Raw genomic sequence first — 57,671 nt, forward strand, 5'->3', positions numbered from 1 at the left:
AAGCCTGTTCATACGGATGGGCGTCGTTTGCCGGCGCGCAGCGAAGCCATCGCCTTGCTCGTCCGCTGGATGCTCCCGGCGACGGCGGCATTTTCGGTCTATGTGCTGGCGCATGGACAACTGACGCCGGGTGGCGGTTTTCAAGCAGGTGCGCTGTTTGCCTCTGCGGTATTGCTGCTATTTCTCGGGGATGGGTATCGCGCCTGGCGACGGGCGATGCCGCCGATCGCGATGCAGCTTGCCGAAGCGTTTGGTGCTGTCGCATGCGTGGGCGTGAGCTTGCTTCCCATGGCGCTTGGTGCAGGCCTGCTTGAGAACGTATTACCGCAAGGCGAACCGAAATCGCTGACCGGTGGCGGCTTGATCCCTCTCATGAATGTCGCTGTGGGCATAGCGATTGCCGGTGGCTTTGCCAATGCGCTGATCGAGTTCCTGGAAGAAACGCGCGAGCCGGAGGAGGACGATCCACCATGATCCTCGGCATGTTGCCCTGGCTGGCTGCGGCGTGGCTCTTGATCATCGGTATTTACGGCATCGTGACAAGCCGGCATTACGTGCATCTGATCGGTTGTCTTTCCGTGGTGCAGTCGGGCACGTATGTATTACTGCTGGCGATCGGTTTCGTGTGGCATGCCGGGCCGCCGATCTTTTATGACCATCCGCCGGGAACGCCGGCGGTGGATCCGGTCATGCAGGCGCTTGTGCTGACGGACGTGGTGGTTGGCGCTGCGGTGACAGCGTTGTTGCTGGCCTTGGCCTTGCAATTGCACAAGCGGCGTAAAACGCTCGATCCGGAAGAACTGGAGCCAATTCCTTGAATTGGGTGCGCTGGATACCGCTGCCGGTAGTGGTGCCGCTGCTGGCGGCTTCTATGGCTTTGCTGTTGGAAAAGACCGTACCGCGCCGCTGGGTGGATCTATGGGCCATGCTTGTGACGGCGGCAGTAAGTGCGGAGTGCATGTTCTTGGCGCACGCAGCAGTCGGCGCGCCGCTCGTTTACTGGTATGGCGGATGGGCGCCGACGCATGGTCCGGTGCTCGGCATCAGCTTCGTGGTCGACAGCGCGGGGGCGGGCGCAGGCGCGTTCATCGCAGGATTGTTTGCGCTGACCTTCCTGTTCGCCTGGCATTATTTCGAGGAGGTGCGTGCACATTTTCATGCACTGATGCTGATGTTTTGCTCGGCCTTGATCGGTTTCTGCCTGACGCATGATCTTTTCAATATCTTCGTGTGGTTTGAAACGATGAGCGTGATTGCTTTCGCGCTTACGGGATATCACCTGGAAGATGCGGCGCTTGAGGGAGCGCTCAACTTTACCGTGGTCAATACGCTCGGCAGCTTCTTGATGATGGCTGGCGTGGGGCTGGCCTATGCGGCCACGGGCGCCTTGGATATGGCGTTGGTAGGAAAGGTGTTGGCAGAACGCCACAATGATGTGCTCGCCTGTGCCTCGTTCGTACTGATGGCGGCGGCCATGCTGATCAAGGCGGCTAGCGTGCCGTTCCATTTCTGGTTGCCGGATGCACATGCGGTGGCGCCATCGCCGGTCTCGGTGATTTTTTCGGGTGTCATGGTGCCGGCTGGTTTGTTTGGCCTAGGCCGGTTGATGACGATTGTTTTCGCGGGCGTGCCGCCCGTCATGGCGCTTGCACATCTGTTGCTGGTGCCGCTGGGGGCGGTAACGGCCGTGGTGGGCGGCTTCATGGCGTTGCAGCAGACGCATCTCAAGCGCTTGCTCGCCTATTCCACGGTTAGCCACGTCGGCGTGATGCTGGCAGCGCTGAGCCTGATCACGGTACACGGTGCCGCCGGATGGCTGCTTTACATGCTGGGTCACGGGATGGTGAAGGCCGCGTTGTTCATGGGAGCGGGCGTGCTGGCCGCCATGCTGGATAGCGTCGATGAGTTTGAGCTTTATGGACGTGCGCGTTTCCGGGTGGTGTTGGCGAGCTTATTTGTCGTCGCTGCGCTTTGCCTCGCAGGCTTGCCCGTAGGTGTGATGGCGGCGGGGGCTGAAGCGGTGGAGGGTGCCGGAAAAATTTCGGGTGATGGATGGTTGGGAGCCATCATCGTCATTTCGTCGGCAACTACCGGTGGAGCTGTATTGCGCGCAGCGGTACGCATTTTTCTCGGCAAGGGGGAATTGCCGGAAGAGAAGGCAGCGGATGCGGACGAATCCGAACGCGGCGATCGTCCATTGGTGCTGATGCTGGTGCCGTTGGCGGTGCTGGTCGTCGTGGATGTGGTGGCGCCGATTCCGCTGGAACGCATGGTGCGTGTTGCTGCTGCCACCTTTGTGCATATGCCGGCATGGTCTGTCCTCGATGGCGGCCACGCCTAAGCGACGCCAGTCATTCCGGCTGTGGCGATGAGCGGCAAATTATCGGGATGGATGGCGGTCGGTCTGGCTGTCCTCATCGCAGGCACGCAGCTCTTTGCCGTGAAGCTGTTGAAGCAGCGCTTGCTGTGGCCGCTGCATATCACGATCAAGACATTGCGTACCTTGCATGCAGGGCGAGTAGGCGATCAGGTGGCGTGGCTGGCGGCGGGCCTGGCGATGCTGACGGTTGGCATCGTTGCGATACACTTGCGGTAGGCTGCGCAGGCAGGGAAGGCGCACGCCGATAGCCGCAAAAGAAACGAGCCGCCTTGAGGGGCGGCCCGGTCGGGCATCGGTCATCCATGTTGAGGAGGGGCCCCTCCCCGGCGCCTGACTTCCCGGCACGTCCTTTATCGCATATTTGCGGTTCCCGTAGCAGGTGCGCCCATTTTGAGTGGGTATGCTGGTTGCGCGTCGTCAAGAACAACATGCAGGCGAAATGGGGGTGCGGAGGCTCCACGTGACAAGCCGCATGAGATGAACCCTCCGCTTAGCGGCCTGTGCGGCTTGCGACGATGCAGTTCCATAGAGTTTGTGCTTCTTGCCGTGGATCAGGCATGCCGCAGATGGCGGATACCACGGCAATTCCATCCGCACCGGCAGCAATGGCCTGGGCGACGTGCCGGCTTTTCAAGCCTCCGATGGCGACTGCGGGAACAGGACTTGCCGTGACAATGCGAGCGAGTCCATCCCAACCGATCGGTTGTTCGTGATCAGGTTTGGTCGGCGTAGCGAACACGGGACCGATACCGACATAGTCGACGATGGCAGGGTCGATCGCATGCGCGGCCTGTTCTGAATTGACCGACACCCCGAGGATCATGTCAGGTCCTATGCGAGCACGAGCCAGGGAAGATGCTGTATCACGTTGGCCGATGTGCACTGCATCAACATCAGCTTCGATGGCTGCATCGATATCGTCGTTCATAACGACAATGGCCGATGTGTCTTGCAGCGTTTCCTTGATGGCACGTGCAAGGGCGACGCGTTCGGCGGTGGATGCTTGCTTGTGACGTACTTGCACCATGGTGACGCCGCCAGCAACCGCTTCACGCGCTGTTTCCAGCATGGAATGTTGTTGGCAAAGATCGGGATCGAGCACCAGGTAAAGAGAGAGGTCGAAGGGTTTCTTCATACGAGTGTGACCTGGGCCTGCGACTGCAGCGTCTCTGCGTCCAGCGCCGCAAGGGCATCGATAAAGCGCCAGGCGAACGAACCTGGGCCTGCGGAATGTAGTGCGGCCTGCGACCCTGCTACGGCAAAACTGGCCAGTGCACATACGGTGGCGGCCATGGGTGATGCCGGTGCCATGGCGACGTAGGCACCGATCAAACAGGTAAGCGCGCAGCCCATGGCGGTGACTTGGGGCATGAGGGCCGATCCTCCCGCGATATGCATGGCACGTTGCCCATCGGTGACAAAATCGATCGCGCCCGTGACGGCGACTACGGCTTGTGCCCGCTGGGCAAGGGCAACGGCAGAGCTTTCTGCATGCGCGACGCTATCGCCACTGTCCACACCACGCCCAGAACTTGCACTGCCGGCGAGCGCCATGATTTCCGAAGCATTGCCGCGAATTACCGTGGGACGGAGTGCAAGCAGATCTTCGATCGCCTGTCGGCGGAATGCCGTAGCAAAATGCGCTACCGGATCAAGCACCCACGGTTTGCTGCTTTCGTTGGCGGCCTTGGCCGCATGACGCATGCCGTCCAGCCAATGCACTGAAAGCGTACCGATATTGATCGTAACGGCACTCGCGAGCCTGGCAAATTCACCGGCTTCCTCGGGTGCGTGCACCATGGCAGGCGAGGCACCTGCCGCCAGCAAGACGTTGGCGGCAAAGTTCATGGCGACGAAATTGGTGATGCATTGGACGAGAGGCGGTTCGCGGCGTATTTGCTCAAGCAGTTTGCCGTGGCACAGGAGAGTGGCGGTAGTCATGGTGGGTTTCCGGGAGAAGACCCGTGTCAGCCGTCGCCGAACGATGAGCATGCGTATCACCATGCTTGCACCATCCCTACGCCAGCACGAACTGGATCAGGTTCAATGGGTCACTGCGCGGCACGGTATATCGCCTGTGCGCCAGCAGAATCTCAGCCCCTTGCCGGGGCACCCCAGGTGAACACAGAGGTTGGCCGAGCTGCGAGGTGTTGTCAAATCGATACTGTCGGTTCTTGCCTTACTATGATGCGACTATGACTCCTGTAGCGACGCGAAAAGCCCGTGTGCTGCCCCGATCTTTCTATGATCGCGATTCCCTGCAGGTAGCACCGGAGTTATTGAACAAGGTGATGGTGTGTGGCGATGGTCGTGCCGGGCGCATCGTTGAAGTCGAGGCTTACCATGGTGGGGATGATCCCGCCGCTCACTCTTATCGGGGCAAGACGGCGCGTAATGCCGTGATGTTTGGTCCGCCCGGGCATATGTATGTGTATTTCACTTATGGCATGCATTGGTGCAGCAATGCCGTTTGCGGACCAGAAGGAGCGGGTACTGCGATCTTGATCCGCGCCTTGCAGCCGCTGGCGGGCTTGGACCTCATGAAGGCAGCACGACCGCTGGCCAAAAGTGACCGCCAGTTATGCAATGGACCCGCCTGCCTCACGCAGGCCATGAGCATCACCAAGCAGCAGGATGGAGTCGATCTCGTGGCGGCACGAACTTATTGGCTGGCAGACGATGGGATTGATCCCCCGGATCATCCGGTTCAAACCACGCGCATAGGTATCACCAAGGCAGCCGATTACCCGTGGCGTTGGTATGTCACTGATAACGCATACGTGTCGCGGAAATGACGTATGGTTCAAGAGACTCAAAAACCAATGCCTTGTATGCTTGGCTCCAATCGATGGATGGATTTTTTGAACGTGATGCTTTCATAAGGAGAAGGGATATGCTGCGTTCGTATTTGAAAGCGATATGGGTACTGGCCGCTGTAGTGATTGCGCCGCGTGTTGTGGCTTTTCCTGTGCTATCGCAAACGGCTCCCTCTTGTCAGGCTGATCAGGTTCGCCTTCGCGTGGATGATGGCCATGGGTATTTCGATGGTATGTCTCAGTCGGGGATGTTTCTGATCTTGCAGAACAGTAGCTCGAGTGCTTGCACGCTGCCGGCCCGTCCTGAGCTGAGTTTTCAGGATATGTATCATCAAACGTTGCCCGCTGCATTTCGGTCTCCGCCCGGCATGCATCCTGGGCCGGTCATCTTGCCGATCAAACTGTTGCCGCATGAGACGGTATCCAGTGAAGTACGCTGGGTTTCCCAGGATGTCTATGACCCGGGACGTTGCGTCCAGCCTGCCTATGTCGCCGTGGTGGTGGACGGGAAGTCGATATGGACGACTTTCCATGGTCAGCTGTGTGGACCGCAGGACAAGGGGCCGACTTACAAGGCCACATTATTGGTCCCGCATAATGATGTGGCTGGGAAGGGCGTATCTTCCAAGCGTAGTTGAAGCGTAGGGTTTATCGCTGGCTTGGGGGCGACCGTCATCATCGCAATGTCACGGCTGCAGAAGGTGCCGGTCGCCCTGGATGAAATGTCCCAAGGCTGCAAGTGGACCTACGCGGTCGCAGATGATCTTGGTGATCGCCCATAAAGGGACCGCCAGAATGGCGCCGGGAATACCAGGCCAACGACGCAGCCTAGCAGCAATGCCATGGCCAGCAAGGCCGCAAAGAGGCGTGGGATGCGCAGATGTTTCATTAATTTCATGCCAGGCTGAACCAGCAGCTTGAGGAAAAATGGCAGCACGATAGGAAGCACGACTTCTCTTGCCGCGTACATGCAAGCCATGATTCCAAGAAACAGTAGTCCACCCTGAAAAATCGTGGAAAGCTGCCCGGAATGAGGTCTATCTTCCTTTGTCTGGCTGTCTGGAGCCTTCGACATTTTTGTAACTGATCCTGGAAATGCACAAGCAAGGCGATCGGACGTTGCGCATGGACGGATCAATGGTGGGTGAAACCTTTGTGCAGAACTTGTTGTAAGGGGCGGCTTCGTGCGGTAAAGAATCACCCGCCGGTGTAGATCTTATAATTCGTGTGATGACTGAACTTGGCTTGTCAGTCTGACGTAGTCTTATAAAAAGTATGTGCCTATAACGAAGTGTTTGTGTAATTTTCATTATTAGTTTCTGTTATTTGAAATTTTATTTATTGATAAATTGAATTTAAAGTAATTAATGTTTTATTTATGATTAGGTGGCCTCATGTTTGAGACAAATCTCCTAAAATTTTGAGTAAATTCGTGCAAAATAGGGTTTATGAGGAGGCGATTGCACAGTTCCATGAGGCGTGCGAAGACTCGCAACGTTGCGAGAAGTGGACGGTCACTTTGGCTGTGATGCAACGCATTTTGATGCATCGGGTGGCACGATCTCTTGCTGAGGTCACGCCCATTCACGCTGAATGGTGAGGGTAGGTTTGTAAGTTATCGCGACTTCCTATGCTGACGGTAGTTTTGCGCACCTTGCAATGAGTTCCTGTCCTGTTGTCAGGCAGAGCTGGTTCTTCGGAATATTTCCCGGTCTGGGAGCAGCAAGAAGGCAATGATGTGGGCTGCTTTCACATTCGGCTTGAAATCACCAGGGACTTTATGAATATTGCGCTGGTTGGGATTCGTTGACCTCGACCAGTTGGGATGTGAAGATCTCGTGAAAAAGAGGCAAGAGCCCGTCAGATCAGGAGTCCTCATGGGCGTCACACCCTCGGTTGCAATTTGCGCCATCCTTATCGGGATTGAGGCTAGAGGTGTAGAGGGGACGCAATGAGCAACGAACAAAGTGCCATCCCGCATATTGTGCTAGCGGATGACCATCCTATTATTCGCTACGGCATTCGCATGGCATTGGAGTCCAATCGCATCGCCAGGGTGGTTGGCGAAGCGGGGTCGCCCATGGAACTTTTCAGCGTGTTGGCGAACACGCCTTGCGACATTGTCGTGACCGACTTTTCGATGCCTGACGATCATAGTCGTGACGGGCTGTATTTGATCGAAAGGCTGATGCGCCTGCATCCGGACATTCCGATTGTAGTCATTACCGCACTACGCAATGCCGGCGTTTTAGGCACCTTGCTGCGCAGGGGCGTGATGGGGCTGATCGAAAAAGAGGGTAACGTGAGCGAACTCGGGTTTGCCCTGCGTGGGGTGAGCATGGGGCGTAAGTATGTAAGTCCTTCTTTGCGTACCTTGTTGACGAGCCGTGAGGTTGAAATCAAAACCGGACGCGAGTCGAAGCTGACTGAAGCAGAAATTGAAGTGCTGCGCTTGTTCGCCTATGAAGGGCTTACATCACAGCAAATCTCCGACCGCCTTAATCGAAGCCGCAAAACGGTCAGCAGGCATAAGCGCAGTGCTCAGGTCAAGCTAGGATTGCCCACCAACCAGGCGTTACTGGAGTACTGCCGGCGTATCGATCTAGACGATAGTGCGGGCTCCGCGGAGGAATGAAAAAATGCCCTGTAAGGGAGTGGCCTTCGGCTTACGGATAGCGCGTGCCTTATTGTTATGCATAGCACTGTTGCCCTGTACAACGCCAGCGCGTGCGCAATCTCCCGATAAACTTAGGGGGCAAAATTACGATCTGCATGTACCACTCACGGATCAAGAGCGTGCTTATCTCGCCGGGCTGCCTGTCTTGCGACTCGGTTTTGATTCCACTTGGCCGCCTTATGCATTCGTCAATGCTAGCGGTAGGTTGGACGGCATTTCGGCAGACTATCTGAAGTACATCGTGCAGACTCTTCACCTCAGGATCGAGCGTGTACCAAGCAAATCCTGGAGCGACGCCGTACGTCTGGCCAATAGCGGCCAAGTTGACGTGCTGGCGGCCATGTCGCAGAGCAATCAGCTGACAACCCCGTTTTTGGCGACTCAGCCTTACATCGATTATCCCGAAGTCATCGTCACTCGCAAAGATGGGCGAACCGTGAGGGACATTCGTGATCTTGACGGGTTGAATGTGGCGATGGTGAGGGATAGTGGTGTGGGTGTCGCACCGGGATTGAGCAGCTTGGTGGCGTTTCACCGTATCGAGGTGGACTCCGTGGAAGAGGGCTTGCACCTGGTCGCCGGTGGCAAGACCGATGCCTTCATCGGCAACCTTGGGGTAGCAGCGCGCCTGATAGAGCAGCATTATGCTGGCGTTCTGCAAGTCTCGGGTGCCACCGGTTACAGCCAATCACTGACCTTTGGCGTGGCGCCAGCGTATGAGCCCCTGCGTATTTTGATGGATCGCGTCCTCAAGGCGATTCCGGAGGAAGACCGGGAACGCATTCAGAACACATGGCTTTCTGCTTCGCTAGAGTACGGTGTTCCACGTCGGACACTGTGGAGAGTGCTTACTCCCATCAGCATTGTGGTGCTGATTTCCATCATTGTCCTCAGCCTCATTATTGTTTACTTGCGCAAGGAAATACGCCGACGCCATTGGACTGAACAGGAACTGCGGTTCCAGATCCAGTTTCAACAGTCGCTGATGGCAACCGCTCCGATTCCCGTGTTCGTAAAAGACCTTCATGGACGCTACATTTCCGTCAACCCGGCATTCGAAAAAATCGTAGGGCGCAAGGCCGAAACGCTGCTAGGTAAAAAGGCGAGTGACGTTCACCCGAAACACGTTGCAAGCAATGACCAGCTTGAGATTATCACCAGGGAGGTGCTATCCACTGGCAAGCTGGTCCAGGGTGAATTGCAATATCGCTCTAACTCGGGCGATACGCATGATGTCATTTATTGGTTGCAAATGGTTGCCGAAGAAAGGCGTCGCCCCCGGGCGCTTCTGGGTATTCTCGTGGATGTTTCCGAGCTGCGTGCTATGGAGCGCGAACAGCGTGCCTTGAAGCGTCAATTGATGGAGTTGACGCAGGTGCTCCCGGCCATGCTCTTTCAGGTCAGATATAGCACCGGTCGGGGTTTTAGCCCTGTTTTCATCAGCAATTATGCGGAAAAGCTTATCGGCCTGTCACAAGAGGAGCTGATGGCGGCGCCGGAAAGATGGCTTGCCATGGTTTCTTCACAGGCACACCGGCAGTTATGGCGTGCCTTGTTGCGCTCCCGAAGGTCCAATGCTCCTATCGAGCAGGAGCTGATCTTGGATTTGCAAGATGGCCGTAGCGTTTGGGTGCGGCTGGAAGCGGTGTGCCATCAGAATACGCATGGCGGTTGTATCTACTCCGGCTACCTCACGGATGTCACTCAGCTGAAAATGCAAACGGAATCCTTGGCGCGTGCGAAACAGGATGCGGAGCAAGCTGTACGGGTAAAGGATGTATTTCTGGCCACGATGAGCCATGAGATCCGTACGCCCATGAGCGGGGTGATCGGTGTACTGGATTTGATGGACCGGTCGCGCATGCATGCGGAGGACCGACATCTGCTCGATATGGCTCGCGGAGCGGCGCGTACCTTGCTACGTATTTTGAATGACGTTCTGGATTTCTCGAAAAGCCAGTCAGGCCACCTGACGATCGAAAACCGTCCGTTTTCACTAAGAACGGTTGTCGAGGAGGTGATGGGTTTGTTTGCGCCGGAAATGAAGCGGAAGGGCCTGCGCTTTGATGTGTTTGTCAGCTCGTTGATAGCGCCTGGATACGTGGGCGACGGGCAGCGCATCGCGCAAGTGCTATTGAATCTCGTGGGCAATTCGCTCAAGTTCACCGATGAAGGCTGCATCGGTATTGTCGTTGAGGCGTTGCCCGTTGATGCGGTCACACAAACCCAGCGCTTGTCCATGACGGTGCGCGACACCGGTGTCGGCATCGATGAGGCGGAACAGACCCGCCTGTTTGAACCTTTTGTCCAGGTAGGAATGAGGCATCAGGGAGGAACGGGGCTGGGACTGGCTATCTGTAAACGCCTCATCAAGGCCATGAGCGGCGATATTCAGCTGCGTAGTGCGCTCGGGAAAGGAACGAGCATTGATATTGGATTGACCTTGCCTGTAGACATTCATGCAATGCCCGAGGGCACAAACACCGCTGTGGAGCAGGCAGCTGACCATGAGTCCATGGTGATTCCCGTCGTAGAGCCGGCTGTGCCGGTCAAGTTGCCGATTGCTGATAAATCCATCCTTCTGGTTGAAGACCAGGCGATAAATCGCGAACTGCTGATTCGTCAGCTCAAATTGTTGGGAGTTGAGCAATTTGATGTTGCCATCAATGGCTTGGAGGCTTGGCAAGCCTATGAAAAGCAGTCACATAAGCTGGTTATCACCGATTGCGCAATGCCGGTGATGGATGGCGAGACCTTGATTCGCCACATACGTGACAAGGAAGCGGTTACCGGTACGAACGCTTATGTCGTTGCGCTGACAGCCAATGCCATGGAACGCCAGCGCCAAGCCTGCCTGGAGGCAGGGGCGAACGAGGTGTTGGTCAAGCCCGTCGACCTCGATCAGCTTCGGACGTTAGTTACACGCGTGTTTACCAGTCCAGCGTCGGTGACGTCGGCCATACAGCCCCCGGAAGGTATTCCTGCCGAGGAGTGGCCCAAACTGCGAGAGCGAATTCTGGAAGACGTGGCGCATGAACTTGATGTGGCGCGTGAAGCATTGCGTCGTCAAGCACGACCGCAGGCGTGGCACGCTATTCATCGCATTCTAGGCATTGCAAGATGGTTCAAGCTCTCAGATGTGGCCTCTGAGGCCCAGATCATCCAGGCTGCGCTTGACGATGAGCGCATGCATGAAGTCGATCTGAAGCCGCTTGAGCAGGCTATCGTTACATTGACAGCTTGCGTCTAGGAACTATTCGAACAAAGGCCCGAACAGGCGCTTGCTGGTACTTTCCGGCACGCCATGCATGCTGTGGGTCATGAAACGCAGCAAGCACGCTGAAGCCGTGCGCAAAACTGCTGAATGCTCTTTCGATAGCTTCAATCTTTTGTGATTGAATCAGCGTTGTCTGCGAGCGATCTTTTCGACAATGTGTCGTTGTCGAACATGCTGGAAATCTGGCACCGCTGCGTATCATGGTCATCCGGTGTGAGTTGCTGATCCGAATGCCAGTAGATGTGTCAGGTAACCCTGGCTTTCTTACGGGGAGGCGGTGCATCGTTTTAGCCAAGGCGGGTTTAGTCGTTTTCTATGCACGGTTGCACATAGACTTTTATGACTTTTAGGTCTTAACCTCCCGTGGCTTTGAAGGTCTGGAATCGGCAGTAGGGTTCTGGATGAGCTGCAAAAACCGACGCTCAGAGAGTGTCTGGAGCAGGGGAAAGGCATGGCAGAAAGTGGAAAGGGCAACGTCCTGATAGTGGAAGATGATGCCCAATTGCGAGACGAGATCTTGGTGCCAGGACTCAAGACATTTGGTTTCAATGCAGAAGGGGTCGGTAACGCAGGAGAGTTTTACCGTCTTTTTGCTGTCAAACGCTTTCGTTTGGTTGTTTTGGATATTGCACTACCGGACGAGGATGGGTTCAAGATCATTGGACACCTCCGTGCTCAATCGGATATCGGCATCACGGTGCTCTCCAGTCTGAACTCGACCGCTGACCGCGTGCGCGGCTTGATCGAAGGCGCAGACGTTTATCTCGTCAAGCCGGTTGATATAGAAGTACTGGCTGCCTCATTGCACAGCCTAAGCAGGCGAGTAGGAACCGCAACGTCAGTAAAGCTGGCGTCTACGGGATGGCGTTTGGAGGCAGGGGGCTGGCAGCTGCTTGCGCCTGGAGGTGCCGTAATCCCATTGTCGAGGACCGAGCGGCTATTGATGAATCGCCTGGCTGCTTCCGCGCCTGAGCCGACTTCGCGCGCCGCTCTCATTGACGAAATTGCTGCGGTCGTGCCCGGATTCGACCCCGCACGTTTGGAGATGCTGATCCATCGTTTGAGAAATAAGGTCACAAGGAAAGCCGGTAGAGAACTTCCCCTGATCGCCGTAAGAGGGGTTGGCTATACGTTGACCCTCAATTGAACGCGTCAAAGCACGCACGGGGTCTACAGCGCGCAAGAAAATGCAAGTATTGGTTAGTTTTGGAGATTGTGAGGCGCGAGTCAACTATTTACAGTGCGCTTGTCGAGAGGGTGCTTAGGCCACGAAGGCCACGCGACGTAAACAATCGCATCTTTTGCTCTGCGAAAATGGGCACACTGTCTCGCTTATGGCAAGAAACTTGTTATTGAAGGCCTAGGGAACAGGGGGGATGTCGCTGCATATCTCCGATTCGAGGACGAATCGGGAATCTGTGCGAGATCTGGGGCGAATCCAATCAGGGTCGCCTGTCGATAAATCACACGTCATGAACTGGCATGGGAGCCAGTGCTTGCTTGCGGCCTTATTGGGCTGAAGTAGGCGCTTGATCCCGGCTGGAACAGGGTGTTGCGCTTTGCATTCGCGGATGCGCGAGGCGGCCAGCACACAGGCATACGTGTGTTGAGACCGATCATCCCTAAAACTTACGATCAGGTATTGCACCATGAGTTCGATGCGCCATTCGTGCGGGAGCCCCCCTACCTGCCGACATCTCGTCACTTCGGATCAAGGTTTTTCCATCCTCCGCGACACCGCTTCGCGCACACATACGATCGGTCGACGTTTTGCGGTGCTGTCGTTGCTGGCAGCGGCCCTTGGCATGACAGGTCTGGCGCATGCCAGCGGTGGTCCGGTCGGTGGCCAGGTCGTGGCGGGTTCCGGGCAGATCCAGCAGATTGGCAACACCACAACGATCCTGCAAAACAGCAAGACGCTGTCGTTGAACTGGCAAAGTTTCAACGTTGCGCCGGATCAGACAGTGAACTTTCTGCAGCCTGGCAGTGATGCGATTGCCGTCAACCGGATCTTCAGCGCCACTCCCAGCGAGATTTATGGGCATCTCAATGCCAATGGCCAAGTGTGGCTGATCAATCCGAGCGGCATTTTGTTCGGCCCGGATGCCCAAGTGAACGTCGGCGGTCTCGTCGCTTCTACGCTGGATTTCGACGACAGCACACTTGATTCGAACAGTCGGCGCTTCAGTGGCGCAGGTAAAGGCAGCGTCGTCAACCGCGGCACGATCAACGCTGCCAATGGTGGCTACGTGGCTTTGCTTGGCAACCAGGTTTCCAATCAGGGAACGATTACCGCGCAGCTTGGAACGGTAGCGCTGGGTGGCGGAAGCGCGGTCACACTCACGTTCACCGGCAGCCAGCTTGTACATTTGCAAGTCGATCAGAGCACGCTGAACAACCTGGCGGAAAATCGCCAGTTGATCGTCGCCGATGGTGGCCGCGTCATCATGACCGCCGGTGCGAAAGACGCGCTGCTCGCCAGTGTGGTGAACAATACCGGTCGCATCCAGGCACAGACCGTGCAGAACCACAACGGCACCATCACGTTGCTGGGAGGCATGGAAGCCGGGCAGGTAAATGTCGGCGGCACCCTCGATGCGAGTGCGCCCAATGGTGGTAACGGCGGCTCCATCGAAACCTCCGCAGCCAACTTCAATTTGGCAGGCGATGCACACATTACCGCCGCCGCACCACGCGGACAGGCGGGTACTTGGCTGGTGGATCCCACCGACCTCACGATCGACAGTAGCGCCGCCACCACCATCTCCGACACGCTCAATGGCGGCACCAACGTTACCGAACAAACCACGTCGACGGGGGCAACTGGCGTAGGTACGCAGAGTTCTGGCGAAGGCGACATCAATGTCGACGCCGCAGTGAGCTGGAACAGCAGCGCCACCCTGACCTTGCAGGCGTACCACGGGATCAATGTCAATCAGCCAGTCAACGGCGGTAGCGCAGGCAAAGTGGTCATGGATGCCAGCGGCGCCAACCTGACGATTGCCAGCGGTGCTTCGATCACCGGTGGCGGCGGCATCACACTCGCGACGGCCGCCAATTTCGTCAACAACGCCGGCAGCGCAGCGGTGAATGCGGGCAGCGCCAACTGGCTGATCTATTCCAGTAATCCCACCCTGGATACTACGGGTGGCCTCACGCCTGATTTCATCCAGTACGACGCCCCGTACCAGACAGCGGCGGCAACATCAGGTAACGGATTTCTGTATAGCGTGGCACCCACGCTGACGATTTCCGGCCTTACCGGCACCGTATCGAAAACCTATGACGGCACTAACAGTGCGTCACTCGCTGCTTCCAACTTCATCACCAGTGGCTTGATCGATGGCGATGCTATTGCCTCGGCTACCGGTACCTATGGATCGGCGAATGCGGGCTCGAATTTGGCCGTGACCACACCGGGGGCAATCTCTGGTTTCAACCTGATCAATTCGGCTGGCATTCCCGTATACGGCTATGCCTTGTCGGGCTCGGCGACAGCGTATATCGGCACGATTCTGCAGAAGCAGCTGGCAGCGACGATCATTGGCGATCCCACCAAGGTTTACGACGGTACGACGACCGCCACGCTGAATTCATCGAATTACCAGCTCGATGGTTTCGTAACGGGGCAGGGGGCTACGGTGAATCAGCCCAGCTCTGTTGCTTATGCAGGCGTGGATGCCGGTTCGCAAGCGGTCAATGCGACATTCACCCTTACCAATTTCGTTGCCAACTCCGGTACCGATCTTGCCAACTACATCCTGCCCGCTTCTGCCACGGGCATGGGCACCATCACACCTGCACCTGTGCTGCTCAGTGGCTTGCTGGCGAACGGCAAAGTCTACGACGGTACGACGGCGGCGACGCTAAACCTCAGCAACGCCAGTATTTATGGCGTGATTTCGCAGGACTCCAGTGACGTCGCACTGGATTCCTCGAATGGCATCGGCACGTTCGCCAGCGCCAATGCCGGCAGCAATATCGTGGTGAACGTCAGCGGTTTTACGCTTAGCGGCACCAAGGCAAGCGACTACCAGTTGATTGCGCCGACCAATCTCACTGCGGACATCGACCGCAAAGCGCTTACCGTCAGTGGGGTGACCGCAAACGACAAGGTGTACGACGGCACGACAGTCGACAACTTGAACCTGGGTAGTGCCACGCTCAATGGCGTGGTAGGTAGCGATGACGTTTCACTGCTTACCGGTTCGGCCACAGGTACATTCAGTCAGTCGGATGTCGGCAGCAACCTGGCCGTCACGGCAAGCGGCCTGGCGCTGACGGGCACGGCAGCCGGCAATTACACGGTAACGGAGCCAACCGGGCTCACGGGCAATATCACACCGCGGCCGTTGACCATTTCGTTCAACGGCAGCCCGACCAAAATCTATGACGGCACCGATGCCGCTACGCTGACCCAAGGCGATTTCACTCTTACCGGATTTGCGGGCAGTGAGGGAGCCGTGGTCTCACAGAGCCCGGCAACTTATGCATCCGCCAACGCAGGTGACGGTATCGGCGTAACCGCAACGCTACAGCCTTCGGATTTCACGCCCAACGCCGGCACCAAGCTTTCCAACTACAGTTTCAATAGCACGGTGACAGGCACGGGCACGATTGATCCGGCTCAGCTTACGGCGGCGATCGTCAACAATCCCAGCAAGGTCTACGACGGCACTACCACGGCCACGCTTGCCGACAACAATTTCGTACTGTACGGGCTGATCGGTGGCGACAGCATTTCGCTGGCCAATACGTCGATCTCGGGCAACTACGCTTCGGCCAACGCTGGCATAGAGGGCGTGAGCGCCGCATTGAGCAGCGGCGATTTCACTGTCGGCAACGGAACACTGTTGTCGAATTATGTATTGCCCACGCTGGCGACCGGCTTCGGTACCATCACCCCCGCGCCGCTAGCGGGCAGTCTTGTCGCCAGCTTGAACAAGACCATCACCAAGGTCTATGACGGCACTGATACCTATCTGCTCAATGTTTCGACGGACGGCGGTCAGACCTATACGCAAGACTTTGTATTGACCGGTTTCCAGAATGGGGACGCCGCGCACGTCAACGCGAACATCACCGGTTACTTCGCCAGCAAGAACGTTGCCAACAATCAGCCGTTCGAAGTCACGCTGAATAGCTCGGACTTCACCTTCACCAGCGGTAGCGCGAGCAATTACACCTTTCCCACCTACATCTTCACGACCGGAAGCATTACACCCGCGCCGCTGACAGTCAGCCTGATCGGCAACCTCAACAAGGTCTACGACGGCAGTACGGTCGCTCAGCTGGATTCGTCCAACTTCCAGATCAATGGTTTCGTCAGCGGCGAAGGCGCCACGGTTACGCCGACCGCATCGTTCAACTATGCGACGGCGAATGCGAACAACAATATCGCGATCAGCGGCACGCTGACGGCGAATAACTACACCGCCAACAGCGGCACGCTGTTGTCCAATTACACATTGGCTACCAGCGCTGCTGGTTTCGGGAACATTACGCCGGCACCGCTTTACATCACCGGCGTGTATGCCTCGAACAAGATCTACGACACGACGGCGGACGATACGCTCAATGTGGCTGCCGCAGGGCTGTCCGGCCTGGTCGCGTCAGATGTCGGCAAGGTCACGCTGACGACTTCTACGTCCGGCACGTTTGCACAATCGGACGTCGGCAGTGGCATTGCGGTGACGGCAAACGGCTTCTCCATTTCCGGCAGCGCAGCCACCAATTACACACTGCAGTCGATCATCGGGCTCGCCGCTGATATCACGCCCAAGGCGCTCACCATCAGCGGCGTCACGGCCACTGACAAAATTTACGACGGTTCGACCAGCGATACGCTCGATACGGGCAGTGCGGTACTCAACGGCGTATTGGGCAGCGATAACGTGACTCTTGCTTCATCCGGAGCGGGCGGCACGTTCATCACGGCAAACGTCGGCAGTGACCTGGCCGTCACGGCTGGCGGTTTTACGCTTAGTGGCGCGCAGGCCGGCGACTATACGGTGGTGCAGCCCTCCGGTTTGTCAGCCAGTATCACCCCGCGGCAACTCACGGCGACGATCACCGGCAGTCCGACCAAGGTCTACGACGGTACCAATTCGGCCACGCTCACTGCTTCCGATTACACCTTGACCGGCTTTGTGAGCGGGCAGGGGGCCTCGATTCCACAGTCGGCTACCGCCAATTACGTTACGCCCAATGCGGGCACGGGCCTAGGCGTACAGTCCACGCTGGTGACCTCGGATTTCGTGGCCGACAGCGGTACGCTGCTTTCCAACTACATCCTGCCAGCGTCGGCGTCGGGCAATAACGGTGTCATTACCCCCTACGTGCTCAATCTCACCGGTATGCGCGTGTATGACGCGAACACCGATGCCGCCGCAGCGTTGTTCGGTAACAGTGGTGTGCTCACCGGGCTCAATGGTGACCAGCTCACGCTGAGCGGTACGGGTACGGTATCGAGCAAGAACGTTGGCAGCTATACCGGTACGAACTTCGCGCTCAACACGCTGGCGCTGACCGGCAACGGTTCGGCGTTGGCCAGCAACTACACGCTGCAGGGCGGTACCGATACGCTGACGATCACGCCGGCGACGCTCACTGTTTCCGGCACGGTAGCCGTCGACAAGATCTACGACGGCACCACGGCCGCGTCGTTGAACGGTTCTGTGCTGAATGGCGTGTTTTCCGGCGACAACGTGACGCTGGGCAACGACAGTAGCGGCACCTTTGCGACCAAGAACGTCGGCAACGGCATCGCGGTCGGCACCAGCATGACCATCGGTGGTGGCGATGCGGGTAACTACATCCTGCAACAGCCCAGCGGCATCACGGCCAACATTACGCCGCTGGCGATCACGGTCACGGCGACGGGCACCAACCGCGAATACGACGGTACGGACAATGATGCGGTGACGCTGGCCGGCACACTGGCCGGCGACAATGTCACCATCAACGACACTTCTGCGACATTTGCCGACCCGAATGTCGCCAACGGCAAGACCGTCACGGTAATCGGCATCAGCCTGAGCGGTGCGAGTGCCGGCAACTACACGCTCAACAACACCACGACGACCACGACGGCCAATGTCACGCCTTACGTGCTCAACCTCAGCGGCACGCGTGTGTATGACGCCACCACCGGTGCGGCCGCCACATTGTTCGGCAGCGATGGAATGCTCACTGGCGTGGATGGCGAAACGCTGACGTTGAGCGGTACGGGTACGGTATCGAGCAAGAACGTTGGCAGCTATACCGGCGGTAACTTCGCGCTCAACACGCTGGCGCTGACCGGCAACGGTTCGGCGTTGGCCAGCAACTACACGCTGGAGGGCGGTACCGATACGCTGACGATCACGCCGGCGACGCTCACTGTTTCCGGCACGGTAGCCGCCGACAAGATCTACGACGGCACCGCGGCCGCGTCGTTGAGCGGTTCTGTGCTGAATGGCGTGTTTTCCGGCGACAACGTGACGCTGGGCAACGACAGTAGTGGCACCTTTGCGACCAAGAACGTCGGCAACGGCATCGCGGTCGGCACCAGCATGACCATCGGTGGTGGCGATGCGGGTAACTACATCCTGCAACAGCCCAGCGGCATCACGGCCAACATTACGCCGCTGGCGATCACGGTCACGGCGACGGGCACCAACCGCGAATACGACGGTACGGACAATGATGCGGTGACGCTGGCCGGCACACTGGCCGGCGACAATGTCACCATCAACGACACTTCTGCGACATTTGCCGACCCGAATGTCGCCAACGGCAAGACCGTCACGGTAATCGGCATCAGCCTGAGCGGTGCGAGTGCCGGCAACTACACGCTCAACAACACCACGACGACCACGACGGCCAATGTCACGCCTTACGTGCTCAACCTCAGCGGCACGCGTGTGTATGACGCCACCACCGGTGCGGCCGCCATGTTGTTCGGCAGCGATGGTGTGCTCACTGGCGTGAATGGCGAAACGCTGACGTTGAGCGGTACGGGTACGGTATCGAGCAAGAACGTTGGTAGCTATACCAGTACGAACTTCGCGCTCAACACACTGGCGCTGGCCGGCAACGGTTCGGCGTTGGCGAGCAACTACACGCTGCAGGGCGGTACTGACACGCTGACAATCACTCCCTACGTGCTCAGCCTTGGTGGAACGCGTGTATACGACGCCACCACCGGCGCCATTGCCAGTCTGTTTGGCAATAATGGCGTGCTCACCGGGGTGAACGGAGAGACGGTGAATCTCAGCGGTTCGGGCGTGCTGAACAGCAAGAATGTGGGCACGCAAGGGTTCGCTGGGCTGGGGACATTGTCATTGAGCAACGGCTCGGGCCTGTCCAGTAACTACACCTTGCAAGGTGGTACCGACTCAGTTGTCGTGACGCCCTATGTACTCAATCTAAGCGGGACACGCGCCTACGACGCGACTACGGGTGCTGTTGCGAGTCTGTTTGGAAACGATGGCGTCCTTACCGGCGTCAACGGAGAGACGGTGAATCTTAGCGGTTCGGGCGTGCTCAACAGCAAGAATGTGGGCACGCAAGGGTTTGCTGGGCTGGGTACATTGTCATTGAGCAACGGCTCGGGCCTGTCCAGTAACTACACCTTGCAAGGTGGTACCGATTCGGTTGTCGTGACGCCCTACGTGCTCAATCTAAGCGGGACACGCGTCTACGACGCGACTACCGGTGCTGATGCCAGCTTGTTCGGCAGCAGCGGCGTGCTCACTGGGGTGAATGGCGAAACGCTCACGCTGGGTGGTACGGGTACGGTGTCGAGCAAGAACGTAGGCACCTACACCGGCACGGACTTTACCCTCAACACGCTATCGCTGAGCGGCAACGGCTCGGCGCTGGCCAGCAATTACACGCTGCAAGGTGGCACCGATACGTTAACGATCACGCCGTACACGTTGACGGTGACGGGCACCACCGTTGACACCAGGGCTTACGACGGCAGCACGACAGCTGCGCTCAATGGCGCCACGCTCAATGGCGTATTTGCCGGCGACAACGTGACACTGGGCAGCGATACGGCCGGCACATTCGCGTCGCCCAACGTCGGCAACGGTATTGCCGTTAGCACCAGCATGACCATCAATGGTGGCGATGCCGGCAACTACGTGCTCGTACAGCCGAACAATCTTAGCGGCACGATCACTCCCTACGTGCTCAACCTCACCGGCACACGCAGCTACGACGCTACCGGTACCGCCGATGCCGATCTGTTCGGCAGCCATGGCGTGCTCACTGGGGTGAACGGTGAAACGCTCACCCTGGGTGGTGCGGGTACGGTGTCGAGCAAGAACGTAGGCACCTACACCGGTACGGACTTCACCCTCAACACGTTGGCGCTGACGGGCAACGGTTCGGCCCTAGCCAGCAACTACACGCTGCAGGGTGGCACCGATTCGTTGACGATCAACCCGGCCATACTCACCGTCAGCGGTACGGTAGCCGCGAACAAAACCTACGACGGTACGACCTCGGCCTCGCTAAGCGGCGCCACGCTCAACGGCGTGTTTGCCGGCGACAACGTGACCCTGGGCGGCGACACGACCGGTACGTTCGCGTCACCGAATGCAGGCAATGGCGTTGCGGTAAGCACGGCGATGAGCGTCACCGGTGGCGATGTCGGCAACTACATCTTGCAGCAGCCGACGGGCCTTACGGCCAATATCGCCCCCTATATACTCAATCTAAGCGGGACACGCGTCTACGATGCTACTACCGATGCTGATGCCAGCCTGTTCGGCAGCGGCGGCATGCTCACTGGGGTGAACGGCGAAACACTCACGCTGAGTGGTTCGGGTACGGCATCGAGCAAGAACGTAGGCACTTATACCGGTACGGACTTCGCCCTCAACACGCTATCGTTGACCGGCAACGGCTCGGCGCTGGCCAGCAATTACACGCTGCAAGGTGGCACCGATACGTTAACGATCACGCCGTACACGTTGACGGTGACGGGCACCACCGTTGACACCAGGGCTTACGACGGCAGCACGACAGCTGCGCTCAATGGCGCCACGCTCAATGGCGTATTTGCCGGCGACAACGTGACACTGGGCAGCGATACGGCCGGCACATTCGCGTCGCCCAACGTCGGCAACGGTATTGCCGTTAGCACCAGCATGACCATCAATGGTGGCGATGCCGGCAACTACGTGCTCGTACAGCCGAACAATCTTAGCGGCACGATCACTCCCTACGTGCTCAACCTCACCGGCACACGCAGCTACGACGCTACCGGTACCGCCGATGCCGATCTGTTCGGCAGCCATGGCGTGCTCACTGGGGTGAACGGTGAAACGCTCACCCTGGGTGGTGCGGGTACGGTGTCGAGCAAGAACGTAGGCACCTACACCGGTACGGACTTCACCCTCAACACGTTGGCGCTGACGGGCAACGGTTCGGCCCTAGCCAGCAACTACACGCTGCAGGGTGGCACCGATTCGTTGACGATCAACCCGGCCATACTCACCGTCAGCGGTACGGTAGCCGCGAACAAAACCTACGACGGTACGACCTCGGCCTCGCTAAGCGGCGCCACGCTCAACGGCGTGTTTGCCGGCGACAACGTGACCCTGGGCGGCGACACGACCGGTACGTTCGCGTCACCGAATGCAGGCAATGGCGTTGCGGTAAGCACGGCGATGAGCGTCACCGGTGGCGATGTCGGCAACTACATCTTGCAGCAGCCGACGGGCCTTACGGCCAATATCGCCCCCTATATACTCAATCTAAGCGGGACACGCGTCTACGATGCTACTACCGATGCTGATGCCAGCCTGTTCGGCAGCAGCGGCATGCTCACTGGGGTGAACGGCGAAACCGTGGATCTCAGCGGTTCGGGCGTGCTCGTCAGCAAGCAGGTCGGCACGCAGTCGTTCAGCAATCTGGGTACGCTGACGTTGAGTAGCGGCACAGGGCTGGCCAGTAACTACACACTGGTCGGTGGTGTCGACAACGTAGTAGTCACGCCGCTTGCCATCGCGATCAGCGCCACAGGTCACGATAAGACCTACGATGGCAACACCACGGCTGGCGTCACGTTGAGTAGTGCCGGAGTGTTGGCGGGTGACAACGTGAGCTTCAGCAATGGCGCGGCGAACTTCAGCTCGCCTAATGCAGGTTCTAACGTACCGATTGTGGTAACCGGTATCACGGCTACGGGCGCAGATGCCGGCGACTACGCGTTCAACTCTACGGTGACCACTGGCGCAACGATCAATCCTTATGTGCTCAGCCTCACCGGCACGCGTGTCTACGACGCCAGTACCGATGCCGACGCCAGCCTGTTCGGCAACCATGGCGTGCTCACCGGTGTGAATGGTGAAACCGTGCAGCTCAGTGGCGCAAGCGTGCTCACCAGCAAGAACGTGGGTTCGCAGCGTGCATTCGCGAACGTGGGAACGTTGGGGTTGAGCGACGGTACGGGCCTGGCCAGCAACTACACGCTTATCGGCGGAACGGATTGGGTCACGATCACTCCGGCAACGTTGGCGGTCGTCGGAACCACAACCAGCAACCGCGTCTACGACGGCACAGTGCTTGATGCGCTGAGTGGTTCGACGCTCAGCGGCGTGCTTGGCAACGATGAAGTGGCGCTCGATAACGATACGATGGGCCTGTTCGATAACGCGCATGTCGGCAACAACAAGTCGGTCATGACCGCCATGACGATCAGTGGTGCCGATGCGGGCAACTATATCCTGGTCCAACCCACCGGCCTGGTGGCCGATATAACGCCGCGTCCGATTGTTGTGTCGGCCGTCGGCACCAACCGTATGTACAACGGACAGGCAGGCGACGCGGTGGTACTCAATGCCACCGGCGTGTTGGCGGGCGACCAGTTGAGCTTCGTCTACGGCTCGGCAAACTTCGCCGATCCTTATGTAGGCAACAACAAGACCGTCACTGTCAGCGGCATTACGGCGATGGGCACCGATGCGTCGGATTATTTCATCGAGGATCCCGCCACCACGACGTTGGCCGACATCACGAGTATCGGCTTCGAAGGCAGTGGGGTGCAGGGCAGTTGGATCGCACAATTGCAGGGTGGCCTGCAGCCACAGGCCATCGCGACGCCTTATGGATCATCGGACACGGATGCAGTAGGCGTATTCACCGGTAATCAGAAGCGGCGGCACCGTCCGATTGAACGTAATCGCACACGGTCCGATTTCCGCTCTGGCCTGTCGCTGCAATTTCAGAATGGCGGCGTGCGCCTGCCCACGGATGCTTCTCCATGAACAAAACTAACAAGTTGTCCATCTACCTTGACGATAATGAGAATCGCGCTCTGCATTCGGCAGTCCCCCGGTTTTCTCTGATCTTCGTGGCGCTGTCGCTGGCTCTGTGCGCGTCACCGGCCCATGCGCAAACGCGTGGCACAGTACCTCAGACGAATAGCGGGCAATTGCTGCAGCAGTTGCAGCCGCCGTCCACGCAGCCGCCTTCGTCGAATCTCGATTTGACGGTGCAGAAACAGCAATCCGCTCATTCGTCGGATACAACGAAGTTCTATGTGCGGTCCATCGACATTGCCGGCAATACCTTGCTGCCGACCAAGGACTTGCATGCGCTGGTCGCCTCGTCTGAGGGCCATGAGCTGACGCTCGATGATCTCGATGATTTGGCGGAAAAGGTGTCGGATTACTACCACGGTCACGGCTATCCGCTATCGACGGCCTACGTGCCGGCACAGACATTGCGTAATGGTGTCGTGCATATCGATGTGGTGGAGGCACGTTACGGCAAAGTCACGCTGCAGAATCAGAGTGCGGTCGCCAATCATCCGCTCAATGCCGCCTTGTCGCCCTTGCAGTCCGGGCAGCCTATCAGTGAATACGGCCTGGAACGCAGCTTGCTGCTGCTTTCGGATATTCCCGGAGCCATCGTCAATTCGGTAATGCGCCCTGGCGAGGAAGTCGGCACGTCGGATCTCATCGTCAACGCCACCTCCGCACCACGCTATACCGGCACACTTGGCCTGGACAATTATGGCAATGCCTATACCGACCGCCTGCGCTTGAGCGGAACATTCGACGTCAACGGTTTGTTCCATCAGGGCGACTTGTTGGATTTCAGCGGCGTGTCTTCCGGTTCCGGCATGAGTTACGGCCATGTGGGCTATCGCTATCTGCTGGACGGGCAGGGCACTACGCTGGGGCTGGCCACATCGGGACTTGAGTATCGCCTGGGTAACGGTCTATCGGACCTGCACGCGCATGGCACTGCCACCACGCAAAGTATCAATCTTTCCCAGCCTTTCATCCGCAATACGGCTGGCAATCTCTACGCCCAGCTCGAATTCGATCACAAGCGCCTGTATGACGACATTGACCTTGTGGGACTGGAAACACATCGTCATTCCAACAGCTTGGTGTTGACAGTGGCGGGTGACGAGCGTGACCGGACAGGTATTACGAACTTCAATATCAGTGGAACTTACGGCCGCCTCTATCTGGACAATTTCCAGACCCTGTTTTCCGATTACTTCGGCGCACGCACCGCGGGAAGCTACAGCAAGATCGATTATTCGGTATCGCGCCTGCAGCAATTGAATCCCACGAATGCGTTGTACTTCGGATTCTCCGGGCAACGGGCCAACAAAAACCTGGACACGTCCGAGCAGTTTTACCTTGGCGGTCCCAATACGGTGCGTGGTTACGATGTGGGTGTGGTATCCGGTGCGGAAGGCACCCTGGCGACGATCGAATTCCGTCACGACTTCACTATTTCCGAGTTACCAGGGCCCTGGCAGGCATCAGCCTTTGTCGATAGCGGACGAGTCCAGGCTTATAAGGACACTTTCTTTCCAGGGCCCAATAGCGCGCGTCTGAACAGTGTTGGCATCGGCATGCATTGGTCGGCACCGCATGCATGGGTGATCGGTGCCAATATTGCCAGCCCTATCGGCAATAAGCCGGCGCTGATCGGAGCGCATGCGAGTACGGCAACGCGTTTCTGGTTCCAGGTACAGAAAGGCTTCTATTGACCGTAGGTGAGCCTGTCCCGCGCAATAAAAAGCGGCAGCAGTCAATAGTTGACTGCTGCCGGTGGCGTTCACGACGAACTGCTTGCAACGGTAGGGAGAGAGCACAGGGGGAATGCCGCTGGACCGTTGCTAGTAGGCTCCATGTCCTTATGGACCCATGTGGCGCCACTGGTTCAGTGTCGTATTTCGATAGACGCTTTGACAGTGGGATTTGTCTTATATGTGCCGGAATGGGGTGAGGCGCACTCATCGATGTTCTTGGCCAGGTATTCGCCTATCCCTGGCAATGCGTCGTAGGATTCGAGGCATTGCGTCGCTTCAGACGGTCCATGCAGCATTGCGGTAGGCACGGATGCGGAAAGGATTAGCCTTATCCCGTTCCAGCCCATCCGCAATCTCGTCAAAAATGGCACCGATACTGGCATTCGCCACGGCCATGCGCATCCATCATGCGGGGAGATAAGCGCGCATTTCCGTCGGTGACAGGCTAATCAAATCATTGGCGACTTCGCTCACCACGTGCTTCAGTGTCTGATCGTCCAGACGTTCGTGAAGTACGCCCAGGAACTTCGGCGGCGCCATGAGGATGAGTTCATCGTAACGCCCCTCCATCCGTCCGCGTTGGATGACCTCGCGCAGCACATCGGCAAAATGTTGGGCGTGTTTTTCCCGCAGCGATGTTCTCGGCTCTATGGCATGCCGTGCCGAGCCCTGGCTTTCCTGTGTTCGCGGAAGCCGGCCGTGTAGAGGGTGCTGTCCGGGCGTTCGCCCGTCAGGATGGGTATAGCAGGCGATTTCAGTCAGGTTGGCTCCTTTCTTGGGCAACTCGAAAAGGCGCGCCCTGGCGGCATCCGCGACCAACACCCAAGTGGTTGACATGGCAGCATCCTCCCGATCATCCGCTCGATCGCCATATGGATTTTAGGCAGCGTAGAGTCGGGATGTTCCGTCTATCTTGACGACGATCAACAAATCATTGGGCATTACGCCTCGCTCCCACGCCAGCGGACACGCAGGGGTAGGGCGGATGGCTTCGCTTCGGTTCCCGCGGCGCATCGAGGAATGAGGTCGATATCGAGTGTCTGAATCTTGGTGGGGGATTTAGACCGAAAAAGCGTACGCTTTTGTCGCGGCGGCTTGGTCGGAATCGTGGCATGCCACCGCCCGATTCATGTCAGACATGCTCTCGAAACCAGTCGATCTGTTCACCGACACAATGATCGAAGTGCTTTCCTTCATATATGTCGTAATGGCCCGCATTCTCCTCGACATGGAGCCTCTTGATAGAAGCTGTCACAGATTCAAAGAGTGCGATGCCTTGGTCTGGCGGATTGACGCCGTCGTTGCCTGCAACCACCACGAACACCGGGCATGCAACACGCGAAGCGTGGTTCTTCGGCTTGTAATTGAGCATTTCGCGAACGGTAAGAAACGGTATCTTGATGTCCATCGCGGGATAGCGCCGACGGTTTTCCTCCACAAAGGCCTTTGATTGCTCATCGGTCAGCACTTTCGTGATGGAGACGAACATTTCCTTGCCGGTGTGGTTCTTCTTCTCGTGCATACGTTCAATGGTTACGGTGAATGCTTCTTTTTCGGCATCGGTCATGTTGCGCGTCACCACCTGCTCGCCGTCCGCAAAGCCGAGCTGGCTGACCACCGCCTTGACCGATGGGTCATTCGCTGCTGCTGCCAGGACATGGCCCCCGCCGAGCGACGTGCCCCACAGTCCAACGCGCGTAGCTTCAATGCCAGGCAATGTTTTTACGTAGGTAATGACGGTGAGGATATCCTCGATTTGCATCGACGGGACGAGTCGCCCCTGTTCGCCGCCGCTCGCGCCGAATCCGCGATAGTCGAACGTGACAGCGGCGTAGCCGGCCTGGACGAAGGCCTGCGCAAAGCCAGGCAGCAGCAGTTCCTGGATGCCACAAAAGCCATGGCAAAGAACGATGACGGGAACGGATTCCTGCGTGTCAGGATGGTAGAGCGTCACTGCAATGTCGTTGTCTGTGCGGTACGAAGTGGTTTTCATGTCATGGGGTGTGAAAGGAGAGGGGCGTGGATGGTCTTGGAACCATGCGCTCTATATGCAAATGCTACGCAGGCATGACGTCACGCCTGCAGATACGGCACATGGTTGCTGGCGCTGCATAATCGGCGACGCCTCGCACGATACGCAAGGGTTTGGCCGATGTTTGAGCCATTTGGACATCTTCTGTCATGCGACGCACGATTTTGTACTGCTTGCTTGCTGCATGCATGTCGCCTGCCGTATGCCCGGAACAGGCCGCAGTGGCAGTGGTATTTAATCCGATTCATCTGACACCGTCGCGTGACCTGTTTGCCTCTCACCATAAACCCGTCCATCAGCATTCCTTTTTGAGTAAGGTGGAGCAGTGTTTTCTTCTTGCGGCTACGGTTGGTGCCAAAGCGCCGTCCAGGGCAGGCACGCGCCTTTCGGGTGACGGGATACCCCGGGCGGCCTGGGCCACCGTGGTTGTTTTGAATGACATAGATCAATGCGGTGCCGGCGCAGCGGCCTAGATTGGAAGCTCCATGCGGCAGGCATTTGTGCCGGGGGGCCGCGGCATTGAGGAGGAATCAGCTATGCGTTCATATCGCCGTTTTGCCTACGTCTCGCTGGGTGTGCTGGCCATTGCCATGGGCGGGTGCTCCGATTACGTGAAGAAAGTCGATTACAACGCCGCCATCAACGAGTTGCGCGCTAACGATCAAAAGCAACAGCAAGAGATCGATGCGCTCTCCCAGCAGATGCAACAACGCTTCGCAGCCTATGACGCCAAGATCGCTCAAATGAACGGTCGTATCCAGGTCGATACGGTTTCACATTTTGCTTTCAATGACGCCACGCTTCGCGATGAAGACAAGCCGTTGCTGAATGACTTCGCCAAAGTTATTTCGAGCAACTTCCCGGAGGCATTGGTGACAGTGGAAGGTTTTGCTGATGCGGCAGGTGGCAGGGCTTATAACATTCGCCTGGGGCGGGCGCGTGCGGAGGCGGTACGCGACTATCTCGTCAAATCTGGCGGCCTGTCTCCGGACAAAGTCCGCGCGGTGAGCTACGGCAAGGCTGAAAATCGTCAGGTGCTGAAAGGAAAGTGGGGTGAGGGTGCCGAATCGAATCGGCGCGTGACGTTGGTGGTGGATTTCGCAGGGACGCAAGCTGCGCCAGGAGCGTAGTTGGTAAACGCCACCGCGTTCTGGCAGACGGATCGCTTCCGTGACCGCATCGAGGCGGGGGAGACAGCTTGCGCAAGCCTCGCCGTCGCTGTGCGGTCAACTGCCCCTTTAGTGTTGGCTATTCCTCGTAGCGACGCACCTATCGGCCGCATCGCGGCCGATAGGTTGGAAGATGGACCCGATATCGAGATGCTACGGAAAGCCAGCGGCATCTCGTTACGCCAGAATCTCGTCACCTTTGCCGGGCATATGAACTTCCGTATCGGTCAGCTGTGCGGCGAAATTCTTCATGACTTTCTCATCGCCGTGTACGAGAACGGTGCGTTTGGGTTTCAAAGCACGGTGCCAAGCGAGAAGTTCTTCACGATCAGCATGTGCGGAGAATCCGTTGATGGTATAGAGCCGTGCGCGCACGGGAATGTCATCGCCGAATAAATTCACCCGTTTTGCCCCGTCGATCAGGGTGCGAGCCAGCGTGCCGGGGGCGGCATAGCCAACGAAGACGATGCTTGAATCTTTGCGCCAAAGATTGTGGCGAAGATGATGGCGCACGCGCCCGCCTGTGCACATGCCGGACCCCGCCATGATTACGGCTCCGCCAACGAGCTGATTGAGCGCCATGGAGTCGGCTGTCTGATGCGTGAAACGCAACCCAGGTAGTGCGAAAGGGTCTTTGCCGTCGTCAAACAATGCGAGATCTTTAGGAGAGCAACTCTCAGGATGGCGGCGAAAAATCTCGGTGGCCGAGATAGCCATTGGCGAATCGAGAAAGACCGGAAGAGCGTGCGGCAAGCGGCCTTTTTCGATACCTTCGCGCAAGTAATAAAGAATGTCCTGTGCCCGCTCCATTGCGAACGTGGGAATGATGATGTTGCCACCGCGCGCAAGCGTGTCAGTGATGGCCGTGTACAGTTCTTCAATCGAAGGATTCAACGGCTTGTGTGAGCGGTCACCGTAGGTGGTTTCCATAACGACAATATCGGCGGGTGGCGGCGGTTGCGGATCGCGCAGGATGGCGCGTCCGCCATTGCCGAGATCCCCCGAGAAAATCACGGAGCGGCGTTCACCCTGACTGTCCTCAATGCGAATGCTAGCTGAGCCGAGGATATGGCCGGCATCGTAAAAAGTGGCGTCAAGTGTTGGTGTCAATGCAATGGGCTTGTTGTAAACCGCCGTGCGGCCGAACCGATCCAATGCATTGAGTGCATCGAGCGTGTTATAGATCGGTGTCTTGGTCGTCACCCCGCGGCGGGTGGCATGGCGTGCATGGTGTTCGGCTTCTTCTTCCTGCAAGTGTGCGGCGTCGAGCATGACCAGCCTGGCCAGTTCGCGAGTGGCTGCCGTGGTAATGATTTCACCCGAAAACCCACGCTTGGTCAGCAGGGGTATACGGCCGCAATGGTCCAAATGAGCGTGTGTGAGTAAAAGAACGTCAATCGACTTGGGATCGAAGCCAAAATCTTCGGCATTATCTTCGTCGAGTTCATGGCCACCCTGGTACATGCCGCAGTCGATTAGAATTCGCTTGTCCTGCACTTCCACAAGGTGACAAGAACCCGTTACCTCGCGATCCGCGCCATGGAAGGATAGTTTCATGGGTAGCTCAGCTCCTATTTTTTTCCGATAACTAAAGGACTGCCATTGAGTTCGTGCCATGCAAGGATTCCGCTCCAGGCCTGCTCCGCCGATTCGGCGTACCAGAACAGTTCGCGGTCCTCTTCATCGATGCTTCCGGCTTCCATAAGAAAGTCCGCGTTGAACACGCGCCGCCAATAAGCCTCACCGATAAGTACGATCGGCATCGGCGCGGTCTTGCGTGTCTGGATCAGGGTAAGTGCGCAAAACAGCTCATCCAGTGTGCCGAAACCACCGGGCAGCGCGACGAGGCCTACGGCGCGCTTCATGAAATGGAGTTTGCGCATTGCGAAGTAATGGAACTGCGTGCACAGGCCCGGTGTGAGATAGGGATTGGGAAACTGCTCGCGCGGCAAGGTGATATTCAGCCCGATGGTCTTGGCACCCGCATCGAAGGCGCCCCGATTGGCTGCCTCCATGCCACCCGGTCCTCCGCCAGTGAGGATGGCGAGTCCCGCGTCTCCGGCGCTGCCGACGAGATGACCAAGTTGCCGCCCGATATCGTAGTAACGTGACAGTTCCATCCGACGTTCGGCCATGTGCAACGCGTGGATGCAATCGGCGTCACCAGGATGGATTGCCGCCGCCTGTTGCGCAGCCAGGAGTTCATGCTTGGCGGTAGCTGGTTCGCGCAGGCGCGTGCTGCCGAAAACGACAATCGTGCGTTCGATGCCATGTGCTACGAGCAGTTGTTCCGCTTTAAGGTAATCAAGTTGTAGACGTGCCCCGCGCATACCGTCTTCATGCAAAAAGTCGATGTCACGGTCCGCTTCGGCATAGGCCGGGTTCTGCATGATGGCCGCAAGCCTTTCTTCGGCTTGCGCATCCTCTTCGCGTGGCTTGGGATGCTCCCACGGAAGAGGTACATGACGTGCGATTGGATGGGCCGGATGTGGAATTGAGCAATCACGGGGATGCAAGGTTTTTCTCCTTTGCGTTCCACTGCGCTTCGATTTGAAATGCCAGTGACACTAAGCGATTCATCTCTTTTGCGGCGCCGAATCGAATGGTAACGATGGCGTGGCCGGCACGATGAGAATTAAAGAACTTCATGCATCGTATTATCGAAGGCGATCAGCTATTTGATCTATGTCAATGCCGCTGGCCTTGATCCTGATACTTTTCAGGCATTCCACGAAAGTAAAGTGCCGTGACCCATCTCCCCGACACAGTCATTGATGAGCTTGATTCGAAAGTTCATGCACTCCAGGCACGTTGGAGTGCATCGTTATCGACGGAATCACTTTATTTGGCATTTGTCGATTGGCTGTCTCATCTCATGCGATCGCCAGGCAAACGTTTCGATCTGATTCGGTTAGCGCTAAAGCAGATGGAAATATTGCAATCGGATGTAGCCAGCTTTGCGCGGCCGGGCGATGGCATGTTGCAGTCGAAAGATAATGCATCCACGCTGGATCGCCGGTTTGCCGATCCAGCGTGGATGAGCTGGCCATTTAATCTCTTTGCGCGATCGTTTCTTCTGCAGCAGCAGTGGTGGCATGAAGCCACCACAGATATACACGGCGTTTCTGCCCACCATGAAAATGTCATGGACTTTGTCGCGCGACAGTGGCTGGACATGTTTTCGCCGGGAAATTTCTTTTGGACAAACCCCGTGGTGCTGCGGCGTACACGGCAACAGGGAGGTCAAAACCTCGTTCGAGGTGCATGGAACTGGATGGAAGATGTCGCCCGTTATGTCAGCGGGATTCCTGCGGCGGGTACGGAGCGTTTCGTGGTCGGTCGCGATGTCGCTGCAACACCTGGAAAGGTGGTATTGCGCAATCATCTGATCGAACTGATTCAATATGCGCCGGTCACGCAGACAGTTCGTCCGGAACCTATCCTGATCGTGCCGGCCTGGATCATGAAGTACTACATACTCGATCTTTCGCCGGACAATTCGTTGGTCCGCTATCTGGTTGATAATGGCTATACGGTCTTCTGCATCTCATGGAGAAATCCCGGGCGTGCCGATGCCGGCCTGGGCATGGATGATTATCTGAATCTTGGGGTAAGCGCGGCGCTCGACGCTATCGGCCGGATTTTGCCGGACCAACGGGTGCATGCCACGGGCTACTGTCTTGGTGGCACCTTGTTGTCGATCGCAGCGGCTGCGATGGCGCGTGACGGTGACAAGCGGCTGGCATCGCTTACCTTGCTTGCGGCTCAAACCGACTTTACGGAGCCGGGCGAGTTGGCGCTATTCATCGACGAGAGTCAGGTCGCGCTGCTGGAAGATCAGATGCAGCAAGCGGGCTATCTCACTGCCGCGCAGATGGCGGGCGCGTTCGAGATGCTTCGCTCCTACGATCTACTCTGGTCGCGAATGCTCAATGATTATTTATTGGGTGAGCGTCGGCCGCCTAACGACCTGATGGCTTGGAATGCTGATACGACACGCATGCCGGCAACCATGCATTCCCAATATCTTCGTCACCTTTATCTCAACAATGACCTCAGCGAAGGGCGCTACATGGTCAACGGCAGACCTGTCGAATTGAAGGAGATTGCGGCACCCGTGTTTTGTGTCGGCACCGAATCCGACCACGTTGCTCCATGGCGTTCGGTCTATAAGGTCCATCATTTGTTCACGAACGAAATCACCTTCGTATTGACTAATGGCGGCCATAACGCAGGCATCGTAAACGAGCCAGGACATCCACATCGGCATTACAAAACGCTGGTGCAGCGCGCCGGCGCTCCTGCCTTGGCGCCAGAGGAGTGGTTGGCGAGCGCCAAGACATGGGATGGTTCCTGGTGGATCGCATGGAAGGCATGGCTCGATGCACATTCGGGGGAGCGGGTGCCTCCGCCGCCGATGGGGATGCCCGGTGGTGGCGCGCAAGCTTTTCCCTCGGCGCCGGGTCAGTATGTCCTCGAAAAATAAGACGGCGCGGGCGTGGCCGAACGTCATACCAAATAACCATGGTGTCCTGATGAACGCAGCATTTTTGCCGACAACGCAATCCTGCATTGAGAATCGCACTTACGGCGAAATTGCGGTGGGTGACTCAGCCAGCCTTTCCCACACCCTTCAGCAGCGCGATATCGAATTGTTCGCAGCGATGTCCGGCGATGTGAATCCCGCCCACATGGATCCGGATTATGCACGCAGTGATATGTTTCATCACGTCATCGCGCACGGCATGTGGGGTGGCGCGCTGATATCGACGGTGCTTGGCACGGAGTTGCCGGGACCTGGGACCATTTATCTTTCCCAGGATCTGCACTTTCGTGCGCCGGTATGCCTGGGCGATACCATTACCGCGACAGTAACGGCGAAGGAAAAGGAAGTTACCAAGCACCGCATCGTTTTTGATTGCCGTTGCCGCAATCAACATGGCGTCGATGTCATCCTGGGCACGGCCGAGGTCATTGCACCCTTGGAAAAGGTTCGGAGGCCACGAGTCGAATTGCCGGATGTGCAGGTGTCTGATCATCACCGCTTCCGCGAATTGATAGAGCGCACGGCAGGCCTCGCGCCGGTGCCAACCGCCATCGCGTATCCTTGCGACGAAGTGGTGGTGGCGGCCGCCGTCGAAGCTGCGCATGAAGGCCTGATCGTGCCTATTTTTGTAGGGCCAGCCGTAAAAGTGCAGAGGGCTGCTCAGCAAGCACAGGTTGATATTGCACCGTATCGATTGGTCGACGCACCGCACAGTCGTGCCGCTGCGGAGCTTGCAGTGGCCTTGGTGGCGCGGGGTGAAGCGGGCCTCTTGATGAAGGGGTCGCTGCACACGGATGAGCTGATGCATGCCGTGCTCGCTGATGCGAGCCTGAGCATGGGGCGACGGCTGAGCCATATATATGTGATGGGAGTGCCTCGGTATGAGCGTCTCCTTCTGGTAACCGATGCGGCGATCAATATTGCGCCGACCGTGGTCGATAAACGCGACATCACCCAGAACGCAATAGATCTCGCCCATGTCCTTGGCATTAAAGTGCCGAAGGTGGCGGTGCTCTCTGCGGTGGAAACCGTAACCCCCGCGATCCCTTCGACACTCGATGCTGCAGCGCTATGCAAAATGGCGGAGCGGGGGCAGATTACCGGCGGCCTTGTTGATGGTCCGTTGGCGTTCGACAATGCGATCAATTCTCCAGCAGCACACGAAAAGAATATCGTCTCACTGGTGGCCGGCGCAGCCGATGTTCTGGTGGTACCGGATCTGGAGTCGGGGAACTTGCTGGCCAAGCAGCTGACCTTTCTCGCCGGTGCGGATGCTGCCGGCGTGGTGATGGGGGCGCGTGTACCCATCATCCTTACCAGCCGCGCTGATACGTCACGGACACGCATCGCTTCCTGTGCTGTTGCTGTGCTGGCTGCACAAGCCTCTTCCATGCCGGCTGCGACACCTGACGGAGCCTGATACATGCCAAAAGCCATTCTCACCCTTAACGCAGGCTCGTCGAGCATTAAGTTCGCTCTATACGAGCTAGGCGTCTCCGCACGACACCTTTTGTCGCATGGCCAGATCGAAGGAATTGGAACGGCGCCACGTTTCGTCGTGCGCGCACCGAACCAAGCCAAGATTTTCGAGCATGTGTGGCCCGCGACGGATCACCTGGATCACGAATCACTATTGACGCCATTGCTTACCTGGGTGACGGCTCACCTCGGTCAGGAGGCACTGGTTGGCGTGGGACACCGCGTCGTCCATGGCGGCGATGTGTTCGATCGCCCGGTGCGGGTGGATCAGACGGTTCTCAATCGATTGGAGAGCCTGATCCCGCTCGCCCCATTGCATCAGCCGCACAATCTGGCTGCCATCAAGGCAATGCATAAACTTCAACCCGATGTCGCGCAAGTTGCCTGTTTCGACACAGCCTTTCATCGCAGCATGTCCAGCACGGCGACGCGCCTGGCTATTCCGCGCAACTATGCGGAGGAGGGCGTACGGCGTTATGGGTTTCACGGCATTTCGTACGAATACATCATCGGTCGCTTTCGTGAGCTGGAACCCATCGTGGCCACAGGCAAGGTTATTGCCGCCCATCTGGGCAACGGTGCAAGTCTCTGCGCTATGAGCAACGGGCGCAGCGTGGATACGACGATGGGCTTTACCGCTCTTGATGGCCTGATGATGGGGACCCGCTGTGGCAGCCTGGATCCCGGCGTGGTGCTTTATCTGCAACAGGCGCATGGCCTTACGGCTGCGCAGGTCGAGTACATGCTTTATCACAGCAGCGGACTGCTCGGTGTCTCGGGCATCAGCAATGACATGCGTACCTTGCTCGCGAGCGCAGATCTTCGCGCAAGGCAGGCGATCGATCTCTTCGTATTCCGTATCGTACGAGAGATCGGCGCGCTGGCTGCAAGCCTCGGTGGTCTGGATGCGCTGATCTTTTCCGCCGGCATCGGCGAGCACGCCCCGGCAATTCGTGCAGCGGTGTGCGAGCGGCTCGGCTGGCTTGGCGTGGCGTATGACGAGGATGCTAACGGGCGGAACGATTTCCTGATCAGCACGGCACCCAGTGCCGTTCGTGTCTGCGTTGTCGCCACCGATGAGGAGGCGATGATGGCAGAACATGTCACCCGTTTGCTGTTTTCGTCGGAAAGAGTGGCTGAGCGCGCTGCCCAGCGATGAGGAAATCATGCTTATGAGTGATCTTGCAGGTAAACGCGGACTGATTATCGGCATTGCCAACGCAAGCAGCATTGCCTATGGCTGCGCACGTGCATTCCAGCATGCCGGTGCGCAGCTGGCCATTACGTACTTGAATGCGAGGGCTGAGCCCTATGTGCGGCCCTTGGCAGAACAACTGCAAAGCCCGCTGATTCTGCCTTGCGATGTGCGCGAGCCAGGGCAGCTCGAGGCTGTGTTTGCTGCGATTCGGGAAAAATGGGGAAGCTTGGATTTCGTTCTTCATTCGATTGCCTACGCGCCACGTGATGACCTGCATGCCCGCGTGGTGGATTGTTCGCAGCCGGGTTTCAACCAGGCTATGGACATTTCCTGTCATTCATTCATCCGCGTCGCCCATCTTGCCGAGCCGTTGATGGCGAACGGTGGCTGCCTGCTTACCGTCACTTTTTACGGCGCTGAAAAAGTCGTTGCCGACTACAACATGATGGGGCCGGTCAAGGCGGCGCTGGAAAGCACGGTACGTTATATGGCCGCCGAACTTGGCGACCAACGCATCCGCGTGCATGCCATTTCGCCAGGACCATTGATGACGCGCGCAGCGTCCGGTCTGGATCGATTCGACGAATTGCTCGACCGGGCGCGAACCCGTGCTCCCGAGCACCGATTAGTCCGCATTGAAGACGTGGGTGCCGTAGCGGCATTTCTTGCCAGTGATGAGGCCGCTTCGCTTACTGGCAACGTGGAATATGTGGATGCCGGTTACCACATCATGAGCTGACGCTTCCAGCATGATCAAGCGCGCGTGCATTAAGTACGCGCCACAGATGTAGAGAACATGAGATGGATACATCCGCACTGCACCAACTAGACGCCAAGACCGCCGAGGCCACCGCATCGGACGCGATATTGCAGCAGTTGAATAGCCGCTTGACGGGGTTGACCGGATCCGAGGCGCTACAGCGCCTTAAGCTCTATGGGCCAAACAGCTTGCCGGAGATCAGGCAAAGTCTGGTCATGAAACTGCTGCATTACTTCTGGGGACCGATTCCCTGGATGATCGAAGCCGCCGCGCTGTTGTCCGCGCTGGTAAGACATTGGGCCGATTTCATCATCATCATCTTGCTCTTGCTGTTCAACGCGGGGATTGGTTTCTGGCAAGAGTACAAAGCGTCCAGTGCGCTGGACGCCTTGAAAAAGCAACTGGCATTGAAGTGCCGCGTGCAGCGCGACAACCGTTGGGAAGAGCGTCCTACCGTAGACCTGGTACCCGGCGATGTTGTACGCGTGCGCCTCGGCGATATTCTCCCGGCGGATATCAAACTGCTGGATGGCGACTATCTCAGTGTCGATCAGTCGGCATTGACTGGCGAGTCACTGCCGGTCGACCGTAAGGCGGGAGATGTGGTGTATTCGGGTTCCATCGCCAAACAGGGTGAGATGGTCGGCGTGGTCTATGCCACCGGTGTGCACACTTATCTGGGCAAAACCGCGCAACTGGTGCAGAAGGCCGGCGCTGCGTCGCATTTCCAAAAAGCGGTGCTGAACATCGGCGACTATCTGATCTACATCAGCCTCGGCCTGGTGGCGTTGCTGGTATTGGTTGAGCTGCATCGTGGTCTTCCATGGCTCGACCTCGTGCAGTTCGCGCTGATTCTCACCGTTGCGTCGATACCGGTCGCCATGCCAGCGGTATTGTCGGTGACGATGGCGCTCGGGGCACTGGTCCTCTCGAAGGAGAAGGCGATCGTCTCCCGGCTGGAATCCATCGAGGAAATGGCGGCGGTCGACATTCTGTGCTCCGACAAGACCGGCACGCTGACCCAAAACAGACTCACGTTGGGCGAACCGCTGCTGCTTGCGGTACAGGATGCCGCAACATTGAATCTGCACGCCGCGTTGGCAAGCCAGAGGGACAATGGCGATGCAATTGATGCAGCGATTTTTTTCGCACTGAAGGGTGACGTATTGCCGGTGAACTTGCATCGGGTGCATTTCAAGCCATTTGATCCGGTTGGCAAGCGCAGCGAGGGTAGTTGGACCGGAGCAGATGGACACGGACTGACGACCAGCAAGGGGGCCCCACAAGTGATGCTCGACCTGGCCAAGGTCGATGTCGCGATCCGTACTAAGGCGCAGGCTTGGATCAATGCACAGGCAGCACGCGGCTACCGTACGCTTGGGGTTGCCAGCCGTATCGATGATGGCGCATGGCAGCTCGACGGTGTGCTGGCGCTGTACGATCCGCCGCGCGAGGATTCAATGCAAACGATCGCCGATGCGCAGCGTCATGGCATCACCGTGAAAATGGTGACTGGCGACAATTGCGCCATTGCGCGCGAGATTTCCAGCCAACTTGGCATCGGTCGCAACATCATCGCGGCTGGCGATGTGTTCGACAATCGTTCGCCGCAAGCAGACGGGGAGCTTGCGGAAAAGATCGCGGCGGCTGACGGCTTCGCTGAAGTCTTTCCCGAGCATAAGTACGGTATCGTCAAGGCCATCCAGAGCGCGGGTCATCGTGTGGCCATGACCGGTGACGGAGTGAACGACGCGCCGGCACTCAAGCAAGCGGACGTGGGAATTGCCGTTTCGGGTGCCACCGATGCTGCACGCGCAGCGGCTGCGCTGATTCTCACAGCGCCTGGCCTGTCGACTATCGTCAGGGCGGTGGAGGAAGCGCGGCGTATTTTTGAACGGATGAACGCTTACGCTATCTACCGTATCACCGAGACGATTCGCATCATGGTCTTCGTGGTGCTCGCGATGCTGGCGTACAACTTCTATCCCATTACCGCCGTCATGATCATCCTGCTGGCCTTCTTCAATGATGTGCCAATCATGACCATTGCCTATGATCATACCGTTGCCGATCCTCATCCGGTGCGCTGGGATATGCGGCGCATACTCACCGTATCGACGGTAATGGGGATGACCGGCACAGTTGGCAGTTTCCTCATGCTTTACCTGGCGCTGGACTGGCTGCACCTACCCCTTCCCAAAGTGCAGACTTACATTTTTCTCAAAATGGCGGTTGCCGGTCATCTCACCTTATTCGTATCGCGCAGCAAGGGCGCCTTCTGGAGAAAGCCCTATCCCGCGCCGGTAATGATCTGGTCAGCGGTGATCACCAAGATTGCGGCGACATTGCTGTGCGCCTGGGGCTTCTTCGGATTGATCGCGCCGATCGACTGGTCCGATATCGCGCTCATTTGGGTGTATTCAATCGTCTGGTCAATTGTCACTGACACGGCCAAACGTATGGTATTCAACCATCTTAGCCATCAAACAGAGCGTCACCAGACATTCTTGGGCGCACTGCATCGTCGTCTTTGAGCGGCTTCATCATCCCGGGCGGCGGGTAATCGGCCTGGGACGCACAGTCTGCGGCGGATGTCAGCCTGGGGATGGCACTCATGGAGAGGTATTCTTTGCTGACGTGAGGCAACCGAGGAACTACCCCTATGGACTATCGCAAGAGTTTGGCTGTCAAACCCGGCACGAAGGTGAAGCTTTCAAAAATCGATCCTTCCTATACGGGTGAGCATGCAACGCACAAAAAGGCCGAGCGCGAAATCGACAGGCACGTCCAGCGGATGGGTGAGCTTCAGTATCTTCTTTATGCCGACGGTGGCCAGTCGCTCCTGATCGTGCTGCAGGCGCTCGATGCTGCAGGGAAGGATGGCACGATCCGGCATATCTTCAGCGGCATGAATCCGCAAGGCACCTCGGTCACGGCATTCAAGGAACCTAGCAGACTTGAACTTGCACATGATTTTCTATGGCGTGCTCATCTTCCGGCGCCATCGAAAGGGCAGGTCGCCATTTATAATCGCTCATATTATGAGAACGTGCTAATCGTACGCGTGCATAAGTTGGTTACCCGATCCGTCTGGTCGGGTTATTACGAGTTGATCAATGATTTCGAAAGACTGCTCGAATCGAACGGTACGCGCATTCTCAAGTTTTTCCTTCACATAAGCCCGGAGGAACAACTTGCGCGCTTCAAACGGCGACTCGATGACAATGCGAGACATTGGAAGATCAGCGAAAGCGATTACGCTGAACGCGAGTTGTGGCAGAACTATATCGCCGCGTACGAAGACGTTCTTGCACTGACTAGCACGAAGAGCGCTCCTTGGTATGTCGTGCCCGCGAATCACAAATGGTTTCGTAACCTGGCGGTCTCACAAATCATTGCTGATACCATGGCCGAGATGGGGCTGAAATTTCCGCCGGCCCATGTCGACCTGGCGGAAATCAGAAAAAAGTACCACTCGGCCGCCCATAAAGGCAGGCGGGAAAAGATCTAAATCTTTATGCACTCAGCACAATAAGCATTTGAAAGCGGTGCAAGGTCCCATGGAAATGAGGATGGGCCAGGGCCTGTGCATTAACAATTCTTTTTATGCTGTTGCTGCACACTTGTCGCTCCACGAATCCTTTGGGGAGACGGTATGAGCCAGCGGTTTGATGCGGTGGTCGTCGGGGCGGGACAGGCGGGGCCGTCGTTGGCCGAGCGGTTGGGGAAATCGGGCCGCAGGGTTGTCGTGATCGAGCGAAAGCTGGTGGGTGGCACTTGCGTCAATACCGGTTGCATTCCTACCAAGGCCATGGTGGCAAGTGCCTACGTCGCGCACCTTGGTCGTCGCGCAGCCAGCTATGGCGTGCTTGCCGGCGATGATCTCAAGGTCGACATGGAGCGTGTCTGGAAGCGGACCCGCGGCATATCTGAAAACTCCCGCAGCAATGTCGAAAAATGGCTGGCGAGCATGCCGAATGTTTCGCTGTTGCGCGGTCACGCCCGATTCGAATCGCCACGCACCCTGCGCGTGGATGACGCGCTGATTGAAGCGGATGAGATATTCCTCAATGTGGGTGGGCGTGCGGTGGTCCCGGATTTCCCCGGCATCGACGCGGTACCTTACTTCACCAATACAGGCATCATGGATCTGCGCGAGCTACCGCGGCATCTGGTCATTATCGGCGGCAGCTACATCGGCTTGGAATTCGGGCAGATGTTTCGCCGCTTTGGATCAGAGGTAACGATTGTCGAGCGTGGCGATCGCTTGTTGCCGCGAGAAGATCCCGAAGTGTCGGCGGCGGTGGTCGATATCCTTCGGCAAGAGGGCATCACCTTCCATTTGTCCGCAGAGTGCATGGCGCTGAGCGGAAAGGCGGGCGACATCAGCGTCGTGGCCCGGTGCGCTGATCCGCGCCTGGAAGTGCGCGGCACGCACCTGTTGTTGGCGGTCGGCCGTCGCCCGAACACGGACGACCTGGGTCTGGACAAGGCAGGTGTTGCCATAGACGAACACGGCTATATCACGGTTGACGACCAATGCCGAACCAACGTCAAAGGCATCTGGGCGATGGGCGACTGCAATGGCAAAGGCGCCTTTACGCATACGTCGTACAACGATTACGAGATCGTGGCTGCGAATGTACTGGACCGTGAGCCGAGACGTATTTCCGATCGAATTCCTTGCTACTCGCTATTTATCGACCCGCCGCTGGCCCGTATCGGGCTTACGGAGCAAGAGGCATTGAAGCATGGTCATGATGTGCAGATCGGCGTGAGGCCGATGGCGCGCGTGGGACGCGCTATCGAGCGCGGCGAAACGCTTGGCTTCATGAAAGTAGTCGTCGATGGGAAAACCGGGCAATTACTGGGTGCCGCGATCCTTGGTGTAAATGGCGACGAAGCCATCCACAGTTTGCTTGACACGATGTATGCCAAGGCTTCTTATCGCACGGTAACGCATGCCGTCCATATCCACCCCACGGTATCCGAATTGCTGCCTACGACACTGCAGAGCCTGACTGCTGCAACATAGGTGAAGATTCAAGCAGGTGCAGAAGAATGTGCCTGTTTCTGAAATCCGCGCGATACAAGGCGGTATTCTTGTTCACGTGGTTGGCGCGAAAAGTGAAGCAGTTGCGGACGTTTTTACACATTCATAGCCGATGGAGACCTACGCCATGTCCGATCATGTGTACAAATCCGTTGAACTTACTGGCTCTTCCAAGACGAGCAGCGATGATGCTGTCCGCTGTGCCATCAGGCGGGCGTCCCAGACCATCCGCGATATCCGCTGGTTTCAAGTAACGGAGACCCGGGGGTACGTGGAGAATGGGGAGGTGTCCCATTGGCAGGTCACAGTGAAGATTGGATTTACGCTTGAGGTCTGAATTGCCGCGTCAATTCCGCTAGGCAACGGATACCGAGCCAATCCAACTGCGCCGTCATCAAGGCGCAGCCAGGGTGCCATGTGCTGGGGTGGATGTTGCGTGGGAGGCAGTGGCTCACAGAGCAATAGTGACGCCGGGTGCGCCTCGCCTCGACGAGGTGTCTAGAGCCGGTGAGCGATTTAAAGTCGATGAAGCAGCCAGGGAAGCGTTACTGCGAGCAGATAGAATTTGGATGCGAAGAATTTGTTATCCAGGCAATGCCGGTGGTCTTCCAGCCACTTCGGTGCGCCGGGAAGTAGCGCGCGAGCCTGCAAGGCAAAGGCGTGCACTTGGTCGAAGCGCTGCCTCGCCAAGCCTTGCACATCGAAGCGGAACGAGCCTTTGGATTTCACGTAAGGCAGTCGCTGAAAGCTTTGTGCGATATACCGGCGCATCAATACCTTGTTGACGCCGCCGGCGCCGATAAGGCGATCGTCGGGGACACTATTGAAGATCCATTCGCAGAGTTCTTGGTCGCAGTAGGGATAGGCCAGGCGCAAGCCGGCGGCCTCCGCCGTGTACATCCCTTTGGCGAAACCCGCTGCCTCCAGCACGACAAGAACGACGCGTAGCACGGCCTCCTCCGATTCCGCGGCTTGCAGGTCATCCTGGAACATTTCCATGCGTTCGCGTGAACACACGGAGACGTTCCGTCCGAAGAGTTCGTCGACTTCTTCGTCGCTGAATCGCGAGCCGGGAAAGTGACGTTCAAAGCGATTCATCTGCATGGTGCTCAATGCAAAGCAAAGCTTGAAGCTGCGGCTGATGAGCGGATGCTTGAGCAATGAAGCAGGTATGCGTTTGCTTCTTGCCAGAAAGCCAAGCAGATGGTCTTTCAAATGCAAGGGCACGCCAAAATACGGATCCACACCCAGGGCATCGATGATGCCATCACCTTGCCGGTGACCGATTTCGGTCATCAGATCCGCGCAAGAAAGCGTGGCAAAGTCGGCTGTCAACAGAGGCATGCGCGGTGTCATCGCGAGATAACGGTCGTAAGCGCGGCCGGGGTCGCACACCAATGCCTCATGGCGCAAGCCGAACCGATGCGCCACGAAGCGGGCCGATTCGATTTCATTTTCTTCCTTGCCACCTAGATAAGTGATGCAGGTTGTATCCGGACGCACATCCGCGATGGCGATGGCCAGCGAGGTGGAATCCTTGCCTCCGCTTTGCAGAAACCAGGGATTCTTTATGTCGGCGGTGCATCGCTGTACGGCGTAGGTAAGCAATTGATGGTAGGCACGCAGCAAGCTGTCGTCATTCGTCGCGTCCGGTGAAGGCCGCGATGTGGCCAGCGCGGACTGATAGGCGAAATGAAATCTTGGCTCGTCTGTGTCTTTTTGCGGAAGGATGAAGCCGGTCGCAAGGTTCTTTACATCGCGATAGATGGTGTGCGGCGGATAAACAAATGCATTACGTAAAAGATCGGCAAGCGATACCTTGTCGATGGCGTCGATACGTGTCCGACGTGACTCCAATGGAGAGAAATCGGCAGCGCCAGCGTAGGGACTGGTGCGAAGATGGATCTTCTCGATGGTTTCGTGGCTCGATTCTGCCCGTTCAAAAAGCGATGTATCCATGCCGCCACCTACAATCGATTCAGAGCATGCGCGAGTCAAAACGGGACGAAATTGCTGGTGGTTATGGATCGCCTGTTTGTCATTGGCATCATGCACAAATCATGGATACAGCGATCACACGGGCCAGCGTCATGGTCAAGTCGAACCCGTTACGCCATAAAGCGTATTCATTCAGGCTATGGGTCATCTCGTCATTTTTGTCTCATAATTTTGACGATGATAGTAGGAGCGTCGCCGTGTATGAGTGGTAAAAACACTTCTTTTGAGCAGTGTTCATGCGTTACGAAAACGCATAAGTTCGCCATGGGACGGAATAAGCACGGAGCGTGCTTTTCACTGCGGCCGGTATTGTTCTCAGGTCGCAGCGAATTACTCGCTTTATGGCTATTTTCTGCGGTGTGTGAGCGTGGCATTTCCACACCCTCATCACGCGTTGAGTGATGGGATAGAAGACAATTACTACACGGGACTTTAACGGATACGGGTCCACTATCCCAACGGTTGGATCATGCTATGCACGGAAGTAGGGGGATGTGTGCATATGCGGCAGTTTCGTATGTCTTTGCGTTACCACAGGGTTCTCATGTCAGTATGACTTCGCGATCTGGTGCTTTATCCCGGCGCAGCAATGCGGCCATGCGTGAGGTTCTGAAGTAACCCGTGTCGTGAGGTGGCTTTCCGGATTATCCATCTGGAAAGCGGGCGATAACGCATAGAACATCCCAGCTCCATCCCCCTTGGTTCGTACGCAACACAAGCCGCTGCCAAATCATTTTGGCGGAGTAGGGCCTGATTGCCTGGAGAAGCTTGGTTGCATGGCTGATAAGCGTCGTTAACAGGGGAGTGTGATGAGCGCAACAGTCAATTCGTGTTATGCCTTCGCGAAGAACAAAGCCTTCATGGTTGGCATTCGTGCGGGTCCCATCCATGGGAGCCTTTGCAACGCTTAGGCGCCTGGGCCGCACCATCGCTATCGATTGCACGACACATTGAGTGTGAATTCTTTCGGGGAGATTTTCTCTCCTGCTGGTAAGTGCTGCCTGAAATGTGTCGTAGGAGTCGCGACTGCTCTAACGAGAAAGTAGCAGCCTTGAGCAGCGCGCCAAAGGCTGAATACGGTGTCGCCAAACCATCGGCTACTTCGCAGCGAGATCGTGGCGAAAAGTGTTCGGCTTGATCACTTTGGAAAACGCGCCTGCTTCATCCGGCAGCCCATTTCTTTTGCGCGGCGATAGTGTCGCGGAGCTGCAAAACGTAGGTGTCATCTCTTACATAGACAGGGGAAAGAATCATGTTTGACGTTACTACTGCGCGCCAAGTTGATTATTCCGATCCCAGTGGCCAGCAGCTTCAGATTACCGTGTTTCAAGATCGTACCGACAAGGGTATTTGGTATCTGGTACCGGTCCCTAGGTTGCGGATCGATCAGGGACAGCCAGCTTTCAGTTTGACCAAGTACACCTCCAATGGTGCCGGCATAGCAGGTGCATGCGTGTTCGAGGTCGAGCTGGTTTCCCCTGAGGAAGCGAAGCGTGCCGCCGAGCGGCAAATCCCCGGCATCACCGGGTGGGGGAAGTTCACATGGACTAGCGGAAACGCCTTCTTTGATTTTGACTTGCCGGAGAACGGCAAGGTTGTTGCTCGACAGATTGCGGTACCACCCTCGCTGTTTGCGACCAATACCGCACGTTTCCAGATCGAGCTTATGACAGAAGAGCAGGTCAAGGCATTCGTCGGCAGCTTCAGTGGTGAGGGCCGGCTCTCATCTTTTTCGATCAGCTACAACATGGGCGTGCTCACTCAATTATTGGGAGCCAGTGCGACCATCACCTATACCGCATCGGCGGCGATCGAATACGAACGCACATACGAAACCCGCAAGGATACCTGGGGCAAGAGTTACTCAGTATTGGTGGAGGTCAAGCAAAATCTGAAGCAATCCGGTGCCGGCGATGTGGAGGTGAAGAAGGGCGTGGGAGGTACCGACGAACTGGTGCAGATGGTTCGCGATTGGGCGTGGAGCACGCTAGAGACGCAGGTGACCGATGCCGTGGAGACAGCCCGCCTGCTGGCCCAGGGTAACGATAACCCGGTTTCGGCAATCAGCGATTTCAGTGCGGTTTACTCCGAGGACGCGATTGTTGAATGGAGCACGCCGGTATCCCGCTTCCTGCCCCGCTTCGACGAAGATACCTGGCGCAAGATCTATCACGAGATAGATAACCGGCAACTCATAGTTACTTTCGAATTGGTAGGCGACCCGAGCGACGAGAACGGTCAGCCGCAATTCGATGACATCGAGGTCACCGTCCGATATCCGACACGGACCACCGATAACACGTTCAGTCTCAGCGTTGCCGATGGCGGCCAATCGAGCGTGACGTATGTTGCCCCTGGGGGCAATTCGTTCGATCCGAATTATGAATATATGTATCGGGTGAATTTCCCTGGCGGACAAAAACCGTATACGTCCGGATGGATCAAAGACAGCGCGACGCGTATTTCCTTCCGTCCGAATCAATTCGGCATACGTACGGTCACCTTCATCGGATCGGGGATTCCGTTCAACGATGCCACGAAGAATGCCGTCAAGAAAGTGTTTATTGATTTCTTCGAGATGCCGCCGGAAGGCGAGAAGCCGAAGCGTCAAACCAAGGAGATGATCAGCAACGGTGAAAAAATCAGCTTTTCTTCAACCTATCATGTGCCGGTAACCAATACGTACAACTACCGACTTCGGTATCAGCTTGCATCGGGCAATGTGATTACTGTTCAACCGAACGAACAATTTGGTTCGGATAATGCCGATCAGGTTTTTGTGCTGACACCGCAAGAGCAGCTTGCCAGTTTCAGTTTGCGCGCTATTGCGGCGAAGGGCGAAGACGGATTCCTTTCCATAGATGCCAATGCGGCCTATTTTGATAAACAGAACCCCTCGCTTCCTCAGCCACCCAACTACAGTTGGGATGGTTGGGTTCCCTCTCCTCAGCCGGGTCTTTCGTCTTCGGAGCCGTGGGTGTTCATGGCTAAGCCGGATCCACAAACCGCTTACTTCGAACTCAACGGACAGGTGATCTACGGCGACGGTTCTTTTTTTGTCGTGAATGACATCAATGTTCCCTTCAGTCGCGGTCCGCTGATCCTGAAGGATACCGAAGAAGTTTACAGCGTCGAGATATTCACCAATCAGATCAACTGGGGGCTGGTCGATCAGGTGACGGTCAACGTCTTTCAGATGAGGGACAGTAGCGGTAACTTGTTGACGTCCGCAGCGAAGGTCCCGGCGGAACGCGTGACGGCGATCACGGCCAGGCAAACGGGTAACGCGGATGGCCAGGCAATGGCGACACGCAATCTGTTGCCGTACAACATATTGTCGCCGGCGTCGGACACACCCGTGAAATCGCTGCCCCTGTTTTACACGCTAAACAAACCGCGTGATGCAGGGTCAGTCATTTTTTACTACAACGCGGATTACGTCTTGAAAGACGGCACCGTCAAGGGCACAGGGACTATCACGGTCACCGATAAGTTGCAGATTCATCTGCCGCCAGTCGCTGCCGAGCCGCCTGGAATTATCCAGGTCTGCATCGTAGACATCTCGACCCACTGAGCGGCGGATAGGTTGCATGAGTGTCGTGCCTCCCATCGAAGCGATAACTGTGTACGACAGACGTGACCGTGTACGGCACGCCTGTCGTGCAGTCGGCGATTCCTCGCTGGCTGCTGCCTGGGAGGCGGAGGTCCGTGCGCTTTGCGCGGACCCCACATCCGCGTCCAGCAATCTGGCGGCTGGCGGCGATCCGGTGGAGTTCCAATGCGTCTGGTCTCAAAACGACGGTTCCGTCGGGGTGCGCCTGACTGTCGACCCGGACCCAGCCGCGACACCGCTCGTACGGCAAGCGCGGTGTCTTGCGCTTGCATCGTCATGCACGACGGAGCAGGTGCGCGATCTGCTACCGCAGTGGGGGCGACGAGCTGATCTTGGATGGCGTTACGGCGGATGGATCGGAACCCGGCTGCGCGATGGTGTCTTTCATCGAAAGTTGTATCTTGAAATCCCCGCTGGTGCGGTCCTGCACTCATGGCCCTTGCTCAGATCACCCGCGCTGCAGGATCTGCCGGTGCGTGCCTTCGCGCCCATCATGATGGGCCTGGATCCGATGAGACCGGGCATCGAAATTTACGGTCAGATGGCGCCCATGCAAGCAGCGGCCTTGGCACTTATGTGCGATCGGTTCGACTTTCCCCGCCTCGCTCCCCTTGCGATACATCTATTGGAGGCACTGATGCAGCAGCGAGTGGCGACTCGCATGCCTGCTGCCGAGCAGGGCCTGAGCGTAGCGATGGACGCGAAGGGCGACGTTCTGTCATTGACATGGTACGCACACTGCGATGCCTTGCTCGGTCCACCTCGCAAGGCACGTGAAGCCTTGCTCCTGTTTGGTATCCAACAAAAATGGGAAATGGCAGAGTATGCCGCGCTTAGTGCGCCGGACGAGGCGGGTCATGTTCCGTGGCATGGTGTTGTTGGGCTTACGGTATGCCGTGATGCGCGTGTCTTGCTTTCCGTTACTTGTTCCACCCGGCCCGAGGATAAGCCACGGTGAGTGGCTTTCTCGCCATGCAACGGCAAAGCGGCGCCTACCCGTCCGAGGTCGAAGGGCTGAGCGATGAAACGTGTTTCGTCACGGCTTCAATCGCGCTGCTGCTCGACCCGATCCGACACAGGACAGCGCTGCAACGTGCACTCGATTTCATTGAACGATGCGAATGCATGGAGCGTCCCGGTGCTTTTGCATTTTATCCGGCATCGGGATCGACCCCGCGATTGATCGAAAGATTGCCGCCTGACGCTGACGATACCGCGCTCGCATGGCTGGCACTGCTGCATGGGAAACGGCGGACCATCACCGCGGCGCGAACTGCATTCGAGCGCGTCATCGCTCCGGCTTCGCGCAATGTCGTCCATAGCGCAGCACTGCCATGGGTGCGGCCGCACGCTGTGCGCACATGGCTGGTCGATGCGGGCTCCGATAATCCCATTGATTTGACCGTCAATGTCAATGTTGTCGCGTTAGCCCATTGCATCGGCATGCCCGATCAACGGGCGTGCATGGGGGCTTGCAATAGTTTGCTTGCCGCAGCACGCGACATGTATGAGCCGCGTGCGTTTGCTCGCCGGCTCGCACCGTACTACGCGGACATTTCCGAACTAGGGCTTGGTGTCCGACGCGCCATGGCATATGGCGCTAGTCAACTGGAGCCAGTGATGACATGGCTTGCGCCTGTATCAGGCATCGAAGCGTTTCGATGCGACAAACCACTTTACTGTAACGATCACGGCAGTCCTGTCTGGCGTTCGCCTGTATTGCAGGAGGCGCGGCGAACGCTTGGCGCCGACTTTTCACACATTCATCATTCCGCGAATAGAGGTTGATATGAATTTGTTCTCAATCGCCACGCTGGAATCTGCTCCTACGACGTCTGTGCCCGCCGTACGCGTCAGCACGAAGTACATGGAGACTTTTTTACCGTTGCGGCCGGTTTCGTCTGGCACGGAAATCCACACCTATCTAAACACCGAGGGCGCGTTAGATATCTACAGCGTCGGCTCGGATGAACGGGTCTACCGTCTACGTCGAACCAGCAATCAGAGGGCACCTTATGATGAAGTTGACCTCGGGATCAGCGCGTCGCAACTCTATCTGTTTGAGTCGGCGGGGGGCGATCCTGACCGGCCTTCTGTGTTTGGTCTGGATAGCAAAGGTCGATTAACGCTTGCTACGTGGCAGAACGGTGCCTACGGACAAAAGTCCACGGGTCCCGATCATGATGTAATTCGCCGCTTTCGTGGTGTACGCGGGACGACTGGACGGATCTATATCAATGTGCGCCTCGATGATGGTCGGCTTGGTGTCAATTATTACGATCCACTTGCTGACAAATGGGGTGGATCGACATGGGCGCCTGTCAAGGGACCAGACGGCAACGACGCTAAGGTGAAGGAGATCACCACCGTCGCGAACAACCCTGTGCAGTCGGCGTTGTTTGCCATTGGCATGGATGACGAAGTGCTTTTTGCCGAAGACAGCTTTCGGACTTCTCAGCTCAAGAAACTCAATAAGAAAGCCTCGCATATCACGGTGATCGTTGATGCGGAAGACCTGCTCAACATCTTCGCCGTCGAACGTGACAGCGGCTTGCTATGGGTAAAGCGACAGCGCAAGTATTCGACGGGCGGCATCCAATTCGAGGATTGGGTGCAGGTGGGGCCGGGACAGCGCGGTAAGCTGGGGCGCCTTCATGCAAATCTTCGCCGCGACAATCTGATTGAAGTTTTTGCGCTTGATGAGGCGGGTGACCTGCGGTACACGCGACAAATCGCGAACCAGCAGGGCAAGGTTTCCGGCTGGCAAGTGCTGTTTCCGATTGCGACCGAGATGCAAAACGCCATTTTTACGGTTGGACGCAATCAAAGCGGCTATTCAGAAGCTTTTTCTGTGACACCCGAGAATGAGATTTATCGTTTTTGGCAGGCACCCGAAAGCGGCCAGTGGTTCTCCGAGTTGATCGAGGCGCCACGGGCAGAAGACAAACTTATCTCCGTCCCCACGCATGCGACGGAGATCATTGTCGTCGATGGAAGTGGCGCCCCGCTGCAAAACGCCAGCGTCACCTTGAATGCCGCATTCCTCACGACATTGTGGGTGAATGGAGACGCCTACAGCTCGAGCATTGTCGATCCGATCACCCTCAAGACGGATGTCACGGGAAAACTGGTGGTGTTGCAACGGGCGAATGCATTGGCCGCTGCTACCTTGCTCGTCTCCACCCCACTTACTCCAGTCGGGCAGCCTATCAAGGTGCAGCCGAACAGCCAGTTGCAAGCCAGCATGGCTGTCATGGAGAAAGAAGATGTGCTCGAAGCCAGAGATAAGAGCGGCAACTTATTATTGCCTGCTGATACCAAGGATCGAGATGCCGTAGCCGAGAGCATTGCGGAGATTACACGGCGGTCCATGGACATTGCGCAAGCCGATGAAAAGGCCGGCGCCGTCCAATTCAAGTTTGCTTCTACCTATGCGATGGGCTTCCGGCTGCAATCGGACTTTACAGGGCTGGGAACCGTCGCATGGGAAATCGATTTCTCATCGGGCGTTCCGATCTATCGCGATACCGATCTTGCGTCAGTGACGACATTTCGAACTGAACACGCCCATCTCGGTGCCGCCGATGGCGGCTTTCTTGGTGTCGACTGGGGCTCCGTCTGGAATGGCATCAAGAAAGGGGTTTCCTGGCTCATTGATGGCCTGGAAAAGATTATCGTAACCGTGGTAGATGGCATAACGACCGTGCTGTTCAAGATTGCCGGCAAAGTATTCGAGGCGGTGATCCAGTTCGCCCAGCAGGCCTTCGATTTCATCGAGGGTGTATGGAACTGGCTTAAAGTGAAACTGGAGCAGCTATACGAATGGCTGGCCTTTCTTTTCAACTTCAAGGATTTCGCGCGTACTGCCGAAGGTGTGAAACACACCGTCGGCGTCATTCTCGATGTCGCTGCCGATGCAGTAGGCACTATCCGCAATCAGGTCGACGCTGGATTCGAACGGATCAAAGGCAACCTTAAGGAGATCGTCGATCAATTCGTCGGTAACCTTAATGATCAAGGTGACCCATCCATGGGTAACTACTTCAACCAGCAACCGGCTACGGAAGATCAGCAGCATGCTTCCGATCATAATATTTTCTTCAATGCCTACCAGCAGAATCATGGTTCGATCGAGGTAAAGTCAGGCGGGAGTTTCACGTCCGCAGAACTCGATGCCGGGCTGGACGCGTTGATGGATAAATTGAAGTCACTGAGCGATAACTTCGAATTCGGCGATGGCAAGCAGGCCTTTCAGGAAGCGTACGGATACTTCGACAACATAGGCAAGGATCCGAACAAGGCGCTTCAGTTACTGCTAAGCGGTATCGTCAAGGCACTCGAAGGCGTTGCACTCTTTGCGCTCGATTTCGCCAAAGGCGTCGTGGACTCGATCCTTGATCTGCTCCAGGCGGTAATCCGCGCCTTTCGAGACGCGATCTTCCAGGAATGGGAAATCCCTATCTTTTCGCAGCTCTATCAGCTGTTCACGGGCGATAGGCTGACCATTACACCAGTGAATGTCATTGCATGGATAGTCGCCATACCGATGACTATCGGCGCCAAGGTCATCCTAGGTCGGACACCTTGGAATGAGCAGCAACTGGAAACGTTCAAACGTACATTTACCGCGGAGATGCTGCGGCAGCGGCTTGGAATCAGTTCGTCGAGTGTGACCACCTTGGCTGCTGATGCCTGGGATCCGCAGTGGCGCGAAAATTTCCTCACCGGATACTGCTTCATAATGGGCGTTCGCGCGCTCGCCGAACCAGGTGGCATCATCGCCAATGCCTCTGGGGAAGGGTTAGGGCCTGCGGGTATTGTGCCGGTCGCACTACGCTTTTTGTCCACCTGCTTCACGGCGCCTTGGGCGTTGTCCGCGTCAGCCGGTGCGCCGAACTGCACCCCCGGTGACCCGGGTTTTGGCGTGACGATCTGGATCTGCCAGATGACGTTCGGACCATTGCGTGGTGGTCTGATCCATTATCAAAAATGGATTCAAGGCGAGGCGAAGATTTACACCGCCGAATTGACGCTGACCTTGTGGGGCGTCGCCAATCTGATCATGACCGCGTGGAACTTCAGCAAACAGGAGCAGACTACGCTTAACAAACTGGCGTTCAGTCGCACGATACTCAATATTGTTCCTGGTCAAACCTTGCATTTCCTCGCGATACCGGGTCTCAACAAGAACACCTATATGATTCCGGCCGGGATATTGGCGGCGTTGACGTTCATCGCGTTTTTTGGATCGCTGGGTGTTGCAATCAAAGAGATCCACACGACGACAGTCGGTTTGCCGGAGGCCGTCGGCGCGTAATGCGTTTGCTTTCCCAGTAGTGATGGCCAGCGATTGGGAATCTTCGTCTCTATGCGACGGGAGACGGAGATTCCCGCATCGATCATGTATGGTTTGGGCAAGAGCCTAATAAGACAGGTCGTCGTTCGGCACGCACCGAACATCAAGCACGCAGGATATGCGTCAACGGCCGTCTTGGTTCAGCGTTTGCTGCGCGATGGCCGGCAATAGCTGCGCCACCCGTATGCATGGGCGGGAGCGGGGGGAGGGTTGTTTGTATGGCCGAGACGGCGATGTCTATCGGTACGTCGTCAGGGTCCCGGTAGTCGCGCAGTAGCTTTTCGAGCAGTTGGTCCTGTGCGTAGCCCCGCTCGTAGGCGTAGGCGTAGGGCAGGAGGGTGAAGGTGACCATACGGTAGCGCGACATGAAGTGCCGTGGAGCAGCCTCGGTTAATCGCGCCCCCAGTTTCAGCTTGGCGACATAATGTGGATCGGCAACGGAATCGCGCATTTCGACATAATTTTCCAATGTCATGGCTGCGATGGCATCGGCGTTTGGCTGACGAATGTGCTGGAATTTCGCAAAAGCGTCGGCAGCATCATGATGAAAATCCGCCAGTAGCTCAGCCAGCACCACGGCGTCCTCGAAGCCGCAATTCATTCCTTGGCCATGGAACGGCCCCATGGCATGCGCTGCGTCGCCAATCAATACGGCACGCCCGTCGACGTGCCAGCGTTCAAGATAAAGCGTGGCGAGTGTGCCCACTGGGTGATTGCCGTAATCCTCGGCGAGGCGCGGCATCAATGAAAAGAGATCGGGGAAGATCTCTCGATAAAAATCGCTGGCGGCTGCGGTATCCGGTAGCGTGTTGAAGCTGGGGTGGGGGCCATGCCGAGGAAGGAATAGCGTGACATTGAAGCTGCCTGTGATATTCGGTGTCGCGATGGACATGTAGCCGCCACGCGGCCAGATGTGCAAGGCGTGAGGTTCGATCGCAAATCGATGGCTGCCATCGAGAGGGGGGATTTCCAGCTCCTTGTAACCATGGCCGAGTGGTTCGACGCGGATGCCAAGGGATTGATAAACGTTCATGGCTGCGCGCAAGGCGGAACCGGCGCCATCGGCGCCAATCAACAGGGCGGCGTCCTGCTCGCGTTGAACACCATCGCTGTCGGCCAGCGTGATGCGTTGTGCATCGATATCAGCACTGGCCAATGTTTGCCCGAAGTGAAACGTGGCCCCGGCTGCCTCTGCTGCATCGAGCAGTAACGTATTGAGGCCGCTACGGGAGATAGACCAGATCACCTCGCTGTCGTCGATGCCGTAACGTTGCAGCCCGGGTGCGCCCTCAAACGGATGCACCATGCGGCCTCGCATCATCACTGACTTGCGCAGCGCATGTTCTGCCAATCCTGCGGTACGTAATGCCTGCAAGCCTCGCTCGGCAACGGCCAGATTAATGGTGCGGCCGCGAGTAAAACGGGCTATACGCCTTGGATCCGCGCGTTTTTCAAAGACGCTGACGGTAAAACCCTGCGTGGCCAGAAGTTGCGCAAGCAATGCGCCCACCAAACCACCACCGATCAGAGTAATCACTTGCTTGGCCATGCCGACTCCTGGACGCGATGAGTGCTTCGTGCAGTGCGATACGGTGGTCAAGAATCTTAGGCCGGCGATTAAGAAAGCATAAAACTGGCGTCGTTGATCAAAACAAATGCATCAACATCAGAAAGTCCTTACGGGCTGATTCAGGGCTCATACGAAGCCATGGCGTTTCGGATGGATCTATATCGTGTGAAGCGTGCTAGATGTACGAGTAATCAATGCACCTTAAGTTCGATGCTGGCGGAATCCATGCACAAGAAAATCACGCCATGTTCCGATGAGCCGGCATGAATCAGCAGATCTTCACGTGCTCTGAAATGCTAAGTCGACGGATAACACGGCACGCGATCGGCTGTGCTTGATCAGGAAGTGGCGCTCAACAAGCTTGGCGAAATCAGAAGCGTGGGCTCGACCTCATCGCCATGTATGTGCATGCATCCTTTCGATATACCAAATGCGTCTGGCCGGTCAGCTCTGCCATGGCGTGAATATCGGCAGCTCTGATGTGCAAACCCACCGGGACAGGATCGACGCGGCTGTTTGCTGTTCGATGACTTTCCATCTTGCAGTGGCGCGACTCGCTAGGTACGACGTTCAAGAGGCCAAGCCATCGGCGCTGGGCGAGACGCCACGCTTCGCGGGGTTACAGAAGCCTCACTTGCGCTGATAACGGTTCCGTTGTTGTTCCCTGCGAAGCTTGAGATGACGCTAACCTTTCTTTGCCTGATGGTAAAAAGTTGCGATCACTGGGCTTAAACAAGTTTAGTTATGAAATTCAGTGATTTGAATCAATGTTTTTGACCGTGGCTTACAGTCGGCGATGTCATAGATAACCTTTTAAACTATGTTATAGTGGTTACAATACTGGTGGGAGTAAGGAAGGCCTTGATGGCCCCCTCCTGTGCCGGCAGTGAAACCAACCGGGGCACTTTTTCTCTTCCGACCGGTGTATCGGTCTACACGTCAATCACTTCCTATCCACCACGGAGAATCGTTATGCCATTACGTGAAAGTGTTGCGATCGTAAGTGGCGCCAGCCAAGGCATCGGAAAGGCGACAGCTGTCCGCCTGGCAGAAGATTTTGCAAAGCTGGTTTTGGTGGCGCGAAATCGCGAGCATTTGGAAGAAACGGCCGAGTTGGTTCGCGCCGCCTCGGCGGAGCCGTTGGTGATAGCGGCCGATCTGAGCAAAGCCGATGCAGCACAACATGTTGTGCATAGCACGCTGGAGCAATTCGGACGCGTGGATGCCTTGCTTAATATCGCCGGGGCAGTGCCGCAGGTGGACCTGTTCACCATGACGGATGCGCAGTGGGACGAGGGAATGTCGCTCAAGTTTCACGGTGCGCGGCGCCTGACCCTATGCGCTTGGGATGCATTGAAGGCTGCAGGTGGCGCAGTGGTGTTTACATCGGGCAATTCCGCGCAATTTCCAAAGGCTCCTTATGCGGCGGTGGGCGCCATCAATGCAGCCATTGTTGCCTTGGCCAAAGCGTTTGCGGAGCGTGGCCTTAAAGATGGTGTGCAGGTCAATAGTGTGTTGCCCGGTCCCGTCATGACGGGACGCCGTCAAAGCTATCTCAAGAAGTGGGCGACGGATCATGGGTTGAGCGTCGATCAGGCGGTGAGCGAGTTTCTTAAGCAATCGGGTATCCGGCGCTACGGAAAACCCGAAGAACTGGCCGGGCTGATGGCGTTCCTGGTCTCGCCGGGTGCTCGATGGCTGACAGGGGCATCTTTGCGCATGGACGGCGGTGAGGTGGTGTCGATCTAAGCTCGGTTTGTCGGCCGAACAGGTGTCTTATGGTGAATTGGCGATTCTTGGGTGCCCTGCTGGGAGCGACCTTTCTGATGGGTTCAAGCTTTGTGGCGGGGAAGATTCTCCTCCAACAAGGCGTGCCGCCCATGTCACTGGTGGCGTGGCGATTCCTTGTGGCGGCGGTGGCCACATTGCCGTTGGTTCGAGCATGGAGTCCGTCATTCCGGTCCGCTCTGGCGCCCAGAGAAATGACATGGAGTCATTGGTGCACGGTTGCGCTGATCGGGGCACTGCAGACTGCAGCGGTCATGGGACTGCTGTTCCTGGCCATGCAACACATATCCGCGTCAGTGGCCGCGATTTTGTTGTTTACCAACCCGATACTGGTTGCGATTCTGGGTTGGCTGATCCTGTCCGAACCTTTAGGCCGGCTGCGTCTTGCAGGCCTGGGGATGGGGGCGGTTGGGGTGGCCTTGGCTATCGGCGTGGGGCCGGAGCTGTTCCGTGGCGGCGCGACCTTGGTAGGCGAAGCGATCGGCTTGCTGTCGGCCTTCTGCTGGGCCTGCGCCACGATTGTGGCCAAGCGATCGCAATGGCCGATGAGTACATGGGCGTTGAGTTTTTGGCAGATGCTGATTGGCTCGATGATCCTCCTCGTCATTAGCTACGCAACGGACCAGCATTGGCCGGCGCATACGACCTGGTCGCAATGGGGATGGTTTATCTGGCTGGCCATTCCTGCCTCGACCGGTTCCTTTGGCCTCTGGTTTGTGGCGCTGTCGCAGGGAGGAGCGACCAAGGCAAGCAGCTATCTGTTTCTTACACCGGTATTCACGGTGATCTTGTCTTTCTTCGTGCTCGGCACGGCCTTGACCTGGTTGCAAGCGTCAGGAGGGTTGTTGATTGGCATGGGCCTGTGGGCTGTCAATCGCGTAACGCCGGCCGAGAACTTGAATGAGGCAAAGAAGGAGGCGCTATATGAGGGTGAGCCCTAGCGCCGAAGCCGTGCCTGAAAATGAGAGGCGATGGCGTGGATGGCTGTAACCAGCGCACGCGTCATGGCGAACTCGCTGTAACGCGTTCCTCGCTGACTTACGCTATCGCCATGGCCTCGCTATGCAAGACGACATCTCTTCTCGGAGCAGGCCTGGGGCTGAAGCCGCAGCACTACGAACACGCCCATGTGACGGTGGAGCCCGGGTTATGGTTCGAGGTTCATCCAGAGAATTACATGGTTGAAGGCGGCCCCCGGCTTGCATGGTTGGAAGCGATTCGGGCGCGCCACCCGCTGTCCCTGCACGGGGTATCGTTGTCGCTTGCGGCCGATAAGGAACCTAACGCGGCACATCTGCGTCGATTCAGAACATTGATCGAGCGTATACAGCCTACTCTCGTGTCGGAGCACCTTGCATGGTCGGTATGGAGAGATCAGTACCATCCCGATTTGCTGCCATTCCCGCGCACACGGGATGCATTAATGAGAGTTGCGGCGAATATCAACCAGGCACAAGACACGCTTGGGTGCCGGATTGCAATCGAGAACCCGGCGCATTATCTGACGATCTCTGGACATGACTGGAGCGAGATCGACTTTTTAGCAGACGTAGTACGTCGCACAGGATGCGGTCTGCTGGTCGACATCAATAACGTATTTGTCAGCGCGCATAATCTTGGTACGGATCCCATCGCCTACCTCGACGCCGTGCCATCCGATGCAGTGATGGAAATTCATCTGGCCGGACATAGCAGCGATACTAACGAGGCATTCTTGATCGATTCCCACGACACGGACATCGATCCGCAGGTGTGGACGTTGTATGCGCATTTTATCGATCGGATCGGTCCGCGCCCGACGCTGATTGAGCGTGACGGCCATATCCCCGAGTTCGATGCACTTCTGGATGAACGTCAGCATGCGCAATCCGTGCTCGATATATTCGCCTCAAGTGAGGTGGCAGCG

The 57,671-nt window shown here is 57.0% G+C and carries 36 protein-coding genes, 1 pseudogene and 1 riboswitch (2 of these 38 only partly in view); of the genes and pseudogenes, 27 read left to right on the forward strand and 10 right to left on the reverse strand.

Features of this window, described 5'->3' with window-relative positions; genetic code table 11:
- The 4 genes in view from AC4HNJ_RS13700 to AC4HNJ_RS13715 are tightly spaced (at most 27 nt apart) and all read left to right on the forward strand, a layout consistent with a single transcriptional unit that may run on beyond the window.
- A protein-coding gene (locus tag AC4HNJ_RS13700; protein WP_490480147.1) for an MnhB domain-containing protein crosses the window boundary here: on the forward strand, nucleotides 1-474 show its 3' portion. The gene continues 294 nt to the left of window position 1, outside the view; only the last 474 of its 768 coding nucleotides appear in the window; the start codon falls outside the window, past its left edge; the stop codon is at nucleotides 472-474.
- A complete protein-coding gene (locus AC4HNJ_RS13705; protein WP_490480148.1) occupies nucleotides 471-818 on the forward strand; it encodes an NADH-quinone oxidoreductase subunit K in 348 nt (115 codons plus the stop codon). Before AC4HNJ_RS13700 ends, AC4HNJ_RS13705 begins: the two co-directional genes overlap by 4 nt.
- A 5-nt stretch (nucleotides 819-823) precedes the next feature.
- Nucleotides 824-2,341 carry a complex I subunit 5 family protein gene (locus AC4HNJ_RS13710; RefSeq protein WP_490480275.1) on the forward strand — a complete coding sequence of 506 codons (1,518 nt, stop codon included), beginning with the start codon at nucleotides 824-826 and terminating at the stop codon, nucleotides 2,339-2,341.
- Between the two features lie 27 nt (nucleotides 2,342-2,368).
- Nucleotides 2,369-2,596 carry a hypothetical protein gene (locus tag AC4HNJ_RS13715; RefSeq protein ID WP_490480149.1) on the forward strand — a complete coding sequence of 76 codons (228 nt, stop codon included), beginning with the start codon at nucleotides 2,369-2,371 and terminating at the stop codon, nucleotides 2,594-2,596.
- Nucleotides 2,597-2,870: 274 nt separating this feature from the next.
- Here the strand turns inward: AC4HNJ_RS13715 and thiE are convergent, their stop codons facing one another.
- Together thiE and thiM are read right to left on the reverse strand one after the other, a co-directional pair.
- Complete coding sequence (thiE, locus tag AC4HNJ_RS13720; protein ID WP_490480150.1) at nucleotides 2,871-3,515, reverse strand: thiamine phosphate synthase; 645 nt, start codon at nucleotides 3,513-3,515, stop codon at nucleotides 2,871-2,873.
- Nucleotides 3,512-4,321: a hydroxyethylthiazole kinase gene (thiM, locus tag AC4HNJ_RS13725; RefSeq protein WP_490480151.1), complete on the reverse strand. Its 810-nt coding sequence runs from the start codon at nucleotides 4,319-4,321 to the stop codon at nucleotides 3,512-3,514. Before thiM ends, thiE begins: the two co-directional genes overlap by 4 nt.
- Nucleotides 4,322-4,376: 55 nt before the next feature.
- Nucleotides 4,377-4,507: riboswitch (TPP riboswitch) on the reverse strand.
- A 68-nt stretch (nucleotides 4,508-4,575) separates the two neighbouring features.
- Here thiM and AC4HNJ_RS13730 point away from each other — a divergent pair.
- Together AC4HNJ_RS13730 and AC4HNJ_RS13735 are read left to right on the forward strand one after the other, a co-directional pair.
- Nucleotides 4,576-5,175, forward strand: a complete 600-nt coding sequence (locus AC4HNJ_RS13730) for a DNA-3-methyladenine glycosylase (protein ID WP_490480152.1) — start codon at nucleotides 4,576-4,578, stop codon at nucleotides 5,173-5,175.
- Entirely contained in the window at nucleotides 5,172-5,834 is a 663-nt protein-coding gene (locus tag AC4HNJ_RS13735; protein WP_490480153.1) for a DUF4232 domain-containing protein, read from the forward strand. Before AC4HNJ_RS13730 ends, AC4HNJ_RS13735 begins: the two co-directional genes overlap by 4 nt.
- A gap of 107 nt (nucleotides 5,835-5,941) precedes the next feature.
- Here the strand turns inward: AC4HNJ_RS13735 and AC4HNJ_RS13740 are convergent, their stop codons facing one another.
- Complete coding sequence (locus tag AC4HNJ_RS13740) at nucleotides 5,942-6,271, reverse strand: hypothetical protein (RefSeq protein ID WP_490480154.1); 330 nt, start codon at nucleotides 6,269-6,271, stop codon at nucleotides 5,942-5,944.
- 876 nt (nucleotides 6,272-7,147) lie between these two features.
- Here AC4HNJ_RS13740 and AC4HNJ_RS13745 point away from each other — a divergent pair.
- From AC4HNJ_RS13745 to AC4HNJ_RS13765, 5 genes are all read left to right on the forward strand, one after another.
- Nucleotides 7,148-7,831, forward strand: a complete 684-nt coding sequence (locus tag AC4HNJ_RS13745; protein WP_490480155.1) for a response regulator — start codon at nucleotides 7,148-7,150, stop codon at nucleotides 7,829-7,831.
- 4 nt (nucleotides 7,832-7,835) lie between these two features.
- Nucleotides 7,836-11,123: an ATP-binding protein gene (locus AC4HNJ_RS13750; protein WP_490480156.1), complete on the forward strand. Its 3,288-nt coding sequence runs from the start codon at nucleotides 7,836-7,838 to the stop codon at nucleotides 11,121-11,123.
- Nucleotides 11,124-11,601: 478 nt separating this feature from the next.
- Nucleotides 11,602-12,297: a response regulator transcription factor gene (locus tag AC4HNJ_RS13755; RefSeq protein ID WP_490480157.1), complete on the forward strand. Its 696-nt coding sequence runs from the start codon at nucleotides 11,602-11,604 to the stop codon at nucleotides 12,295-12,297.
- Nucleotides 12,298-12,799: 502 nt separating this feature from the next.
- Entirely contained in the window at nucleotides 12,800-23,413 is a 10,614-nt protein-coding gene (locus tag AC4HNJ_RS13760) for a YDG domain-containing protein (RefSeq protein ID WP_490480158.1), read from the forward strand.
- Nucleotides 23,410-25,161 carry a ShlB/FhaC/HecB family hemolysin secretion/activation protein gene (locus AC4HNJ_RS13765; RefSeq protein ID WP_490480159.1) on the forward strand — a complete coding sequence of 584 codons (1,752 nt, stop codon included), beginning with the start codon at nucleotides 23,410-23,412 and terminating at the stop codon, nucleotides 25,159-25,161. The genes AC4HNJ_RS13760 and AC4HNJ_RS13765 overlap by 4 nt, the downstream gene beginning before the upstream one ends.
- Before the next feature lie 318 nt (nucleotides 25,162-25,479).
- Here the strand turns inward: AC4HNJ_RS13765 and AC4HNJ_RS13770 are convergent, their stop codons facing one another.
- The 3 genes from AC4HNJ_RS13770 to uilS form a co-directional block, all read right to left on the reverse strand.
- Nucleotides 25,480-25,599, reverse strand: coding sequence for a hypothetical protein (locus AC4HNJ_RS13770; RefSeq protein WP_490480160.1), 120 nt, complete (start codon nucleotides 25,597-25,599; stop codon nucleotides 25,480-25,482).
- A gap of 9 nt (nucleotides 25,600-25,608) precedes the next feature.
- Nucleotides 25,609-26,040 carry a host attachment protein gene (locus AC4HNJ_RS13775; RefSeq protein WP_490480161.1) on the reverse strand — a complete coding sequence of 144 codons (432 nt, stop codon included), beginning with the start codon at nucleotides 26,038-26,040 and terminating at the stop codon, nucleotides 25,609-25,611.
- A gap of 295 nt (nucleotides 26,041-26,335) precedes the next feature.
- Nucleotides 26,336-27,196 carry a UilS family quorum-quenching N-acyl-homoserine lactonase gene (gene uilS, locus AC4HNJ_RS13780; RefSeq protein WP_490480162.1) on the reverse strand — a complete coding sequence of 287 codons (861 nt, stop codon included), beginning with the start codon at nucleotides 27,194-27,196 and terminating at the stop codon, nucleotides 26,336-26,338.
- A 575-nt stretch (nucleotides 27,197-27,771) separates the two neighbouring features.
- Between uilS and AC4HNJ_RS13785 the strand changes: the two genes are divergently transcribed.
- On the forward strand, nucleotides 27,772-28,365 hold the full coding sequence (locus tag AC4HNJ_RS13785; RefSeq protein WP_490480163.1) for an OmpA family protein: 594 nt from the start codon (nucleotides 27,772-27,774) through the stop codon (nucleotides 28,363-28,365).
- 216 nt (nucleotides 28,366-28,581) lie between these two features.
- On the opposite strand, the gene AC4HNJ_RS13790 is transcribed toward AC4HNJ_RS13785, so the two are convergent.
- A complete protein-coding gene (locus AC4HNJ_RS13790) occupies nucleotides 28,582-29,961 on the reverse strand; it encodes an MBL fold metallo-hydrolase RNA specificity domain-containing protein (protein ID WP_490480164.1) in 1,380 nt (459 codons plus the stop codon).
- 14 nt (nucleotides 29,962-29,975) lie between these two features.
- Nucleotides 29,976-30,920: an LOG family protein gene (locus AC4HNJ_RS13795; protein WP_490480165.1), complete on the reverse strand. Its 945-nt coding sequence runs from the start codon at nucleotides 30,918-30,920 to the stop codon at nucleotides 29,976-29,978.
- Between the two features lie 230 nt (nucleotides 30,921-31,150).
- Between AC4HNJ_RS13795 and AC4HNJ_RS13800 the strand changes: the two genes are divergently transcribed.
- The 8 genes from AC4HNJ_RS13800 to AC4HNJ_RS13835 all read left to right on the forward strand — a co-directional run bounded on the left by AC4HNJ_RS13800 (nucleotide 31,151) and on the right by AC4HNJ_RS13835 (nucleotide 41,777).
- Nucleotides 31,151-32,890: a PHA/PHB synthase family protein gene (locus AC4HNJ_RS13800; RefSeq protein ID WP_490480166.1), complete on the forward strand. Its 1,740-nt coding sequence runs from the start codon at nucleotides 31,151-31,153 to the stop codon at nucleotides 32,888-32,890.
- Nucleotides 32,891-32,939: 49 nt separating this feature from the next.
- Nucleotides 32,940-34,370: a bifunctional enoyl-CoA hydratase/phosphate acetyltransferase gene (locus AC4HNJ_RS13805; protein ID WP_490480167.1), complete on the forward strand. Its 1,431-nt coding sequence runs from the start codon at nucleotides 32,940-32,942 to the stop codon at nucleotides 34,368-34,370.
- Nucleotides 34,371-34,373: 3 nt separating this feature from the next.
- Entirely contained in the window at nucleotides 34,374-35,588 is a 1,215-nt protein-coding gene (locus AC4HNJ_RS13810) for an acetate/propionate family kinase (RefSeq protein ID WP_490480168.1), read from the forward strand.
- A gap of 13 nt (nucleotides 35,589-35,601) precedes the next feature.
- Nucleotides 35,602-36,366 carry an enoyl-ACP reductase FabI gene (gene fabI, locus AC4HNJ_RS13815; protein WP_490480169.1) on the forward strand — a complete coding sequence of 255 codons (765 nt, stop codon included), beginning with the start codon at nucleotides 35,602-35,604 and terminating at the stop codon, nucleotides 36,364-36,366.
- A 62-nt stretch (nucleotides 36,367-36,428) separates the two neighbouring features.
- Entirely contained in the window at nucleotides 36,429-38,921 is a 2,493-nt protein-coding gene (locus AC4HNJ_RS13820; RefSeq protein WP_490480170.1) for a plasma-membrane proton-efflux P-type ATPase, read from the forward strand.
- Nucleotides 38,922-39,049: 128 nt separating this feature from the next.
- A complete protein-coding gene (locus tag AC4HNJ_RS13825) occupies nucleotides 39,050-39,898 on the forward strand; it encodes a polyphosphate kinase 2 family protein (RefSeq protein ID WP_490480171.1) in 849 nt (282 codons plus the stop codon).
- A gap of 144 nt (nucleotides 39,899-40,042) precedes the next feature.
- The gene (locus AC4HNJ_RS13830; protein WP_490480172.1) at nucleotides 40,043-41,422 is read left to right on the forward strand and encodes an FAD-containing oxidoreductase; all 1,380 of its coding nucleotides are present in this window, start codon (nucleotides 40,043-40,045) and stop codon (nucleotides 41,420-41,422) included.
- 145 nt (nucleotides 41,423-41,567) lie between these two features.
- Nucleotides 41,568-41,777, forward strand: coding sequence for a dodecin (locus tag AC4HNJ_RS13835; RefSeq protein ID WP_490480173.1), 210 nt, complete (start codon nucleotides 41,568-41,570; stop codon nucleotides 41,775-41,777).
- Nucleotides 41,778-41,956: 179 nt separating this feature from the next.
- On the opposite strand, the gene AC4HNJ_RS13840 is transcribed toward AC4HNJ_RS13835, so the two are convergent.
- Nucleotides 41,957-43,399 (reverse strand): asparagine synthase-related protein, encoded by a 1,443-nt coding sequence (locus AC4HNJ_RS13840; RefSeq protein WP_490480174.1) that lies wholly within the window; start codon nucleotides 43,397-43,399, stop codon nucleotides 41,957-41,959.
- A gap of 1,291 nt (nucleotides 43,400-44,690) precedes the next feature.
- On the opposite strand from AC4HNJ_RS13840, the gene AC4HNJ_RS13845 reads away from it, so the two are divergent.
- Genes AC4HNJ_RS13845 through AC4HNJ_RS13860 form a run of 4 tightly spaced genes read left to right on the forward strand, consistent with a single transcriptional unit; the run spans nucleotide 44,691 to nucleotide 52,368 of the window.
- The gene (locus tag AC4HNJ_RS13845) at nucleotides 44,691-47,012 is read left to right on the forward strand and encodes a hypothetical protein (RefSeq protein WP_490480175.1); all 2,322 of its coding nucleotides are present in this window, start codon (nucleotides 44,691-44,693) and stop codon (nucleotides 47,010-47,012) included.
- A gap of 16 nt (nucleotides 47,013-47,028) precedes the next feature.
- On the forward strand, nucleotides 47,029-48,009 hold the full coding sequence (locus tag AC4HNJ_RS13850) for a hypothetical protein (RefSeq protein ID WP_490480176.1): 981 nt from the start codon (nucleotides 47,029-47,031) through the stop codon (nucleotides 48,007-48,009).
- The gene (locus AC4HNJ_RS13855; protein ID WP_490480177.1) at nucleotides 48,006-48,839 is read left to right on the forward strand and encodes a hypothetical protein; all 834 of its coding nucleotides are present in this window, start codon (nucleotides 48,006-48,008) and stop codon (nucleotides 48,837-48,839) included. Before AC4HNJ_RS13850 ends, AC4HNJ_RS13855 begins: the two co-directional genes overlap by 4 nt.
- Nucleotide 48,840: 1 nt before the next feature.
- The gene (locus tag AC4HNJ_RS13860; protein WP_490480178.1) at nucleotides 48,841-52,368 is read left to right on the forward strand and encodes a DUF8189 domain-containing protein; all 3,528 of its coding nucleotides are present in this window, start codon (nucleotides 48,841-48,843) and stop codon (nucleotides 52,366-52,368) included.
- A gap of 223 nt (nucleotides 52,369-52,591) precedes the next feature.
- On the opposite strand, the pseudogene AC4HNJ_RS13865 reads toward AC4HNJ_RS13860, so the two are convergent.
- Nucleotides 52,592-53,956: pseudogene (locus AC4HNJ_RS13865) on the reverse strand (FAD-dependent oxidoreductase); the annotation flags it as partial.
- Between the two features lie 993 nt (nucleotides 53,957-54,949).
- Here AC4HNJ_RS13865 and AC4HNJ_RS13870 point away from each other — a divergent pair.
- The 3 genes in view from AC4HNJ_RS13870 to bufB are tightly spaced (at most 35 nt apart) and all read left to right on the forward strand, a layout consistent with a single transcriptional unit that may run on beyond the window.
- Complete coding sequence (locus tag AC4HNJ_RS13870; RefSeq protein WP_490480179.1) at nucleotides 54,950-55,726, forward strand: SDR family oxidoreductase; 777 nt, start codon at nucleotides 54,950-54,952, stop codon at nucleotides 55,724-55,726.
- 32 nt (nucleotides 55,727-55,758) lie between these two features.
- The gene (locus AC4HNJ_RS13875) at nucleotides 55,759-56,706 is read left to right on the forward strand and encodes a DMT family transporter (protein ID WP_490480180.1); all 948 of its coding nucleotides are present in this window, start codon (nucleotides 55,759-55,761) and stop codon (nucleotides 56,704-56,706) included.
- Nucleotides 56,707-56,741: 35 nt separating this feature from the next.
- Nucleotides 56,742-57,671: the 5' portion of an MNIO family bufferin maturase gene (gene bufB, locus AC4HNJ_RS13880; protein ID WP_490480181.1), read on the forward strand. 3 nt of this gene lie beyond the right edge of the window; only the first 930 of its 933 coding nucleotides appear in the window; the start codon lies at nucleotides 56,742-56,744; the stop codon falls past the right edge of the window.

It is taken from the genome of Dyella sp. SYSU CM1112, from assembly GCF_058216415.1.

Excerpts from the sequence above, each read along its gene's own strand:
- AC4HNJ_RS13835 (WP_490480173.1), top strand. The coding sequence starts at position 41,568 with ATGTCCGATCATGTGTACAAATCCGTTGAACTTACTGGCTCTTCCAAG.
- AC4HNJ_RS13825 (WP_490480171.1), top strand. The coding sequence starts at position 39,050 with ATGGACTATCGCAAGAGTTTGGCTGTCAAACCCGGCACGAAGGTGAAG.
- AC4HNJ_RS13750 (WP_490480156.1), top strand. The coding sequence starts at position 7,836 with ATGCCCTGTAAGGGAGTGGCCTTCGGCTTACGGATAGCGCGTGCCTTA.
- AC4HNJ_RS13830 (WP_490480172.1), top strand. The coding sequence starts at position 40,043 with ATGAGCCAGCGGTTTGATGCGGTGGTCGTCGGGGCGGGACAGGCGGGG.
- AC4HNJ_RS13840 (WP_490480174.1), bottom strand. The coding sequence starts at position 43,399 with ATGGATACATCGCTTTTTGAACGGGCAGAATCGAGCCACGAAACCATC.
- AC4HNJ_RS13810 (WP_490480168.1), top strand. The coding sequence starts at position 34,374 with ATGCCAAAAGCCATTCTCACCCTTAACGCAGGCTCGTCGAGCATTAAG.
- AC4HNJ_RS13745 (WP_490480155.1), top strand. The coding sequence starts at position 7,148 with ATGAGCAACGAACAAAGTGCCATCCCGCATATTGTGCTAGCGGATGAC.
- AC4HNJ_RS13820 (WP_490480170.1), top strand. The coding sequence starts at position 36,429 with ATGGATACATCCGCACTGCACCAACTAGACGCCAAGACCGCCGAGGCC.
- uilS (WP_490480162.1), bottom strand. The coding sequence starts at position 27,196 with ATGAAAACCACTTCGTACCGCACAGACAACGACATTGCAGTGACGCTC.
- AC4HNJ_RS13765 (WP_490480159.1), top strand. The coding sequence starts at position 23,410 with ATGAACAAAACTAACAAGTTGTCCATCTACCTTGACGATAATGAGAAT.
- AC4HNJ_RS13805 (WP_490480167.1), top strand. The coding sequence starts at position 32,940 with ATGAACGCAGCATTTTTGCCGACAACGCAATCCTGCATTGAGAATCGC.
- AC4HNJ_RS13755 (WP_490480157.1), top strand. The coding sequence starts at position 11,602 with ATGGCAGAAAGTGGAAAGGGCAACGTCCTGATAGTGGAAGATGATGCC.
- AC4HNJ_RS13785 (WP_490480163.1), top strand. The coding sequence starts at position 27,772 with ATGCGTTCATATCGCCGTTTTGCCTACGTCTCGCTGGGTGTGCTGGCC.
- fabI (WP_490480169.1), top strand. The coding sequence starts at position 35,602 with ATGAGTGATCTTGCAGGTAAACGCGGACTGATTATCGGCATTGCCAAC.
- AC4HNJ_RS13770 (WP_490480160.1), bottom strand. The coding sequence starts at position 25,599 with ATGGCCGTGGCGAATGCCAGTATCGGTGCCATTTTTGACGAGATTGCG.
- AC4HNJ_RS13740 (WP_490480154.1), bottom strand. The coding sequence starts at position 6,271 with ATGTCGAAGGCTCCAGACAGCCAGACAAAGGAAGATAGACCTCATTCC.
- thiM (WP_490480151.1), bottom strand. The coding sequence starts at position 4,321 with ATGACTACCGCCACTCTCCTGTGCCACGGCAAACTGCTTGAGCAAATA.
- AC4HNJ_RS13775 (WP_490480161.1), bottom strand. The coding sequence starts at position 26,040 with ATGTCAACCACTTGGGTGTTGGTCGCGGATGCCGCCAGGGCGCGCCTT.
- AC4HNJ_RS13705 (WP_490480148.1), top strand. The coding sequence starts at position 471 with ATGATCCTCGGCATGTTGCCCTGGCTGGCTGCGGCGTGGCTCTTGATC.
- AC4HNJ_RS13845 (WP_490480175.1), top strand. The coding sequence starts at position 44,691 with ATGTTTGACGTTACTACTGCGCGCCAAGTTGATTATTCCGATCCCAGT.
- AC4HNJ_RS13730 (WP_490480152.1), top strand. The coding sequence starts at position 4,576 with ATGACTCCTGTAGCGACGCGAAAAGCCCGTGTGCTGCCCCGATCTTTC.
- thiE (WP_490480150.1), bottom strand. The coding sequence starts at position 3,515 with ATGAAGAAACCCTTCGACCTCTCTCTTTACCTGGTGCTCGATCCCGAT.
- AC4HNJ_RS13760 (WP_490480158.1), top strand. The coding sequence starts at position 12,800 with ATGAGTTCGATGCGCCATTCGTGCGGGAGCCCCCCTACCTGCCGACAT.
- AC4HNJ_RS13715 (WP_490480149.1), top strand. The coding sequence starts at position 2,369 with ATGAGCGGCAAATTATCGGGATGGATGGCGGTCGGTCTGGCTGTCCTC.
- AC4HNJ_RS13860 (WP_490480178.1), top strand. The coding sequence starts at position 48,841 with ATGAATTTGTTCTCAATCGCCACGCTGGAATCTGCTCCTACGACGTCT.
- AC4HNJ_RS13870 (WP_490480179.1), top strand. The coding sequence starts at position 54,950 with ATGCCATTACGTGAAAGTGTTGCGATCGTAAGTGGCGCCAGCCAAGGC.
- AC4HNJ_RS13850 (WP_490480176.1), top strand. The coding sequence starts at position 47,029 with ATGAGTGTCGTGCCTCCCATCGAAGCGATAACTGTGTACGACAGACGT.
- AC4HNJ_RS13735 (WP_490480153.1), top strand. The coding sequence starts at position 5,172 with ATGACGTATGGTTCAAGAGACTCAAAAACCAATGCCTTGTATGCTTGG.
- AC4HNJ_RS13790 (WP_490480164.1), bottom strand. The coding sequence starts at position 29,961 with ATGAAACTATCCTTCCATGGCGCGGATCGCGAGGTAACGGGTTCTTGT.